The organism is Dokdonella sp. (assembly GCF_017744955.1).
In the GTDB taxonomy this organism is placed as follows: Bacteria; Pseudomonadota; Gammaproteobacteria; order Xanthomonadales; family Rhodanobacteraceae; genus Dokdonella_A.
Window position 1 is genome coordinate 169531 of sequence record NZ_JAGIAG010000001.1, and the last position, 57671, is coordinate 227201.

Annotated in this window: 36 protein-coding genes and 1 tRNA gene (1 of these 37 running past the window's edge); 14 read left to right on the forward strand and 23 right to left on the reverse strand. The window is 68.1% G+C overall.

All coding sequences use genetic code 11. The features are described 5' to 3' along the window. Positions 1 to 84 precede the first annotated feature (84 nt). From J7520_RS00740 to J7520_RS00755, 4 genes are all read left to right on the forward strand, one after another. Positions 85 to 1059 carry a biotin--[acetyl-CoA-carboxylase] ligase gene (locus tag J7520_RS00740; protein ID WP_345776895.1) on the forward strand — a complete coding sequence of 325 codons (975 nt, stop codon included), beginning with the start codon at positions 85 to 87 and terminating at the stop codon, positions 1057 to 1059. Next, the gene (locus J7520_RS00745) at positions 1056 to 1808 is read left to right on the forward strand and encodes a type III pantothenate kinase (RefSeq protein ID WP_291182777.1); all 753 of its coding nucleotides are present in this window, start codon (positions 1056 to 1058) and stop codon (positions 1806 to 1808) included. Before J7520_RS00740 ends, J7520_RS00745 begins: the two co-directional genes overlap by 4 nt. 131 nt (positions 1809 to 1939) lie before the next feature. Further along, on the forward strand, positions 1940 to 2605 hold the full coding sequence (locus J7520_RS00750; RefSeq protein WP_291182778.1) for an SPOR domain-containing protein: 666 nt from the start codon (positions 1940 to 1942) through the stop codon (positions 2603 to 2605). A gap of 218 nt (positions 2606 to 2823) precedes the next feature. Further along, positions 2824 to 2899, forward strand: a tRNA-Thr gene (locus J7520_RS00755). A gap of 62 nt (positions 2900 to 2961) precedes the next feature. On the opposite strand, the gene J7520_RS00760 is transcribed toward J7520_RS00755, so the two are convergent. Both J7520_RS00760 and J7520_RS00765 read right to left on the reverse strand, forming a co-directional pair. Then, entirely contained in the window at positions 2962 to 3375 is a 414-nt protein-coding gene (locus tag J7520_RS00760; RefSeq protein WP_291182779.1) for a hypothetical protein, read from the reverse strand. Between the two features lie 6 nt (positions 3376 to 3381). Beyond that, positions 3382 to 3510 (reverse strand): hypothetical protein, encoded by a 129-nt coding sequence (locus J7520_RS00765; RefSeq protein ID WP_291182781.1) that lies wholly within the window; start codon positions 3508 to 3510, stop codon positions 3382 to 3384. Positions 3511 to 4552: 1042 nt separating this feature from the next. Here J7520_RS00765 and J7520_RS00770 point away from each other — a divergent pair. Beyond that, positions 4553 to 5083 (forward strand): hypothetical protein, encoded by a 531-nt coding sequence (locus J7520_RS00770; RefSeq protein ID WP_291182783.1) that lies wholly within the window; start codon positions 4553 to 4555, stop codon positions 5081 to 5083. 593 nt (positions 5084 to 5676) lie between these two features. On the opposite strand, the gene J7520_RS00775 is transcribed toward J7520_RS00770, so the two are convergent. Both J7520_RS00775 and J7520_RS00780 read right to left on the reverse strand, forming a co-directional pair. After that, positions 5677 to 15225: an RHS repeat-associated core domain-containing protein gene (locus J7520_RS00775; protein ID WP_291182785.1), complete on the reverse strand. Its 9549-nt coding sequence runs from the start codon at positions 15223 to 15225 to the stop codon at positions 5677 to 5679. A 1130-nt stretch (positions 15226 to 16355) separates the two neighbouring features. Next, positions 16356 to 17027 carry a DUF937 domain-containing protein gene (locus J7520_RS00780; RefSeq protein WP_291182787.1) on the reverse strand — a complete coding sequence of 224 codons (672 nt, stop codon included), beginning with the start codon at positions 17025 to 17027 and terminating at the stop codon, positions 16356 to 16358. A gap of 186 nt (positions 17028 to 17213) precedes the next feature. Here J7520_RS00780 and J7520_RS00785 point away from each other — a divergent pair, with 186 nt between their 5' ends. After that, positions 17214 to 17975, forward strand: a complete 762-nt coding sequence (locus J7520_RS00785; protein ID WP_291182788.1) for a response regulator — start codon at positions 17214 to 17216, stop codon at positions 17973 to 17975. Between the two features lie 54 nt (positions 17976 to 18029). Here the strand turns inward: J7520_RS00785 and J7520_RS00790 are convergent, their stop codons facing one another. The 3 genes from J7520_RS00790 to J7520_RS00800 all read right to left on the reverse strand — a co-directional run bounded on the left by J7520_RS00790 (position 18030) and on the right by J7520_RS00800 (position 24673). Next, entirely contained in the window at positions 18030 to 21224 is a 3195-nt protein-coding gene (locus tag J7520_RS00790) for a M36 family metallopeptidase (RefSeq protein WP_291182790.1), read from the reverse strand. A 50-nt stretch (positions 21225 to 21274) separates the two neighbouring features. Next, entirely contained in the window at positions 21275 to 24433 is a 3159-nt protein-coding gene (locus tag J7520_RS00795; protein WP_291182792.1) for a M36 family metallopeptidase, read from the reverse strand. 66 nt (positions 24434 to 24499) lie between these two features. Next, the gene (locus J7520_RS00800; protein ID WP_291182795.1) at positions 24500 to 24673 is read right to left on the reverse strand and encodes a hypothetical protein; all 174 of its coding nucleotides are present in this window, start codon (positions 24671 to 24673) and stop codon (positions 24500 to 24502) included. 71 nt (positions 24674 to 24744) lie between these two features. Here J7520_RS00800 and rocF point away from each other — a divergent pair, with 71 nt between their 5' ends. Further along, positions 24745 to 25665 (forward strand): arginase, encoded by a 921-nt coding sequence (rocF, locus tag J7520_RS00805; protein WP_291182796.1) that lies wholly within the window; start codon positions 24745 to 24747, stop codon positions 25663 to 25665. 147 nt (positions 25666 to 25812) lie between these two features. Here rocF and J7520_RS00810 read toward each other — a convergent pair whose 3' ends face one another. The 11 genes from J7520_RS00810 to J7520_RS00860 all read right to left on the reverse strand — a co-directional run bounded on the left by J7520_RS00810 (position 25813) and on the right by J7520_RS00860 (position 42340). Beyond that, the gene (locus J7520_RS00810; protein WP_291182798.1) at positions 25813 to 27132 is read right to left on the reverse strand and encodes a M12 family metallo-peptidase; all 1320 of its coding nucleotides are present in this window, start codon (positions 27130 to 27132) and stop codon (positions 25813 to 25815) included. Between the two features lie 79 nt (positions 27133 to 27211). Then, positions 27212 to 28240 (reverse strand): sulfate ABC transporter ATP-binding protein, encoded by a 1029-nt coding sequence (gene cysA / locus J7520_RS00815; protein ID WP_291182800.1) that lies wholly within the window; start codon positions 28238 to 28240, stop codon positions 27212 to 27214. Then, a complete protein-coding gene (gene cysW / locus J7520_RS00820) occupies positions 28237 to 29100 on the reverse strand; it encodes a sulfate ABC transporter permease subunit CysW (RefSeq protein ID WP_291182802.1) in 864 nt (287 codons plus the stop codon). The genes cysA and cysW overlap by 4 nt, the downstream gene beginning before the upstream one ends. 7 nt (positions 29101 to 29107) lie before the next feature. After that, entirely contained in the window at positions 29108 to 29947 is an 840-nt protein-coding gene (gene cysT, locus J7520_RS00825; RefSeq protein ID WP_291182804.1) for a sulfate ABC transporter permease subunit CysT, read from the reverse strand. Positions 29948 to 29977: 30 nt separating this feature from the next. Beyond that, positions 29978 to 30985 carry a sulfate ABC transporter substrate-binding protein gene (locus tag J7520_RS00830; protein ID WP_291182806.1) on the reverse strand — a complete coding sequence of 336 codons (1008 nt, stop codon included), beginning with the start codon at positions 30983 to 30985 and terminating at the stop codon, positions 29978 to 29980. 334 nt (positions 30986 to 31319) lie between these two features. Then, positions 31320 to 35333, reverse strand: coding sequence for a S8 family serine peptidase (locus J7520_RS00835; protein ID WP_291182808.1), 4014 nt, complete (start codon positions 35331 to 35333; stop codon positions 31320 to 31322). Positions 35334 to 36226: 893 nt separating this feature from the next. Beyond that, a complete protein-coding gene (locus J7520_RS00840) occupies positions 36227 to 37009 on the reverse strand; it encodes a LytTR family DNA-binding domain-containing protein (RefSeq protein ID WP_291182810.1) in 783 nt (260 codons plus the stop codon). Beyond that, entirely contained in the window at positions 37006 to 38070 is a 1065-nt protein-coding gene (locus tag J7520_RS00845) for a histidine kinase (protein ID WP_291182812.1), read from the reverse strand. Before J7520_RS00845 ends, J7520_RS00840 begins: the two co-directional genes overlap by 4 nt. A 53-nt stretch (positions 38071 to 38123) precedes the next feature. After that, positions 38124 to 38987, reverse strand: coding sequence for a DUF2306 domain-containing protein (locus J7520_RS00850; protein ID WP_291182813.1), 864 nt, complete (start codon positions 38985 to 38987; stop codon positions 38124 to 38126). A 216-nt stretch (positions 38988 to 39203) separates the two neighbouring features. After that, positions 39204 to 41396 carry a TonB-dependent receptor gene (locus tag J7520_RS00855; protein ID WP_291182814.1) on the reverse strand — a complete coding sequence of 731 codons (2193 nt, stop codon included), beginning with the start codon at positions 41394 to 41396 and terminating at the stop codon, positions 39204 to 39206. Between the two features lie 113 nt (positions 41397 to 41509). Next, positions 41510 to 42340 carry a hypothetical protein gene (locus tag J7520_RS00860; protein ID WP_291182816.1) on the reverse strand — a complete coding sequence of 277 codons (831 nt, stop codon included), beginning with the start codon at positions 42338 to 42340 and terminating at the stop codon, positions 41510 to 41512. A gap of 112 nt (positions 42341 to 42452) precedes the next feature. Here J7520_RS00860 and J7520_RS00865 point away from each other — a divergent pair, with 112 nt between their 5' ends. Together J7520_RS00865 and J7520_RS00870 are read left to right on the forward strand one after the other, a co-directional pair. After that, on the forward strand, positions 42453 to 43805 hold the full coding sequence (locus tag J7520_RS00865) for a tryptophan--tRNA ligase (RefSeq protein ID WP_291182818.1): 1353 nt from the start codon (positions 42453 to 42455) through the stop codon (positions 43803 to 43805). A 218-nt stretch (positions 43806 to 44023) separates the two neighbouring features. Continuing rightward, complete coding sequence (locus J7520_RS00870; protein WP_291182820.1) at positions 44024 to 44965, forward strand: aspartyl/asparaginyl beta-hydroxylase domain-containing protein; 942 nt, start codon at positions 44024 to 44026, stop codon at positions 44963 to 44965. A 31-nt stretch (positions 44966 to 44996) separates the two neighbouring features. Here the strand turns inward: J7520_RS00870 and dusB are convergent, their stop codons facing one another. Beyond that, positions 44997 to 45995, reverse strand: coding sequence for a tRNA dihydrouridine synthase DusB (gene dusB / locus J7520_RS00875; protein WP_291182822.1), 999 nt, complete (start codon positions 45993 to 45995; stop codon positions 44997 to 44999). Positions 45996 to 46142: 147 nt separating this feature from the next. Between dusB and J7520_RS00880 the strand changes: the two genes are divergently transcribed. From J7520_RS00880 to J7520_RS00890, 3 genes are all read left to right on the forward strand, one after another. Beyond that, positions 46143 to 46817, forward strand: a complete 675-nt coding sequence (locus tag J7520_RS00880) for a DedA family protein (protein ID WP_291182824.1) — start codon at positions 46143 to 46145, stop codon at positions 46815 to 46817. Positions 46818 to 46915: 98 nt separating this feature from the next. Further along, positions 46916 to 48355 (forward strand): hypothetical protein, encoded by a 1440-nt coding sequence (locus J7520_RS00885; protein ID WP_291182826.1) that lies wholly within the window; start codon positions 46916 to 46918, stop codon positions 48353 to 48355. 8 nt (positions 48356 to 48363) lie between these two features. Next, a complete protein-coding gene (locus J7520_RS00890; RefSeq protein ID WP_291182828.1) occupies positions 48364 to 48666 on the forward strand; it encodes a hypothetical protein in 303 nt (100 codons plus the stop codon). A gap of 63 nt (positions 48667 to 48729) precedes the next feature. Here the strand turns inward: J7520_RS00890 and J7520_RS00895 are convergent, their stop codons facing one another. The 4 genes from J7520_RS00895 to J7520_RS00910 form a co-directional block, all read right to left on the reverse strand. Beyond that, positions 48730 to 49707, reverse strand: coding sequence for a ribokinase (locus tag J7520_RS00895; RefSeq protein WP_291182830.1), 978 nt, complete (start codon positions 49705 to 49707; stop codon positions 48730 to 48732). A 123-nt stretch (positions 49708 to 49830) separates the two neighbouring features. Beyond that, on the reverse strand, positions 49831 to 50616 hold the full coding sequence (locus tag J7520_RS00900; RefSeq protein ID WP_291182832.1) for an OmpA family protein: 786 nt from the start codon (positions 50614 to 50616) through the stop codon (positions 49831 to 49833). Continuing rightward, positions 50613 to 50984: a DUF4398 domain-containing protein gene (locus tag J7520_RS00905; RefSeq protein WP_291182834.1), complete on the reverse strand. Its 372-nt coding sequence runs from the start codon at positions 50982 to 50984 to the stop codon at positions 50613 to 50615. The genes J7520_RS00900 and J7520_RS00905 overlap by 4 nt, the downstream gene beginning before the upstream one ends. Before the next feature lie 118 nt (positions 50985 to 51102). Further along, complete coding sequence (locus J7520_RS00910) at positions 51103 to 52419, reverse strand: nucleoside transporter C-terminal domain-containing protein (RefSeq protein ID WP_291182835.1); 1317 nt, start codon at positions 52417 to 52419, stop codon at positions 51103 to 51105. 458 nt (positions 52420 to 52877) lie between these two features. Between J7520_RS00910 and gltB the strand changes: the two genes are divergently transcribed. Then, the gene (gene gltB / locus J7520_RS00915; RefSeq protein WP_291182837.1) at positions 52878 to 57362 is read left to right on the forward strand and encodes a glutamate synthase large subunit; all 4485 of its coding nucleotides are present in this window, start codon (positions 52878 to 52880) and stop codon (positions 57360 to 57362) included. Beyond that, positions 57359 to 57671, forward strand: partial view of an FAD-dependent oxidoreductase gene (locus tag J7520_RS00920; protein ID WP_291182839.1) — the start only. 1139 nt of this gene lie beyond the right edge of the window; only the first 313 of its 1452 coding nucleotides appear in the window; it begins with the start codon at positions 57359 to 57361; its stop codon lies beyond the right edge, outside the window. The genes gltB and J7520_RS00920 overlap by 4 nt, the downstream gene beginning before the upstream one ends.

Genomic DNA, 57671 nt, shown 5'->3' on the forward strand with positions numbered 1-57671 from the left:
GGTGCGAAGCGCGGCTACACTGCGGCGATGCCCGCCCCGCTGTCTCTCCAACGCGCGCCCGCGCGAACGCCCGCCCCGCCGCCGTTGCTGGCGGAACTGGCGGGCGGCGAGGCCGTATCCGGCAGCGCGTTGGCGGCGCGCCTGGGCATCAGCCGTGCGGCGGTGTGGAAGCAGATCGAGCGATTGCGCGAGCTGGGCCTCGAGATCGGCGCGCAGGCCGGCAGCGGCTATCGCCTCGCCACGCCGCTCGAACGGCTCGACGAGGCGACGATCCGCGCCGCGCTGGCACCCGCCGAGCGTGCCCGCCTGGGCGACCTGGTCGTGCACTGGCAGCTCGATTCGACCAGCAGCGAACTGCAGCGGCGCGCCGGCGACGACCCGCGCGACGGCCTCGCCTGCCTCGCCGAGATCCAGAGCGCCGGCCGCGGGCGGCGCGGCCGTGCGTGGCGCATGCCGCTCGGCGGCGGCCTCGCGCTGTCGCTGCTGAAGCGCTTCGACGACGGCATGGCCGCGCTCGGCGGTCTCAGCCTGGTCGCCGGCGTCGCCGCGGTGAAGGCCCTGGCCGACTGCGGCGTCGACGGTGTCGGCCTGAAATGGCCGAACGACCTGCTCGCGCACGGACGCAAGCTCGGCGGCATCCTGGTCGAACTCGGCGGCGACGCCACCGGCCCCTGCCATGCGATCGTCGGCATCGGCCTGAACCTGCGCCTCGACCCGGACACTCTGGCCGCGATCGACCAGCCCGCGATCGACCTCGCCAGCCTGAGCGCCGGCGAGCCGCCGTCGCGCAACCGCCTCGCCGCGCGTCTGCTCGCGCAGTTCGGCGCGGCGTTCGAGCGCTTCGCGCACTCCGGTTTCGACGTCTTCGCCGACGAGTACGCGCGGTTCGACCTGCTGCGCGATCGCCCGGTGCGCGTGCTGCGCGCCGGCGCGGCGGAGGACGGCCTCGCGCGCGGCATCGACGCGCGCGGCGCATTGCGCGTCGTCTTCGCCGACGGCGAGCGTCGCGTCGACGGCGGCGAAGTCAGCGTACGCGGCACCGGCACGGACACGGCATGAGACTTCTGATCGACCTCGGCAACACGCGCCTGAAGTGGGCGACGCTCGCGCAGGACGACCTGCGCGCCGGCGGCGTGTTCGCGCACGGACAGGAACCGCTCGAGGCGGCGCTGCGCGCCGAATGGAGCGAGCTGCGCGGCATCGAGGCCGTGCTGGTCGCCAGCGTCGTGGCGCCGGCGCGCGAGGAAGAACTCGACGCGTTCGTGCGCACGCGTTTCGGACGCCACGCCGACTTCGTGCGCACGCCGGCCGCCGCGCTCGGCCTGCGCAACGCCTACGCGGAACCGGCGCGGCTCGGCGTCGACCGTTTCCTCGCCCTCGCCGCGCTGCACGCCGAGCGGAAGCGCGCGCAGGTGCTGGTCAGCGTCGGCACCGCGTTGACGATCGACGCGCTCGACGCCGGCGGCCATCATCACGGCGGCCTGATCCTGGCCAGCCCGCGCCTGATGCGCGAGGCCGTGCTCGGCCGCACCGCGCGCGTCGACGCGCTCGGCGGACGCTGGAACGACATGCCCGACAACACCGTCGATGCGGTCGTCGCCGGCTCGCTGTACGCCGCGCTCGGCGCGATCGAGCGCTTCGCCGCGGTCGCCGCGGACCGGCTCGGCGCGCAACCCGCCGTGGTGCTGACCGGCGGCGGCGCCGAGGAGCTCGCACCGCTGCTGCCGCAGGCCGAACGCGCCCACGATCTGGTCCTGCGCGGACTGGCGCGCTGGGCGGCGGAGCAAGACGCGCGCGATCGTCCGTGATGGCGGCCGATTCGGTGGTTCGTTGCGCGCGTCGGCGCAGCGATGGCGTCGGAAGGTCTACACGTCGCCATCCGCGATCGCACTTCTCACTTAGAATCCGGCGCTGACTCCGCACCGGATTTGCCCGACCGATGTTCGTCCGCGCCCTGTTCCTGCTGCTGCTTGCGCTGACCATCGGGGGCGCCTGCTGGCTCGCCTTCGCGCAGCGACCGCCGGCCGAGCCGTCGGCGACCGATGCGGGCGTACCGAAACTGGTGCTGCTGTCCGAACGCGACGGCGATGGGCCGCTCGCCAGCGCGGAACTCGCCAGTCCGCCGGAAACCAAGGCCGACCTCGCCAGCGATCAGTGCCGCTCGATCGGCCCGTTCCCGACCCAGGCCGACCTGCGCGCAGCAATGAATGCGCTGACGCCGCTGAGCAAGCGCATCCAGTTCCGCGAGACGCACGCGACGCAGACGCGCGGCTACTGGGTCTACCTGCCGGCGATGCCCTCGCGCGAGCAGGCGCTGGCGACCGCACGCGCGCTGTCGGCGAAGGGCGTGCGCGACTACTACGTGGTCACCGCCGGCGACCAGCAGAACACGATCTCGCTCGGCCTGTTCCGCGAGCCGGCCAACGCCGAGAAGCGCCGCAACGAGATCAGCGCGCTCGGCTTCAAGCCGCAGACCAACACGCGCACCGAGGACCTGCCGCAATATTGGATCGACCTCGCCCTGCTCGGCGACGAGGCGCCGGACTGGCGTTCGCGCGTGCATGCGGGGCGCGACTTGCGGGAAGAGACGATCGATTGCTTCTGAGCTTCCGACCTCGCGGCCGATCCGGGTTTGCGCGGTGGCTTCACGAAGGCGTCGAAGCGGATCTCTCGCAGAGCCGCTGAGTACGCAGAGGAAGAGACGAAGCTCAATGCTTCTCTCTCCGCGGCCTCTGCGCCTCTGCGAGAGATTGCTCTCCGCGAGGCCGCGAGGCCGCGTGGAACGCGAACCCCGATCTTGCGCGCTGCTACAATCCCGCCCGCGCCGCTTTAGCTCAGTTGGTAGAGCAACCGCCTTGTAAGCGGTAGGTCATCCGTTCGAGTCGGATAAGCGGCACCATCTGTCGGCGTCGGGAAGTCGCTAGACGACCCGAGATGCGCGGAAGCCGCGCGAAGTGCGGGTCATACAGCCGCCCGTTCATGCGGATCACGCCCACCGGCTCGGCCATCTCGTGGCCCGTGTAGCCGTGCGTCGTGCTGGATCGCAGCCACGTCTCCAGGCCTGTGTCCCAGGTTCGCTCCACGTCTCGCCGTTGCGAAGCTTGCCCACGCGTCGAAACTCGTCGACGTCACCGGAGCCACCGGTTGCTGCGTCATCGCCGACAGCACTCGGTGCGTGCTGCCCTGGAAGTCCGTCAGCAGGGTCAGGCGCTTCAGCTGGTAGACCTCGCGACTCACATCCTGAACCACCAGCACGTTGCCGGCGGTGCGCCGGACCTCCTTCAGCGCTCCCGCGCCATTGCTGGCCGTCGCCGCATAGCGGACCTCCGCACCACCGACGTAGTGCACCACCGTGCTCGCGGTCTGCGCGAGCACGCCGTCCTAGTCCAGGCGCCGGATCCGCTCACGGTTCGGGCCATAGGCGAAGCCCACTCGCGCACCCGCGGCGCCATTGTCGTTGTGCACCAGGTCCACTGCCTGGTCGGCTGCGTTGTAGGTGATCTTGCGCACCTCACCGCCCGTCAACGCAAATATTTCGGCAATCCATGCACCACGCCATGGAGCCAGCGGCGCCTAACTTGATGGCTTCAGCATCACCTCCTCAATCTCGCCCTCGCAATCACTAGAATCGCAAAACTCAGAGCTATGTGGATAGCGATAACTAAAACAATTTCCTTTCCAGCAGAGTCCAAAAAGAATCCGCGCCCTCTTATTATTAAGGCTGAATACCAAAGAATTACCGGCACAGCATATATTTGGCTTATGCGCGGTGATCGAATACACATTGCGATGCTCAGAATTTGGAAACCGATCGCGAAAGACACGAGGATCCAAGAGAGTATGGCAAGCATCATGGCTTCACCACGCGCTGACCAAGCAGCCCCTTGATCCATTCCCATCCTGACGGATAGCCAAGACGGCTAACTGCGATCTCCGTGGTGATTGCACTCTCGTAGGGATACATGAAACGAGTTCCGGATAGCCACCAATTCGACGTGCTTTTTCCACCAACCATATACCAGACTCCCTCCCCCCCCCCAGCGAGTCACTGTTGCAGTTCGACCCCAAGTGAACGCACCGGTGAAAGCCCCGCTGCCCATCAGTAGACCATTAGCCATGCCTGCATATCCTCCATATTTGTAGGCATCGCTCATCTCGTCGACACCACCATCAATTCCGTATAAAGAGCGGATGTGACCTGTGGCTCCAAACGAAACCACGTCGCCCATTCCCGCCGCGAAGTCCACCATACCCTGAGGGAGCGATGGAGGTTCCCATGCCATCCAGTACTGCCGATCACCATAGGACGCAGCGGCCATTTCTTGATCTGTCGTGCGATTCTGTGCGGGATTTCTTGCCATTGCGCCGAACGCATACCCAAACGCCGCCGTCACCGCCCCGTTGGCAAACTTCCCGCCCGCCAAACGCGACGCCGTCCCTCCGATCACTGCTGCGGCGACCGCCTGCGCCGGCGCTGAACTGAAGCGAGTCTCCTGGATCCCCGGGGCGGTTTAGGCAAGGTTTTCTCGATAGTGCAAGCAATGGAGGCGGCGTGATCTCGGACATGATGAAGGCGCGGGTTTTGCTCGCGGTCGCGGAAGGGCAATCGCTGGCAAGCGCGGCGGAGGCGAATGGCCTTTCGCCTAGTCGGGGCAGGGACGCTCTCAATCGCCTCTGTAGGAAGCTGAGGATGCCGGGGCATGTCGCTGAGATACATGCCAACGGACAGGTCTATCGGGATGCGGCGCTGAAGATTATTCATGATCCGAAGCACGCGCTCCGGCGTGGCCTTCGGGACAAGCTGGTCCGATTTCTCGAGTTGCGATCCGCAGAAGACTTGACGCCCGGCTATGTGTCTAACATGACTGCGCCCTTCATGCTGGATGTCGGATTTTCCCGGGATGCCGTTTCCGAGATTCAGGAGTGGCTTCTCGCGAATGGCACACGTTTCAAGCGCCAAGCTCCCAAGGCAGGGACGCAGACACAGACCGCCACCAGCGCAGCACTGCTTCTGGACGCCTTCGGCTTCGATGTGATAGCCGCCAAGGCTGCGCTGGACGAGCTCAAGTCTTCCGGCGATTGAGCGTTTTCCTGACAGACGGCGCACCGCCGAGGCTCAACCGTGCTTATGCCTTCGGTGCGCTCAAACCGATTCTCAAGTTCGGAGCATTGGGATTTACCCTGGAACCCTTCGTAGTTCTCAACAGCCTGCTAGAAAACGCGGTACGTAAACCTATTTCAAAGGATAAGTAACACCGGCGCGTAACTCAAACTTACTCACTCTGTCTATTTTACCGTCCTGAACACTATAATTAGCAGAACAAATTCCCGTGGTGCTAGGTGGAAAGCCGCTTCTCTCGCAATCGAGCTTTATCTCGAAACCAAATTGCCCAGGTAAAGTGTTCTCAGAATACAAGGTCGGCTGAGAAGGTATAGCCACGCCATCAAGATCTATCGACGAGAACTTATAACTCTTTCCGCGCAGAAGAATCTGCACTGAGCAATCATCGGCCTTGCAATTAATGGCGATCGATGATCCATCCGAGTACCTAATAACCATACTTTCAATTTCTGGCTCGTATGGACCAGACGCAATGCCGAGCCCCGTATAAGCCCCGGCAATTACGGAAAACAGAAACGCAATATTTCTTACGGAAAAACACACTCTATGCAAGATCACTTTCGCTCTCCAGGCCACCAAATCAAACCATTAGGTGTCGCCAGACCTCCTCGCGTCGCTGCATCTTGATCGGAAAAAAGGTATCTATCTTGCTTTGGAACATAGGGCGGAGTTTTACTGCCGCTAGAGGGGGGCAGGTATTTCATATCTATCTCGTTTGCTCGAATCCTCCCTCCGTCCGCATTGAATGACAATCCGTGAGAGTGAATTCTAAGTACACCTCCGAACGTAGATTTCATCGGCTTGAATCCAACTGGAATTTGAGTAGCAGCGCTAAAAATATGAGACCCCTGCGTTTCTACTATTCCAGCATACTGCATTTTTTCAATATATGAATCATCATCCCTATATGCCAATGCCGAAACGTGCTTATAACTTGTCTCTTCCGCATATCTAACCAATACATCAGAAAGGCGCGTCGTGAAACTTTCAAACGATTCGTCTTTCCCGCTAAATAAAGTCTCCACTACCTTAGTGTTTTTGATTATTTGCTGATGCGGGAGTTCATTGAATGCGTACCCAAAGGCAGCTGTTATAGCGCCATTGGCGAACTTCCCACCCGCCAGCCTCGACGCCGTTCCCCCGACAACCGCTACCGCGATCGCCTGCACCGGCGTTGAACTGATCTGCCCCACCGCCGGCGACAGCGCCTCGCTGAACCCCGCGCTCGCGAACCCGTGTCCGAACCGGCCGCCCTGCATATCGGCCATCACGCCACCGGCCACACCATGGCTCAAGGTCTTGGCTGCATAACCCGAGTAACTCAGACCGCTACCGAACGCGCTCTCCCACTCGCCCGACTGTGCCCACTCGGCGCTCTGGAAGTAGCTGCCAATGCCGAAGAACACGCCCGCGCTCACCGCTCCGAAGGCCGCCCCCTTGAGTGAGCCGGTCTGCACCGCACCCGCCGTGAAGCCTCCTGCGACGGCCACGGCAAAGGCTGGGCCGCTCAGCCCCTGCGCCGCCAGCCCTGCCGCCGCTCCGCCCGTGGCATAGGCGAACACGGCCACGACCGCCACCTTGATCAACTCACCGACCGAGATATTCCCGCTCGGATCCGTGTACGCCAGCGGGTTGTTGAACGCGTAGCTGTACCGATTCCAGCTCTGGCGGTCCTGCGGACTCTGCACGAACGGATCGGACTGGAGGAAGCGCGCCAGCGTCGGCTCGTACAACCGGCCGTTCATGTGGATCACACCCACCGACTCGGCCATCTCGTGGCCCGTGTAGCCGTGCGTCGTGCTGTTCTGCAGCCACTGCTCCAGCCCCGCGTCCCACGGCACCGAACTGCCCCACGTCATCGCGTCGCGACGACTGCCCCACGGATCGAAACTGGCCGGACTGGTCCCGTTCACCGGCCGCAGGTCCATCGCGCCAAGAACCTGGTGCGTGCTGCCCTGAGCGTCCGTCAGCAGGATCTGACGCTTCAACGCGTACGCCCCACCGCTCGCCTTCTGTACGACGAGCACGTTGCCCACGTAGCGGCGCACCTCTTGCAGCGCTCCGGCGCCATTGCCGGCCGTTGCCGCGTAGCGGATTTCAGCACCGCCCACGTAGTGCACCACCGACAAAGCGCTCGTCGCGCTCGCTCCGCCGTAGTCCAGGCGCCGCAGCCGCTCGCGGTTCGGGCCGTAGTGGAAGCCGACCCGATTCCTCTGATCGCGGATATCGGTCGCCTGGTCCGCCGCCGTGTACGCGATCGTCTGCGTGCCTTGCGGCGTCACCCGCTTCACCATGTTGCCGTTGGCGTCGTAGCACAACGCGGACGTCGTTGCGGTTGCCGTCACCGCGTACGGAGGCGCCCCGCCGCTGCAGGCCGCCGGCCGTGTGCCGTAGGTGTATGACCCGACGTCGCTCTTGGTCTGGATGTTGCCCTGCACGTCGTAGGTTTGCGAACGCACAAAGCTCGTCTGCAGGCCGTCGCCCACCGATGCCGTCAGCAGTCGCTGCAGCGCGTCGTAGCTGAACGTCTCGACGGCCAGGCGGCTACCGTTGTTGTCGATCCGGCTCGTTACGTTGCCGATCTTGTCGTACGTGTAGCGGAGATCCTGCAGGATTCCCGCCGTGGGCGATTGCGCCAGCAGGCGCTTCAGACGCCCCGTGGCGGGCTCGAATTCACGCTCCTGCGTGTACTCCGAGCCAGCGGCGCCGAGTTCCTTCTCCACCTGGCCGCGCGCGTTCATCGACTCGATCTGGCGGTACGCCAGGAAACGGCCGTCGCTGAGCGGATAGGCCGAACGCATCTGGCTCAGATATCCCGGGGTTATTCCCGGGCTGCCGCCGTCACTATAGACGCTCCGCTCGCCGGTCTCTCCGCTCAGGTCCGACGCCTTGAAAAGGTGCTGGAACGGACGGCCGAGCGAATCGTATGTCCATCGCTCGGTGTAGCTTTTGCCGTCCAGCGTCGTATCCAACCGTGCGGGACGACCCAGGCCGTCATACAAGAAGTCGCGCGTCACCTGGCCATTGGACTCCTGCGCCAGCACGCCCTTGCCCACCAGATCGTACGTCCAGGTCGACTCCGATTCCTTGACTCCCGCGCTGGTGTAGTCGGTACGCCGCCACACGCGACCACGACCGTCGTACTCATTCTTTGTCGAAGTACCGTTCGGACGGGTCTCTCGGACGACCTCACCCGCACCATTGACCTGGTATACCCACGACCCGGAACCAGCGCCCGGATCGAGCAAGGTCTTCCTGCGGCCGAGGCTGTCGTAGGTCATCTTGGTCACATGACTGCCGTGGCTGACCTGTTCCGGATTGCCGCCGGCATCGTAGCGCGTGAGTACCTCGGAGCCATTGGTGTCGATCGCACGCACGACTTCGCCCAGACCGTTCGCGACTTCCGTCTTCGTCTGCACGAATCCGGAATCATTCATCGGCAAGGTCGTAATGGTCCTCAGGCCGTCGTAGTCGATCTTCGTCGTACGGTCGCCGGGATAATCGATCTGACGTGGACGGTTGAGGATGTCGTAAGTCGTCTGGGTCCAGACGGTCGAGCCGTCCACCGAGGAGGCCGCATACATGCCGGAGTCGCGCGCGAAGAACGGCTCGGACTTCCGCTGCACGTTACCGCTCTCGTCATACTGCACGATCGTCGCGATCCAGCTGTTGGTGGCGAACCCTTGCGTCAGGGTGACCGTCGGGCGCCCCAGGCGATCGTAGAACGTCATCGTGACGGGAGCACCCGCCTTCGTCGTCGTCGCCCGATAAGCCAGCCCCATGCCTTGAGGACACGGCACCGTCGGAGTGCCTGCAGGAAGCGGGTTCTGCAGGCCCGCACAAAAACGCGCATCCCAGCGCGTCGAAGAGCCATCGACTGTCCAGGTATAGCGCTTGCGGCCCATCGCTCCATAGCGAATTTCCGATCGAACCCCGTTGACGTCGGTCAAACGGGTCGGATCGCCGGCGGCGCTGCGCGCGCCGACGATCGAGGCGGCCTCCTGTGCGGAGGACGCGCCCAGACCGTTGGAAAACAACTCCCACGACTTGTCCACGAAGCGGCCGGACGCGTCGTAGTCCACCCGGCCATGCCGCATGACCTGTGTTTCCGCTGCCGGGTGGAACGAATATCCGCTGCTCCCGGACGCGGTCTGCTGACGGCACTGCTGCTCAGGAATCGTCGTGCTGCAGACGAAGGTCTTGGTCCGGTTTCCGAAACTGGGGTCGTAGTAGTAGTACTTGGCCACGGCAGGGACCGATGCGTCGACCGCCCCGTCCGGCGAGGTTCCGCTGACGCCCTCGACTTTCTCCGACGCCAGCCTTTTCTTGTCGTCGTACGTGAAGCTGGATCGCCGGACATTGGTGCTCGTCGTCGTCTGCCCTCCCTCTGTGGTCTGGCGCGTCGTGACCACCGACGCGGTCTTCAGCCGGCCCAGCCACCAGTTCGGCTCGTCGTTGTCGTAGTCGAACTTGCTCGCGGTCGTGACGCTGACACCGCCGCCGCCCTTTATCGTCGTTCCGGCCTTCGGATGACCATAGGCATCGTAGTCACCGATCTGGAACTCGGCGGACTCTATGCTGAGCGGGGCTCCGCCCGCACCGGCGGACAAATCGTAGCTGTTGGATTGGGACCGGATGCGCGCCAGAAAGATCGGCCCTGCCATCTTCAACGAGTCAAACGTCCGCCGATCCAATTCTCCGGGCGGCGCCCATACCCCGCCACTGCAGGATGGCCGCTGCGGATCCTCGCCCGCCTCCAGAGGCAGCTCGAGACCCTCCTCGGAGTTCGACGACGCAGTCTGATCGACACACGCACCCGCCAGAGCCCCGGTATGGTTGCCCAGGCGCCATTGCCACCGATCCGACGACTCCCGAATGATCCGGAACTCCTTGTCGATGTCGCGCAAGTCGTCATCGCAGCTCTCCAGAGCGGACGAGCACGGCGGCTTGTAGGCCATGCACTGGGTGGAATCGAATGATTGCGCGCCGGGGAAAGCCGGGTTCCCTCCGCGCGCGCAAGAGTCACCCGGGAACCCTAAGCTTTTCAGATTCCGAGTTTCGGTAAAGTCGGCCAGGCCGGTATAAGGGAACCTCTGCTGGTAGCGCGAATTGACCTCGATGTCCTTCTGTACGTCGTACGATGTCACACGCCGGAACCCCAGCGAACCACGCCCACCCGCCTGGACTTTCAGTCCCGCGTAGCGATAGATCACTTGCGATTCCGCATCGCCGCTGCTAGGGGTAGGCGCGCTGCTTTTCACGCTGCGAACCACGTAGTTCGGACTGGCGACATCGAACACCGGCGAGCCACGACCCGACATGGTCAACGGCGCGTCGTAGTCGCGACGATAGACCGAGGAGAACGTCAGCGGCGCGTAGTCGATCTTCGTCTTGGCGCCGAATCCATTGGTGATCTCCGTCACTAGGCCACGCGGCTTGTGATGTGCCTTCGATCGCTGGAGCTTCCAAGCCCGACTATTGAGGTCGGCTTTGAGACTGTCGACGCTGCCGTCGCCGTCGAAGTCGCCCATCGCCTGCATCCATCCGAGCTCCGGCGTCTTGTAGCCGGTGGTCGCGACCGCCGTCGAGGACCAGTTGTCTCCTCGCCACAGATGAACGATGTACGGCTGGTTTCCTACATAGGGCTGGTTTCCTTCCTGCCCCATCCAAAAATCGAGTTTGCCGTCACCGTCGAAGTCGAGCAGCAGCAGAGTGTTGTGATCCGCCGTCGTGCCGTCGGCATCCAAGCTGTCCATCACACGAAAGTCTCGATCGGCGGCATATGGGCCACCCAGGCGATAGCGCCACTCGGACTGCTTGGTGGCGCGATAGACGAGATCCGTCAGGCCGTCTCCGTTGACGTCGAGCGTGCGAACCCTGGGGGAGGGATTGTCGTCCCCGTCGTCATAGACGTTCCCGAAGATCGCCGGCAAAGCACCGAATGGTTGCCACGCTTGGAATACGAATGGCCCCTGATAGACCTGCACCCCCTTGGCCAGGAAGACCTGCAGATCGACCTCACCCGCCCCTCCACAGCCGACGCTGCCCACGCGTCGAGCGTTGACGAGGAAACGCAAGTCCGCCCGCCCGTCGCCGTCGAAGTCCGTGGCTTGGCTGTAGTTCTCTTCCTCGCGCGTCAGATTTTCCGGCACGTAGCAGGTATTGGGATCTTCCTCGATGGGATTGCCCCACTCGTTCTGGAACTGCGCGGGCAGGACCTGGAATTCGTATGGCCCGCCGCTGGCGCCCGTCCGTCGCATGAGCGCGACCCAGAACGTGCCGTCGTTGGCGCGGAAGACCAGATCCGCCATTCCATCACCGTCGACGTCGGCCAGCATGCTGCTGCCGAGGGCGCGCAGCGTTCCATTGGGCGCGGGCTGCATCGCAGCAAGCCGATTGGCCCATTTGGTCACCTGCGCAGGGACGAGTTGCACCGAGAACAGGATTTTGTCATCGGACTGCGGCGCCAATCCCGTACCGGTCGACAGTCGGAGCATCCAGTTCATCCGCGTGGGTGGCGGACACGAACTGCTTCCCGGCGGACAGCATTCGTCGTCACCGCAACTGGCGTAGGCGAACAGGAGGTCGTCGCGCCCGTCGCCATTGAAATCGATCACCTCCCAAAGGCCACCATTGTTGTACCCATCCGGGAACAGCGAAGGACTGGTGTAGACCTCGCGCAGGGTCGGCGCACCGGCTCCCGCGTCACCGGTGAAAGCGCTGATGTGCAACTGCGCGTTGTCGTTGCCGTTCGGACTGCTGGTCCACCACAGGTCCGTGCGCCCGTCGCCGTTCAGATCACCGAGCTTGTAGTAACCGCCGGGCTTGGCCGCCAGCGTGGCGCCCTCGGAGTCATCGGTCGGCGCTGAGGCGAAACTCCACGTCAATGCTGTGGCGGGATAGCAAATCCCACCCTGGCGCGAGCATTCCTTCAGAGACGTCAGTACTGGCCTGCTGCGCGACCAGACGGGGATGGAGGAATCGGTCGCCGTCGTGTTGTACGTCGGCTCGTAGTAGCGAAGGGTGCTGCCATTCGCCGCCTGGACCTCGATGCCACTGACCAGCTTGGTTTGCTGACGTGGACCCAGAACCGAATACGCCACCTCCGGCCGGGTCGAGGCGAAATAGCGAAAAATCACGTTCCCACCGGAGTAGCTGACCTTCTCCAGATAGCGCTCCCCCGCATCAAGTGCGGCGCTGTACTGGAAGGTGATCGCATTGCCGGCGACGTCGTTCAGCTGCGTCAGTAGCCAGCCTTGTGCCGTGACCCGACGTCCTGGAATGGGCTGAGGCTCAGAGGATCCGGGCTCCTCCGGCGCACCGGTGGTCGACGTGTTGCCCCTCACGGCAACGCCAGAAACCGTTCCCGCCGCGCCGCCGTAGGTGCGCACGCTTCCGTCCTTGCCTTCGACAGTGAACGCGAAACCCGTCGCATCATGATTCTGAACACCAGGATTCTCGATCGCCGTCAGCTTGACGCGCTGGAAGGTCTCGATCTCGGTGCGGTAGATCGCGCCGACTTGGCGATGAGGCGATCCGCCGACCCACAGCAAGCGCTGGCCGTCCAGGCAGAACTGGCTGGGATCCGCGCTGGGGCTGCCGCCATCGCCCGCTTCCGCACTGGGCCGACACGGTAGGATGGCGGACGTGCCTTCCAGCGAGAAGCCGGTACCGAGCGCACCGTCTGGGCTGCTGCTGTTGTAGACGAGCGCCATCGTCGGCGACAGTCCACCGGCTCCTGCAGGCACGGCCAACGGAATGCGATAGACGACATTGCCGCCTTCGTCAACGCGGAACTCGCCGGCAATGGCGCCAACTTGGTCGGACTCGGTATCCAGGCTCGGTTCGGCGAACGCGGCCGGCATTCCGGGAGTTTCCGCCGTTCCGGTATTCGAGTCGCCACCTTCGGTGTCGGTCGTGACGATCACGGTCGGCGTGACGGCATGCACGACATTGTCGATGCGGACCTCGTAGCGCACGCGCGCACCCGCGGGTAGCGGGTCGAACTGGTTTCCCCTCGCGCCGGTCCAGCCCTGCGGACAGACGGAAGTCGAGGTCGCTTCGTCCACGCGACAGACCGAGGCGCGAGCGGTTGAGGTCCAGATCACTTGAATCGAGCACGTCTGCCCAGGCGGTACGGCACAGGTGGAAGGACTCGTGCTGATCGTACTGAAAACAGCCGAGACATCGCCCGACTGGGCGAATATGCATGCCGGATCGGTCACGGGTATGCATCCCGGCCAAACGACGGCGTACTTCGCGCGACTGTCACCCGGCAAGGCGTCGACCAGGGTACCTCCCGCTCCTTGCCCGATTTGCGTGGGAGTACCGTTCGAGGCGATGCGATAGACCTTGGCCAAATCGGCCGCGTCACCGGCGCCGGAGCGCCAGGTTACCGTGATGGGACAGGTCGACTGGCCCAACGGGACCGAGCATTCGTTCTGCGCCGTCGTGATGGTGGCTCGCTCGGCGGTGACCGATGTCGTGGCGAGCCAGTACTCGTTGATGCCGGGTATGACCCGCTTGACGGTATAGATGACCCGCTGATTCTCCTCCACTCGATCGGGCTTCTCACCTGCCCAAGGAGATCCCGCGCCGTCCACCCATCTCTCGCCGTCTCCGGGAGTGCCTTCGAGCTTCCGGTAGATGCGGAGATAGCTGCCTTGAACATCGGTGTAGGACGGCGTCCACCAGGTCACCCTCATCTGGCAGCCGTCATCGCCTAGAGGAATCAGACAAGGATTGGGGGTCGCCTTGATCCAACTGTAGGCGGCGTACGCGCTGGCGGTGGGTGCTTGCGCCACGGGTCGACTGCCGAAGTTCAGGCGGTACAGTACGTGTTCGTCGCCGGTCAGAGTGTCCTGAGCTTCACCCACCGTTCCGCCACCGACGATGCCACCGTCGTTGCCGTGCGGGATGAGCCGCGTCGTATCGTAAGGATCCACGCGCTCGACATGAGCGAGCAAGTCGGATGTCCAGTTCACCTTGACCCGGCAGGTGCCGTTGGGCTCTCTCACGTCACAGACGGTGGGCCACACGCTCAGGAACTGCGTATCCGTCTGGCGAATGATCGGACGACAGTTCTTCTGGTCGGTGCGGGCGACACAGCCACCCAGGCTGCCGGTCGCCGGCCAATCCGTGCGCGGGTAACTGAGGCTCGGCATCGTCGCGGACCCGGCGGATGCGACGGTGATGTCGATGACTCCTTTCGCCTGATCGAAGAACTGGCGTCCGAACCAATGGGTCGCGATAGGAAACAAGGTCGTGTTCGTGCAAGCGCTGCCTACCGTCGAACAATCCTCCCGCGCGATGTTGTACTTCGCGCTCGAGTAATAGATATCGCTCTTGGCCCAGTCGGTAGAAGGCCATGCCGAAAACGGGCCGCGCTGCACGTACAGCCAGACCGGCTTCTTGTCGATGTCGTAGACGCTGAGCGTATTGAGTTCGGTATAGCCGACCACCGCCTCCCCTTGCGCCACCTCCAATACAAAGCCGGGCGTCGATTCGTCCGACCAGAGGCCACTGTAGTACGGCCCTGGCGTGCCTGCGGCAGGTGCAGGTGGAATCTGCGGTTCCACGAGAGAGGGCGCGTTGCTCACGCGGGGATCGGAGAAAAAAGTCTGCAGGCATTCCGTGGCGACTATGTCTGAATTGTTTGGTCCGACAACTCCATGATCTGGGTCCTTCCACGACCAAGTCACGCGCGCCTGTGTGGCATTGTCGCCGTAGAACGACAGGCTCACCGTGCCGACCTGGACACGCCCATTCGCCTTGCCGTCGATCATCCGGAACAACGCCGTCGGCGGTAAGTTCCTCCGACCTTGGCCGCCGTCGACGATCTTGTTGAAGTCCGAAACCAGCCACGTCGCGCCCCCGCCTGTCCACGGATAGTAGGTGTGCCAGACCAACCTCAGGTTGCGCGTGTCCGCCTGATAGGCGAACGTCCAACCGGTTCCCATGCGCTTCGGGTTCCACCACGCGCCCGCCGGCGGATCGCCGCTTCCGGGAGGGATCGGCAGACCGCATTCCGCCGTCGCCAGGGGCAATGCATCGCGCGAGTCGGAGAGCGGCTCCTCCGGCGTGGAAACGGGGTCTTCCTTCAACGAGGCTCCCGCGGGAGGGGGAGCAATACTGCCCACTCCCGTCTCCTGCTGAGAAACGTCGGGGGACGAGGACTGCATGCCACCGGCTACGCTGTCTCTCGCTGGCGCGCCGGAGTTCTCGAAGGAAGAAGCGGCAATCAACGACGGAGCCGGCTCCGCGCCGATCCACCCCAATGCCCAGCTCGCCGAACCCGCGATCGCCATTGCAGCGAACGCCCCTACCACCCCTGCCCTACGCTTGCTCATAGCCGTCCTATTCGGTCCATTTACCAACACGCACTTCAGCAATACCTGATCCGTTCACAGCTCTCACGTCGATCACCGATACGGATCGGTATCGATGAATACGAGAAAGGAATGACGTGATTCGCCAAGTAAGCACGCAATCGGAGCGGCGCCGAAGGGAAAAGGAGGCCGTGGAGACTCGTCTTTGCCTACCTGCCGAATGCATGCGCAGGCATCGTCGTCTCGCGACATGCTCGCGAGGAGGCAAAGAAGTGGCATCGCTACCGATGCAAATCGCCATTCGAACGATGGCGGACCCAGAAACGGCCTGAACGGCGAGCTTCACAGCTCAGCCGGCCAACAAAGCGATCGAGGCTCCCCAGCACCCTTGAACGTTTCCCCTGCGCACCAACCCCCTTTCAATCCTCCAGTATCTCACTCACCCACGAACACCCACTCCGACGAAAACATCGATCCGCCGTTGATGCTTGAACCATAGATATGGAGCTTTCTCCCCCCGATCCGCGCCCCTTCCTGCAGCTCATTCACAAAGCGCGGCCTGCGTATCGACTCCGCCAATTCCGTTTTCCCCCGAGCGCAGATATTACGCCACATTTCGAGGACGACCGGCCCAGTGCTATCCCGACGCCTGTCGACGAGTGGCTGTTCGTCAAGGAACCGGTCGCGAGTATCGACGAGGATCGCGGCCTGACACCATGGCAAATTTCTGATTTTCTTGTACGAAATTTCCTACACGTGTAGTCCTTCCGCCGGAGCGTCCCCGGCGGCAGGCGCAGCGACGCCGAGCGCCGCTGTCCTCTCATGGCGACGGCGAAGTCTCCTTCAGCAAAGTGCCTGGACGGCTGCGATAGATCCACTCGCAGCCATTTCTATGTCTCTTTGAACTACGCCCTTCCGCGCGCCCCGCCGAGCATCTCCGCGCCGACCTTGAGCAGATCGCCGAGCCCGAGCTGGCCGTCGCCGTCCTGGTCGAGCACGGCGCCGAGCAGGCCGCCGTTGCCGCTCTGCTGGATGCGCTGGTTCTCCTGCGCCAGCGCGCCGCCGAGGCCGCCGGGGTTGAGGCCCTGGCGCTGGCTCATGCTGCCGAGCACGCTCATCACGATCGGCGCCAGGATCGCCAGCAGCTGGCCGGCGTTCTGCGTGCCCAGGCCACTGGCCTGGCCGAGGCCTTGCGTGGCCTGGTCCTGGCGATTGCCGAAGATGCTGCCGAGAATCGCACCGGGGTCGATGCCGCCGGGCAATCCGCCGCCCGTGTTGGAGGCGCCGCCGCCGAGCATGCCGCCGAGGATCGAACCGCCGCCGGCGTTGCCGGCACCGCCGAGCACGCTGCCGAGGATCGAGCCGATGTCGAGTCCGGAATGTGCCGTCGCCGCGGTGTGTACCGCGTCGGCGCCGCCGTCGGTCGCGGCGTTGCGGGCGAGGCCGCCGACGACCAGCGGCACCGCCTGCTGGATCGCCGCCTGCGCCTGCGACGGGTCGATGCCCAGCTGCGCCGCGATCGCCTGAATGCTCGATGGGTCGAGACGGTCGAGGACTTGATTGGTCAGATTGCTCATGAAAGCCTCCGGGAAAGGGATGAGACGCGAACGCGCCGTGCACGATGCCATGGAAGCATGACGCCGGCGTGCGCGGGCGTAAAAGATCGTGAACCGCGCAGCGGTCGCGGCGCGCAAGTGCGATGCTTGCCCTGCTCGCCGTCGCGACGTCCGACCCGCGACGACCGCCGCCCGACCCTGAAACCGATGATCGATTCCAGCCAACGATTCGACGACCTGCGCGCCCGCTACGCCGGCTCGCTCAAGCGCAAGCAGCAGGCGCTCGCGGTCGCCTGGCGCGAGCTTGCCGCCGCGCCCGGCGAAGACCATCTGCGGCGCGAGCTGCAATTGCAGATCCATCGCCTGGCCGGCTCCGCGCTCGCCTACGGCTACGAGCGCATCGGCGAAAGCGCGCGCGCGGCCGACATCGTGCTGCACGACTGGGACGTCCAGGCGCCGTCGCTGCGCGGCGCGCCGCACGAATTGATCGACCGCCTCGACGCGCCCGTGCACACCCTGCTCGGCGACCTCGACGCGGCGATCCGCGACGAAGCGCAGCGCGCGCCGGCGGATTCGAACTTGCGCGTGCTGCTGATCGAGGACGATCCGGGCCAGGCCGTGCTGATCGGCGCCCAGCTCGAGGCGCGCGGCTGCGTCGTTCGCATCGAACGCGGCACCGACGCGCTGTGGCAGGCGCTGGCGTTGTGGCCGTGCCATGCGGTCGTGCTCGACTATTGGCTGCGCGGCGAGACCGCCGCAGAAATCGCCGCGATGCTGCGCCGCGAATCGCAGTTCGCGCACGTCGCGCTGGTCTGCTTCAGCATCGAACGAGACGAACAGGTGCTGCGCGCCGCGCTCGACGCCGGCTGCGACGCCGCCCTCGGCAAGGCCGAGGGGCCCGATCGCCTGCTCGCGGTGGTCCGCGAGTGCGTCGCGCGCCCTGACCGTTCCGGCAAGACGCTCGGCTGAACCGCCGCGGTCGCATGCAGCGACCGCGGCTGCCTTCCTCGACGCCGCGGCCGCTCAGTTCGGCTCGGGCACGACGCGGCTGAACATCGGCTCGGCGGCGCCTTCGATGGTCACGCTCGAAATCGCCCAGTACGCCGACGATTCGACCCAGCTCCTCGATGCGAGCCCGATCCAGCGGAATTTCACCCGGTGTCCGGCGAGAGCGGTGCCGAAATCGAGCGTGTCGCTGCGCCAGCCGTTCGAGCGACCCTCGAACAGGTTCGGCCCGGAAGCGAGATACGCATCGACGGGCTGCCAGTCGCCGCCGTCGACGCCGACCTGCAGATAGCCGATGCCGGGCTCGCTCATCGAATCGCCCGGCGCGCGATCGAACAGGTAGTCGTGGCGCAGCGTGATGCGCAGCGGATCGGCGGCGGAAACCAGGAACTCGCGCGGCTCGAGCGAAGCGTCGAAGGCGACGTGGCCGTCGTCGCGAATCACGTAGGCCGGCTCGCCGAGGTGTTCGGCGCGCCGCCACTGCAGGTCGCACGCCTGATAGCAGTAGCCAGGGAAGAAGGTTTCGCCGAAGCCGAGCGTCCAGTCGGCGGCGAATGCTTCTTCGACACCGGCGGCGCCGATCATGCTGTCGCGCACGAGATCGTAGTTGACGCGGAAGAGCGCATCGGCGCTCGCACGCGCGTCCGCGCGCTGGCGGTCGCGCACGAGGATGCCGAGCGGCAATTCGACGCCGCCCTGCGCGCTCGTCACCCGCACCTGGAGGCTCAGCGTCGCGGTCGCTCCCGGTGCCAGCGCGATCTCGCCGCTCTGGCGGCCGCCCGGGAACTCGAAGTCGCGTCGCGCCGCGTCGACGCGCAGGCCGACGCGGCGCAGCGGCGAGAAGCCGTTGTTGCGCACGGTCACGTCGAGACGGCCCGATTCGCCACGATCGAGCACGCCGTCGCCGTCGCCGCCGGATACCTCGACGAGCGTGCTGCCGAGGATGCTGAGCGCGCGCTCGCGATCCTCGAAGCTCTCGACCACGTCGTTCAGAGTGACCGAGAAGCGATCCGGCGCGATCGCGCCGGCACCCATGCCGCGCTTGGCGAAGCCGGCGCGGCAGCGGCGGTAGTCGGCCTCGTTGTCGGCACGGATCGCGTACAGCATCGCGTCGCGCGCCTCGGTGTAGGTCGGGTCGGCCGGGAACAGCTTGAAGCCGGCGACGACGTCGCCGAGAAAGCGCCGGCGCGTCTGCTCGAAGCGCGCCGGCGGCTTGGCGACGAGGATGTTGCGCGCGCACTCCCACATCGCCGCCGACCACACTTCGCCGGCGGTGTGCACTTCGGCGTTGGTCAGCGAACGGCTGAGCCAGTCGTAGGCCGGCGGCGAAGGCGGTACCGGCTGGTCGATGCCGATGTTCTTGAACGTCAGCGGGTTGACCGAGAAGTCCGGCGAGAACGGATAGCGCCGCACGCCGTGGTAGTAGCTGTTGTCCGGATTGCCGGGGGAGCCGGCCGGCGGCAGCGGGTCGTAGGCGACGTCGTAGTCGAGATTCGAATACGCGCCGCTTCCCGGATAGGCACCGGAGAACGGCGGCTTGCCCGGATAGATGTCGCGGTCCTGCGCGCGCAGATTGAGCATCTGCGCGACGAAGTCGCCGCTGCCCTCGCCGATGGCGCCCCACTGGCCGCCCCACACGGTCGGCGGCGGCGTCAGCCGGAACATCATCGCGTGCGTCCATTCATGCGCGAGCACGGCGAAGTCGAACGCGGCGGCGTCGCGGCGCGTCAGGCTGTAGTTGGAGATGCCCATCGAGATCAGCTCCGAGTCGCCCTCCGCCGCCAGTGCCGTGTACGGATGGGCGCCGCCGGACAACATCCACAACGGGTCGCCGCCGACGCCGCCGCGGCCGTAGTTGTCCTGCTGCAGGTTGCCCGACTCCTCGTCGAAGCCGAGATCGTAGAAGTAGTCGTGCAGCCAGTTGCCGGCGTAGAACAGCTGCACGGTCTTGGCGTTGAGCTGCGCCGAGCCCGACGGGATCGGCTGTCCGAGGTAGTCGGGCGGCGGACACTGCGTGAAGTCGTGCACGGAGTCGTTCGCGTCGTAGGCGTAGTCGAACGTGCGCGGCCCGGTCAGCGGCGCGCGCAGATCGCCCTCGGCCGGATGGTAGCCGTCGCCGAGCGTGCCTTCGCCGGTGCAGTAGCCGTCGGCGTCGACCTGGTCGGCGTCGAAGTACGAATCGATGTTGTTGCCGACCGTCTCGGTCGCGCCGTCGGGCAGCCACGGGTCGCCGGTGCGGATGCCGGCGTTGCGCAGGCTGACCAGGTTCATCGGCGCCAGCGTGGTCGGCCGCCAGCCGTCGGCGACGCCGGTCGGATGCGGCGTGGTGAAGCCGTAGGGATCGCTGTAGGGCAGCCCTTGCGGCGTGGCGAAGACACGGTACGCGAACGGCTGGTGATCGCGGATCAGGTCGACGCTGGAGAGCACGCGGCCGTCGTCGGCCGCGACGATCACCGCACGCGCGAGCGGGCGCGCGACGCCGGGCTGGCGGCCGTGGATTTCGACGTAGTAGGCCGCGGCGAGGCCGCTTTCCAGCGAATACCAGACCGGCTTGACGCGCGCCGCACGGCTCGGCACGAACGTCGGCGAGCGATCCAGCTCGAAGTAGCGGTACGGCGCCTTGTCGCGGATCACCTCGCGTAGCGCGCTCGCCGCGAGCAGCCCGTCGACGACGCCGGCGGCCGATTTCACGGCGCCGGCCTCGTCGCGCCGGAACGCCGCCCGGCTCGCCTTCGACACCGCCGCGGCAGGCGCGCTGCCGCCGGTGATCGCGCGGACGGCGAGGTCGCGGTCCATCAGCACGTTGACGCGTGCGCCGTAGACCTCGATGCCGTCGACCGATTGCGGGAACTGCGCGACGTAGCCGCCTTGCGCGGTCGCGTGCACGCGCACGTCGCCGGCAGCCGAGGCGTCGAGCGCGAGCGACTTGGCGCCGGCGACGCCGTGTCGGCCCAGCGCCTGCCGTGCGGCGGCGACGATCGCCGCGCGATCGGCTGCCGGCGCGCTCTTCGATTCGCCGGTCGAATCGCCTGCCGGATCGGCGGGCGCGTTGTCGTCCGCGGCGCCGTCGTCGAGCCAGCCCGGCTGCGCTTGCAGTCGCAGCGGAGCGATCGCCGCCGACCGCTCCGCCGCGTACGCCGCGTCGGCACCGAGGACCAGCACGACCGCCAGCGCGAGAACGCGCCGCGGCAAACCCGTCTTTGCGAACTTCATGGGCCCACTCTCCTGAGTTGCGGGGAAACGATCGTTTCGGCGGCCGGATGTCACTGCGCGACGACGCGACTGAACATCGGTTCGCTCGCGCCGTCGATGCGTATGCGCGCGATCGCCCAGAACGCCGACGACGGCGTCCAGCTGCGCGAGACGAATTCGGTCCAGCGGAATTTCACGCGATGCCCGGCCAACGCGGTACCGAAGTCCAGCGTGTCGTCGCGCCAGCCGTTCGAGCGGCCCTCGAACGCGACCGGACCGGAAACCAGGTACGTGCCGACGTCTTCCCAGTCGCCACCGTCGATGCCGACCTGCAGGTAGCCGATGCCCTCGCCGTCGAGCATCGGGTCGCCCGGCGCGCGATCGAACAGGTAGTCGTGGCGCAACGCGATGCGCAGCGGGTCCGTCGTCGAGACGAGGAATTCGCGCCCTTCCAGCGTCGCGTCGAAGCCGATGTGTCCGTCGTCGCGGATCACGTAGGCCGGCTCGCCGAGATGCTCGCCACGCTGCCATTGCAGGTCGCAGCCGAACAGGCACCAGCCCGGCGGGTACGCCTCGCTGCTGCCGAGCGTCCAGTCGACGGCGAACGTGGGCGCGAAGGAGGCTTCGTCGACCACGCGATCGCGCACGAGATCGTAGTTGACGCGGAAGCGCGGCGCGGCGCTCGCCTGCGCGGCGGCGCGCTGGCGGTCGCGCGCGCTGATCGCCAGCGGCAGCTCGACGTCGCCGTGCCCGTTCGCCACCCGCACGTCGATGCCCACCGTCGCGGTCGCTCCGGGCGCCAGTTCGATCTCGCCGCTCCGGCGCCCGCCGGGGAAGTCGAAATCCGCGCGCGCCGCGTCGACGCGCACGCCGACTCGGCGCAGCGGCGAGAAGCCGCTGTTGCGCAGCGTGATCTCGACGCGGCCCGATTCGCCGCGATCGAGCACGCCGTCGCCGTCGCCGCCGGAGACCTCGACCAGGCGGGTGTCGAGGATGCTCAGCGCGTACTCGCGATCCTCGAAGCTTTCGATGGCGCCGTTCAGAGTGATCGAATAGCGCTCCGGTGAGACCGCGCCGGCGCCCAGGCCGCGCTTGGCGAAGCCGGCGCGGCAGCGGCGGTAGTCGGCCTCGTTGTCGGCGCGGATCGCGAACAACATCGCGTCGCGCGCCTCGGTGAAGGTGGTCTCGCCCGCAAGCAGCTTGAAGCCGGCGACGACGTCGCCGAGGAAGCGCCGGCGCGTCTGCTCGAAGCGCGCCGGCGGCTTGGCGGCGAGGACGTTGCGCGCGCATTCCCACATCGAAATCGCCCAGATTTCCCCGGCGGAGTGAGTCTCCGCGTTGAACAGGGAGCGGCCGAGCCAGTCGTTCGCATGCGGCGACGGCGGCAGCGGATGATCGAGGCTGACGTGCTTGAACGTCAGCGGATTGACCGCGAGGTCGGGCGAGAACGGGAACCGGCGCGTGCCGTAGTAGTAGGCGTTGTCCGCATAGCCGGGCGAGCCGGCCGGCGGCAGCGCGTCGTAGTCGACGTCGTAGTCGAGATTGGTGTAGGCGCCAGGAGGGTAGGCGCCGGAGAACGGCGGACGCCCGGGATACGCATTGCGATCCTGACCGCGCAGGACCAGCATCTGGCCGATGAAGTCGCCGCTGCCTTCGCCCAGCGCACCGGCCTGGCTGGTGTAGAGCCAGCTCTGCGACAGGCGCGCCATCATCGCGTGCGTCCACTCGTGGCCGATGATCGACAGATCGAACGCGGCGGTGTCGCGGCGCGACAGGCTGTAGCGCGAGTTGCCCATCGTGATCAGCGGCGACTCGCCCTCCAGTGAGGTCGCGGTGACCGGGTGCGCGCCGCCGGTCACCAGCAGCAGCGGATCGCCGCCGACGCCGCCGCGGCCGTAGTTGTCCTGCTGCATGTTGCCGGCTTCTTCGTCGAAGCCGAGGTCGTAGAAGTAGTCGTGCAGCCAGTTGCCGATGTAGAAGAACTGCACCGCCTTCGCCTGCAGTTGCGCCGAGGCGGGCGGTATCGGCTGCGCCACGTAGTCCGGCGGCGGACACTGCACGAAGTCGTGCAGCGAGTCGTCGGCGTCGTAGGCGTAGTCGAACGTGCGCGGACCGGTCAGCGTCGCGCGCAGGTCGCCTTTCGTCGGGTCGTAGAGACTGTAGAGACCCATGCCGTTGCAGCGGCCGTCGTCGTCGACCAGGTCGGCGCCGAAGAAGGCGTCGACGTTGTTGCCGACCGTTTCCGTCGCGTCGTCCGGCAGCCACGGATCGCCGGTGCTGATGCCGGCGTCGGTCAGGCTGACCAGGTTCATCGGCGCCGGCACGGTCGGACGCCAGCCGTCCGGCACGCCGGTCGGATGCGGCGTGGTGAAGCCGTACGGATCGTTGTACGGCCGCCCTTGCGGCGTGGCGAAGACGCGATAGGCGAACGGTGCGTGATCGCGCACCAGATCGACGTCGGCAAGCACGCGGCCGTCGTCGGCCGAGACGATCACCGCGCGCGCGACCGGCCGCGTCTCGCCGGGGCGGCTGCCGTGGAATTCGGCGGAGTAGGCAGGCAGCAGACCACTCGCGGCCGGATACCAGATCGGCTTGATGCGTGCGGCGCGGCCAGGCGCGAAGGTCGGCGAGCGATCCAGTTCGAAGTAGCGATACGGCGCCTTGTCCTTGATTACCTCGCGCAGCGCGCTCGCCGCGAGCAGGCCGTCGACCGCGCCGGCGGCCGACTTCAGCGCGCTGGCGGCGTCGCGGCGGAAGCCGCCGCTTTCGATCGGCGAAGTGGCGACGCCGCCGGTGATCGCGCGGACGGCGAGCGAGCGATCGAGCAGCACGTTGACGCGCGCGCCGTAGACTTCGACGCCGTCGACCGACTGCGGGAACTGCACGATGTAGGGGCCTTGCGCGGTGGCGTGGACGCGCACCGCGGCGTCGCCGAAGTCACCGGACATCGCTTTCGCGGCCGCGTGGCCGCGCTGTCCGAGCGCCCGCCGTGCGCTCTCGACGATCGCCGCGCGATCGGCTTTCGACGAGGCCTTGGCCTCGCCGGCGGCGTCGGCGGCGTCGGCGGGCGCGGCGATCTGGCCGTCGGCGGCGCCGTCGTCCAGCCAGCCGGGCTGGGAGTCGAGCCGCAGCGGCTCGGTGGTTCGTCCGGCACGTTCCGCGGCGTCCGCGGTTCCCGCACCGAGGATGATCAGTACCGCCAACGCCAATGCCTTCCGCGACGACGTCACGTTTGCGACCTTCATGCGCTGCCCCTTTTCTACGAGACGAACTGCGATCCGGACGAGACGGCCGCCTCATCCGGCGATTGTCGTACGTAGCGGATCGTAGTCGCGCTCGGCGCTCCATTCCCGCTGCACCGCCGCAACGGGCACGACGGAACCGGGATCACGCCGTCGTCGAAGCGGATTCGGAGCGTGACGCCGGGCACGCGGGCGAAGCGTGACGCGATGCCCGAATTCGTCGATCATGCGCGCTCGCGCATCGTCGGAACCGCTCCCGACGAGTCGCGATCCACGTCCCGGCCCGACTTTCCATCGCCATGCACAGCTATCCCCCGATTTCATTGATCGGCGCGCCGACCGACATCGGCGCCGGCCACCGCGGCGCCGTGATGGGCCCGGAGGCCTTGCGCGTCGCCGGGCTGGCCGACGCGCTGCGCGCGCGCGGACTGGAGGTGACCGACCGCGGCAATCTCCCCGGCCCGGCCAATCCGTGGCAGCCGCCCGAGCAGGGTTACCGGCACCTTGCCGAAGTCGTCGCCTGGAATCGCGCGGTGGCGCAGGCGGTCGGCGGCGAACTCGACGGCGGCCGGCTGCCGATCCTGCTCGGCGGCGACCACTGCCTGGCGATCGGCTCGATCGGCGCGGTCGCGCGCCACTGCCGCGAACGCGGCAAGACCCTGCGCGTGCTCTGGCTCGACGCGCACGCCGACTTCAACACCTCGACCATCACGCCGTCCGGCAACGTGCACGGCATGCCGGTCGCCTGCCTGTGCGGCTACGGCCCGCGCGAGCTGACCGAACTCGCCGGCGCCGCGCCGATGCTCGCCACCGACGCGATCCGCCAGATCGGCATCCGCTCGGTCGATCCCGGCGAGAAACGGCTGGTGCGCGAAGCCAATCTCGACATCTACGACATGCGCTACATCGACGAGATCGGCATGATGCGCGTGATGGCCGAAGCGCTCGAAGGGCTCGACGCGAACACCCATCTGCACGTCAGCTTCGACGTCGACTTCCTCGACCCGTCGATCGCCCCCGGCGTCGGCACGACCATCCCGGGCGGGCCGAACTACCGCGAAGCGCAGCTGTGCATGGAGATGATCGCCGACACCGGCCGCATGGGCTCGCTCGACATCGTCGAACTCAATCCCGCGCTCGACGTGCGTAACCAGACCGCGCTGCTCGCCGTCGACCTGGTGGAGAGCCTGTTCGGCAAGTCGACGCTGATGCGCGACTGAGCGGGCGGTATCTCCGAAACGTCGTCATTCCCGCGAAGGCTGGAATGACGATGTCCGTTTTCCCCGAATCCTGGCTCGGCTGCCATCCGGCTGCCCGAAGGCGCTTCGCGAACACGGCCCCGCCGGTCCGATCGCGCCTTGCCGGGCTCAGTCGAATCCGCTCGAGAAGATCTCGTCGGCGCTCGCGGCGATGCACGAGGGCGTGTTCTGCGCGATCAGCGCGGACAGGACCGTCACCTGCGTCTGGTGGAACTGCAAGACGTTCTGGCCGTTCGCACCGCAGCCGATCAGGTTGCAGTAGCTCATGATCGAGCCGGCCGGCGCGCCCGGTCCGGAGCTGGGACAGCTCGTCGCACCGGAATAGCAGCCGGAGGCGCCGCTGAAGCAGCGGTCGATCGTGTTGCTCGCGCTCGGCGCCGCGCCGGTCGACACGTTCGTGCAGTGCGTGTGGTAGGCGCCGAAGTTGTGGCCGAGCTCGTGGCCGACGATGCGCGCCGAGTAGGCGACCGGGATCTGCGCGTTGGTGAACACCTGGTTGACGCTGTAGCTGCCGCCCTGCGATGGCTTGCGGCAGTAGGCGTTGATCCAGGCGATGCCGGAGGCGGAATTGCCGCTGCTCGACTTGCCCGAGAGCAGCGCCGCGAAGCTGCGCGGTATGCCGGCGTAGTTGTTCTGCCAGTAGCTGCCGAATTCGTTCAAGTTGCCGCCGTCGGCGGGCGTCGTGGTGACCGTGTAGGGATCGGGCGTCGTGCGCAGGTAGGTGGTGCCCTGCTGCAGGCTGAGGTTGAGGTCGCGCAGGTACATCACGTTCATCGTCGCGAACAGATCGCCGATCCAGTCGCTCGCCGCGGAGGCGTCGTTGCCGAAGCGGCGCAAGAGGAACTCGTTGTCGGTGTCGATCGCGACCACCGCCGAGCGCGGACTGCCGGCCGGCACCTGGCCGGCGAGCGCAAGGCTCAGCGCATCCGGAAACGGCTGGCCGCTGGCGATACCGTCTTCGCCGGGCACGATCTCCGGCACCACGCCGGCCGGCAGCGCCGACGCCAACGGCCGCGCGCGCAGGCGCAGCCGATCGCCGTCGCGCTCGCCGCTCCAGACGAACGCACCGGCCGGCGACGAACCGCTGCCGACGATGCGCTCGAAGCCGGGGTCGAACGACAGGCTGGCACGCACGCTGCCCGCCGCGTCCACCCCGATCCAGTGCACGCGCCGGCTGCGCGGCAGCTCGTGCTCGCCGGCGGCGTCGACGCGCACCAGGCGTGCGCCGGGTGCGTAGACCTCGACGCGCTCGAAACGCAGGTTCGCCTGGCCGCCGTAACCGTCCGGCACGCCGTCGAGCACGAATTGCGAACCGACGGCGGACGTCGCCAGGCGCGCGCGCTGCGTCGTGTCGAGCGTGATCGCCGCATCGGAGGCGTGCGCGCTCGACGCGGCGGCGAGGAGAGCGAGGGCGAGCAATCTGTGCATGGTGGGCATTCCCGCAGTGTACGCGCGGACGCTTGCAGATCCTCGCGCGCAGTTCCGTCGATCCGGCGTGAAAGACGCGTCAAGCCTCCGTTACCGCCTGCTCGCCGCGGAACAACACCCAGCGCCGCGCCTCGATCGCGACCGCCTGCCCGGCCGCCAGCCCGCTGCCGCCGAAGCGGCCGCGCTCGTGGATCGCGACCAGCGGCGCGGACAGCGCCGGATGGCGTGCCTCGATGCGCACGGTGGGACCGAGATCGCGCACCGACTCGATGCGCGCGCCGCCCGCCGCAGCCGGAACGAAGTCCAGATCGTGCGGGCGCACGAAGGCGGTCACGTCGGCCTCGTCGTGCCCGCTCCAGCGCGCGTGCAGCGCGACCGGCAGCTCGTTGACCTCGCCGAGGAAGCGGCAGACGAACGGGCTGGCCGGCTGCGTGTAGAGCGTCTGCGGATCGGCGAGCTGCTCGATGCGGCCCTGGTTCATCACGGCGATGCGATCGGCCAGCTCGAAGGCTTCCTCCTGATCGTGCGTGACGAACACGCTGGTCACGTGGATGCGATCGTGCAGGCCGCGCAGCCAGCGGCGCAGGTCGCCGCGCACGCGCGCGTCGAGCGCGCCGAACGGCTCGTCGAGCAGCAGGATCTCCGGCTCGACCGCCAACGCGCGCGCCAGCGCGACGCGCTGGCGCTGGCCGCCAGACAATTGCGCCGGCAACCGGTGCGCGAAGTCGCCGAGCTGGACCAGGTCGAGCAGGTCGCGCACCTTGCGCTGCAGCTCGTCACGCTTGGGACGCAGCCGCCAGCGCCGCACGCGCAGGCCGAAGGCGACGTTCTCGAACACCGACAGATGGTTGAACAGCGCGTAGTGCTGGAACACGAAGCCGACGTGACGCTGGCGCGCACTGACGTCGGTCACGTCGCGGCCGTTGAACGCGACGCGGCCGCGCTGCGGAAATTCGAGCCCGGCGACGATGCGCAGCAAGGTGGTCTTGCCGCAGCCGGACGGCCCGAGCAGGGCCAGCAACTCGCCCGACTCGATGCTGAGGTCGATGCCGCGCAACGCCGGCGCCGAGCCGTAGGCGTAGTGGATGTCGGCGACGTCGATGCTCATGCGTCCGGCTCCGTCGCCGCGATGCGCCGCATGCGCCAGCCGACGATCTGCTTGAGCACCAGAGTCAGCAAGGCGAATAGCGCGAGCAGCGAAGCGACCGCGAACGCGGCCGTGCGCTGGTATTCGTTGTAGAGCACTTCGATGTGCAGCGGCATCGTGTTGGTCAAGCCTCGAATGTGTCCGGAGACGACGGAAACCGCGCCGAACTCGCCGATCGCGCGCGCGTTGCAGAGGATCACCCCGTAGAGCAGGCCCCAGCCGATCTTCGGCAGCGTCACGCGCCAGAACATCGACCAGCCGGACGCGCCGAGCGTGATCGCGGCGCGTTCCTCGTCGCCGCCCTGCGCCTGCATCAGCGGAATCAACTCGCGTGCGACGAACGGGAAGGTGACGAAGGTGGTCGCCAGCACGATGCCGGGCACGGCGAAGATGATCTTGACGTCGTGGTCGGCCAGCCACGGCCCGAGCCAGCCCTGCTTGCCGAACAGCAGCACGTAGATCAGGCCGGCGATCACCGGCGAGACCGCGAACGGCAGGTCGATCAGGCTGACCAGCAGCCCCTTGCCGCGGAACGAGTAGCGCGTGACGAGCCAGGCGGCGGCGACGCCGAACACGGTGTTCAGCGGCACCGCGATCGCGGCGACCAGCAAGGTCAGGCGGATCGCCGCGCGCGCCTCCTCGTCGACGACCGCCGCGCGCCAGACGTCGAGGCCTTTCTCGAACGCGTAGCCGAACACGGCCAGCAACGGCAGCACCAGGAACAGCGCGACGAAGGCCAGCGCGATCGCGAGCAGGCTCCAGCGCAGCCAGCGCGGATCGCGCAGCGCGACGGACGACTTGCGTGGCAGGTGCGCGCTCATCGCCGGCTCACCGCGTGTCCGCCGAGCGTCGCCGCACGGTCCACAGCTGCAGCAGGTTGATCGCGATCAACGCGACGAACGAGGTGACCAGCAGCACCACCGCGATCGCGGTCGCGCCGGCGTAGTCGTGCTGGTCGAGCTTGCCGGTGATCAGCAGCGGCGCGATCTCCGACACCATCGGCATGTTGCCGGCGATGAAGATGACCGAGCCGTACTCGCCGATCGCGCGCGCGAACGCGAGCGCGAAGCCGGCCAGGATCGCCGGCCACAGCGCCGGCAGCACGACGCGCCACAACGTGGTCAGGCGCCCCGCGCCGAGCGTCGCGGCGGCCTCCTCGATGTCCGGATCGAGCTGCTCCAGCACCGGCTGCACGCTGCGCACGAGGAACGGCAGGCTGACGAAGATCAGCGCCACGGTGATGCCGCTCGGCGTGTAGGCGACCTTCCAGCCGAGACTGGCGAGCCACGCGCCGAGCGGTTCGTTCGGCGCGTACAGCTTGGTCAAGGTGATGCCGGCGACCGCGGTCGGCAGCGCGAACGGCAGGTCGACCAGCGCGTCGACCAGCTTGCGGCCCGGAAAACGGTAGCGCACCAGCACGAACGCCAGCAGCGGCCCGAGCACCAGGTTGACCAGGCCGGCCAGCGCCGCGCAGCCGAACGTGACGCGATAGGAGGCCAGCGCGCGCGGCGAGGCGACCGCGTTCCAGAACTCGGCCGGCCCCAGCGTGGCGGACTTCAGCGCCAGCGCGGCCAGCGGAATCAGCACGATCAGGAACAGGTAGCTGGCGCAGACTCCGAAGGTCAGACCGAAGCCGGGCAGCGCTTGGCGGCGCCAGCGTGGACGCATGGGCGGGCTCCGTTCGTCGAAAGCGGACCCTTACTTCGCACCCGGCACGTAGATCTTGTCGAACGTGCCGCCGTCGGCGAAGTGGGTCTTCTGCGCGTTTTGCCAGCCGCCGAAGACTTCGTCAATCGTGAACAGCGGCACCTTCGGGAAGGTGCTCGCGTATTTCGCCGCCACCGCCGCGTCGCGCGGGCGGTAGTGGTTCTTCGCCGCGATCTCCTGGCCCTGCGGCGAATACAGATATTTCAGGTACGCCTCGGCGACCTTGCGCGTACCGCGCTTGTCGACCACCTTGTCGACCACCGTCACCGGCGGTTCGGCGAGGATGCTGATCGACGGCACGACGATCTCGAACTGTCCCTTGCCGCCGCCTTCGGCCAGCGCGAGCAGCGCTTCGTTCTCCCACGCCAGCAGCACGTCGCCCTGGCCGCGCTCGACGAAAGTGGTGGTCGCGCCACGCGCGCCGGTGTCGAGCACCGGCACGTTCTTCAGCAGCTTGCCGACGAATTCCTGCGCGGCCGCGTCGCCGCCGTACTTCTTCTTCGCGTAGCCCCAGGCGGCGAGGTAGTTCCAGCGCGCGCCGCCGCTGGTCTTCGGGTTCGGCGTGATCACGCCGACGTCGGGCTTGACCAGGTCGTCCCAGTCCTTGATGCCCTTCGGATTGCCCTTGCGCACCAGGAACACGACCGTGGAGGTATACGGCGCGCTGTTGTCCGGCAGGCGCTTCTGCCAGTCCGCCGGCACCAGGTCGCCGTGCTCGTGCAGCGCGTCGATGTCGTAGGCGAGCGCGAGCGTGACGACGTCGGCCTCGAGCCCGTCGATCACGCTGCGGCTCTGCTTGCCGGAGCCGCCGTGCGACTGGTTGATCTTCAGGTCCTCGCCGCTCTGCTGCTTCCACTCCGCGGCGAACGCGGCGTTGAACTCGCGGTACAGCTCGCGCGTCGGGTCGTAGGAGACGTTGAGCAGCGTGGTGTCGGCGTGGGCCAGTCCTCCCAGCGCGAAAAGCGCGGACGCGAAAACGGCGGCGATGGTGCGTCGCATGGCGATCCCCTTCGGAAAGTCGATGCGGGACAGTCTGGCAGTGAAATCGTTAGCGTGGCGTTACCGCGGCATGGCGCGTGAGCATCTGGTCATGCCGGCAGGTATGTTTCTCGGACGGAGGAGCGCACGCGGCGCCGACCGAAAGAACCGCGGGGCCCTGCCGCATGGCGCATCGGCCCTCTGCCGCGCCACCCTGATGTCGAAGGAAGCACACCGGATACGCCGCGCGCGCGAAACGTCACGCCGGGCACCGTGCGCGCGCCGGGATCGGCGAAGCAAACGAAGCGGGGAGCCGAGGCTCCCCGCCGAACCGTCGAACCGTCGAACCCGCGGTTCAGTGTCGTCGGGTCTTGCCGGCATCCGCGCCGTGGACGGCCGGCCGCTGCGGCGGACCGCGCCGCGATGTCGGAGGCGCCGCGTCGACGGTCACGTCGTCGACGTAGACGTCGCCGTCCGCGCTGCCGGTGGCCGCATAGTCGAAGCGGATCTCGTGCGCCGCGTCGTCGGCGTAGCTGGAGACGTCGACCGACACGTTGACCCACTCGGTGTCCACTTGCGCGGCGAGCATGTCGAACGTCCACATTTCGGTGCCGTCGATCGAGACCTTCAGCGTCGCCGTCCCGCCGACCGGCAAGGTCCCTACCTTGCGCCAGAAGTTCAGATAGCGCGGACCGCCGCCGGCGATGGTCACGCTCTGCAGCCAGTGCTGGCTGCTCGCTTCGCCCCAGCCGCCGCCCCAGGCACCGTAGTCGCCGGCGTGTACTTCGAAACGGGCCAGCGGGTTCGGCTTCCAGAATGGCGTGCCATCCGCGTCGTTGTCGTCGACGCCGGTCCAGTTCGGGTTCGGACCCTGACTTTCTTCGGTGGCCTCGAAACCCGGATCCTGCACCGGCTGCTCGAACGCGCCGCCGCCCTTGCCGTCGAAGCCATTGCAGAAGATCGTATCCGCGGCGCTGCACGAATCGCCGCCGCCGGTGACGGTCATGCTGACCGGCACCGCGACGATCGGATGCTCGGTGTCGTTGCTGCCGACGCAGACGTTCGCGCTGTATTTCCCCGCCGCCAGGCCGGTCGAATCGAACGTCACGGTGACCTCGCTGCTGCCGCTCGCCACCGTCGTTCCCGATGCCGGCGCCGCGCTCAGCCACGGCACGTCGGCCAGCGCCGTGCAGACACCCGCGCCACCGCGGACGCCGTGACCGCGCAGGACGAGATTGGACGCCTCGAAACCGTCGATGCCGAGTTCCTCGGGTTTCTGCAGGGCGACCGCCGACAGGTCCGGCGGATCGCCGATGGTCGCCTCGAAGTCGGTGCCGAGCCAGCTGCGGCCGACGCCCGGACCGTCGTCGAAGGTCGCCGGGCTGCCGCCGGTCGCATCGCGCGCCACTACGGCGATCAGCACGTCGCCCGGACCGCTCACGGCGATCCCGCCCGGCACCGGTACGCTCTGCAACGCATCCAGCACCGACACCGCCACGTTCTTCACCGAGCCGAGCAGGGTCGCGCCGTTGCTCGGGTCCTCGTCGTCGTCCTGGTAGACGTAGACGTCGAACTTCTCGCCGATCACGGCGCCGTCACCGCCGCCGTCCAGACCGCCGAGGAATTCCACGTCGACGCGGTCGAGCGTGAACGGCAGATCCGCGACCGCCGGCGTGAAGCGATTCAGGAAGATCACCGGCGTGCCCGAGTCGACGCCCAGCACATGGCTGCCGAGACCGACGTCGACTTGCAGGTTCACTTCCTCGCCGCCGGCTGCCGCCGGCGGCAGCGCCGGGACGGCGCCTGCTTTGGATACGCGATCGGCCACCGACAAGGTCACGCTCGCCGGCTGCTCGCCCACGGTCCAGGTCAGCGGTGCGCCGCCGGTGTTCCTCACGGCCAACGCCCGCGTCTGCGTTTCGTTCGGCCCCTGGCTGCTGTCCAGTGCGGTCGGCGTGAGCTCGATGCGCGGACCGGTCGCGGCCTGATCCGATGCGCGCACCGCGACCGGCAGGGTCAGCGGGTCGCCCGACGTCGGCGTCAGCGCGAGCTCGCCGAACGACCAGCTGTTCACCGCCGCCGCGCCGACGTCGATGGTGATCGTCACCGACTGCGTCGCATTGGGCTCCACGGTGAAGCTGGCCGGCGCCACGGTCCCGCTCAACGCGCCGCCGTTGCTTGGCTGCACCGCGGCCGTGAAGCTTTGCGCCGTGGCGGTCGGGTTGCGGAAGACGCGCGTGAAGGTGCAGGTGCCGGCGCAGGCCGCCTTCGAAAGACTGGGTTCGTTCAGCGCGGAGAGGTCGCCGCCGGCGGCCGGATCGGCCGCCTCCATGTTCGCCGCGGTTTCGTTCATGACCAGCGGCGAGGCGGCGGCGCGCGTCAGGTCGACGCGGCCGGCGCCGCGGTCGAACGGGTCGCTGGCGGCGGACGCGTTGTATTTGCGCACACCGCTTCTGGCCGTCAGCATCAGCGCCGACTTGATTTCCATCGGCGTCCAGTCGGGATGCAGCGCGCGCAGCAATGCACCGGAGCCGGTGACGTGCGGAGCTGCCATCGACGTCCCCTGCATGAAACCGTACGCGCCGGCATCTCCGGAAACCGCGGCCAGGATGCTGAGCCCCGGGGCGCTGATCTCGGGCTTCAGCAGATCCCAGGGCGACGTCGTGCCGCCGGCGGGTCCGAGGAGACTGAAGCTCCCCATGATGTCGCCGTAGGCCGCCACGTGATCGAACGTCGGCGGTGCAGTCAGGTCGGCCGTCGCAGTCGCGCCGGCGTGCGACTGCATGTAGGTCGTGAGCGCCTCGCCGTCTTCCTGCGAGATCATCAGGGCCGGAATCGTCGTACCCGGCATGTACATCACGAACGGCGCGGCGGCGCGAATGTGGTAGACGACCACCGCGGCGGCGCCAGCCTCTTCGGCGTTGTTGATCTGGTCCGAGAACGTACAGCCTGCGCGGATGACGGCGATGAAATTCGCCGGTGTGGACGGCGGCGGCGTGAACGACGTGCACGCGGTCGCGTCGTCCGTACTGGCCACCAGCGGGCCAGTCACCGGACCGGTGTACGCCGGGGCTCCATCCTCGTCGACGGCGCCGTTGGCGCCGGCGAACGTGCCCAGGCCGGGCACTTCGACGTGCACGCTCGAATAGAACCGGTCATGGGTCGAGGCGCCGACCGTGATCGTCCACGGTTCGATGTGATTGACGGTCCCCGGGCGGGCCGGATTCGGATCGTCGTTCGCCGTGTTCCCCGCGGATGTGGCGACGAAAATGCCGGCTTCGACGGCATTGCGGAACGCCACCGAGGTGTCGTCGCCCCACGGATCGGTGCCGCCGCTGATGGAGAAATTGATCGCATCGACGCCGTCGGCGACGGCCTGGTCGGCCCCCGCCGCGGTGGCGTCGTCGGTGCAGGTGCCGCCGTAGTTCGGAGGCGGCGCGAAGCAGACCTTGTACATGATCACGTTCGCGCGCGGCGCTACGCCGGAAACCGCCACGGTCGCACCGTCGGCCGTCGTCGCCTGGGCGTGGCTGCCGCCTGCCGTGCTGGCGGTATGCGAACCGTGTCCCGCATGGTCGGTCGCGGTGTCGGCGACGTCGGGCGAACCGGGCGGCAGGGTGCCGATATAGGTGTAGGCGCCGATCAGTTTGTCGTTGCACCGGCCTTCGTCGACGCCGCCGGCGGCGCAGGTGCCGAGATAAGTTCCGGCGCCGAGCGGATTGACGTGTCGATAGCCGTCGGCGTCGGTGGCGGCGAACGACGGCGAATCGAAGTTGATGCCGGTGTCGATCACGCCGATCACCATGCCTTCGCCCTGCGTGCCCGGAAGGCCGCCGGTGCTGGTGCCCTGCCAGACCGACGGCGCGCCGATCCAGGCCGGTCCGGAGTCGGTGGCGAACTTGCGCGCCTGCGACTTCCTGACCGAAACCACGCCGGGCATCTTCGCCAGCTGTGCGGCCTCCTCGGCCGTCAGCTCGAGCGCCATGCCGTTGAGCGCGTGGGTGTAGGTGAACTTCGCCTGCAGCGGACGCTTCAATGCGGCACCGGCGGTGCTCAGGAAGGCGTTCTGCCTCTCGGCGAGATGGGCGACGTAGGCCAGGCTCTGCGGCGCACGCACGTCGAGCTTCGCCGGACGGCCGGCGACGCTCTGCCGCGGCGCCGCGGCGATCCCGGCGACGCCTCCCCGATAGGTCGCCAGCGGCGCTTCGGCGAAGCGCACGATGTAGGTGCCGCGCGCCGCTTGCTTGGCCGTCAGCGTGATCGCCGACGCCTCGGCGATGCGCGTGTCGACGGCCAGTCCGGCGGTGGCGATCGCCGCAGCGATCGCGGCCGCCAGAACGGCGTTGAAGGATGATGCGTTCTTGGACATCGCGAAGTACTCCAAAGGGAACGAGGCGGCGAGGCGTGCCTCCGGACGAGCGAGACTCCGCGCCGTTTGCGGACATGCGAACGATGTCCGTGCGCTCGAGCTCGAAATCTTCGCGGCGCGACTGCAGCGCGAGAGGGATTTCGCATCAGGCGACGCCTCCGACCATAGCCGGCGTGCCGCGCGCCAAACACTGGGCGTTCGCTCGCGATGCGCCAGGAAACTAGACGAAAGCGAAGGTTCGTCCCGGTGCCGGACCGTTCGGCGCGATTTCGTTCAGCGATGCGCACGGAACGCCGAATAGCGGCGTGAAGAGAGGACGTTTCCTCGCTCGTTTCCAGCGGACGATGCGTTCGGGGCGAGAGGATCAGCGAACTGTTGTTTCGCGGCGCAATTGTCCAATGGCGTCGTCCGGTGCTCGCGGTCTAAGGTCCATTGGACGTCGTGAGGCCGGTTTCCCTCAGAACCACGGCGAGTCCCCCAAGCTCGTCGAAGGCCGCTCCCAGATGCGGCGTCCATTCGAAAGACCCCGCGAGGGGTCTTTCGTTTTTCCGACGGCGGCGCCGCGGCGATTCGCATCACGCAGCGACGAATGAGCGCGGGTGTCGACTGACGACCGGACGACGAGGCCGTGTCGCTCCGTCCGCCGCGATGCATGCGGACGCCTGCGCGAGGCGAAGTGCGCTCGCGCCGCGGGTCCGCGTATCCCGACGCGATCCTGCAGGGGGGAGATTGGGATATCGACCGGCCCTCTGGTCTATCCGTCTACTGCCATAGGCGGTCTCGCCGACAAGCTGCAACTCGACACAACGTCTCCGCTACGTGCCGTGACGAACGCGCGGCGCAACCGTTCGACGCGAGCATGGACCCTCGGCCTCGCGAGATGAGCCCGACGCTCACATCTGCCGGAACAGATGCAGATAGCTGCGACTGACCGGCAACACTTCTTCGCGATGCCTCAGATGGATTTCCGCCGTCTCGTTGTCGCCGCGCACGACGTGGCCGATCGCGCGCAGGTTGACCACCACCGAACGATGCACCTGGACGAACTGCGCCGCGTCGAGCTGCGCGATCAGATCCTTCAAGGGCGTGTTGATCAGCACCTCGGCAGGCTGGCCCGCGTCGCCGCGCCAGGCCACGCGCGTGTACTTCGCGTCCGAACGCAGATAGTCGATCTCGTCGATGGCGATCAGGCGCAGGGTCTGGCCGACCTGCGCGCGCAGCCAGCGCAGCGGCGCCGGCGCGGCACTGCGCTGCAATTGCGCGGCGAGCTGTTGCAGCAAGGTGTCGGCGTCGACGGCCGGCCGCGCGGCGCTGATGCGTTCCTTCAGCCGCGTTACCGTTTCCGTCAGGCGTCCGGCCTCCACCGGCTTGACCAGATAGTCGAGCACGCCCTGCGCGAAGGCCTGCACGGCATAGTGGTCGTAGGCGGTGACGAATACCAGATGCGCGCGGCGGCCGATCGCGCGCGCGGCCTCGACGCCGGACAGGCCCGGCATCTGCACGTCGAGAAAACAGATCTGCGGTCGCGTCTTCTCGAAGCATTCGATCGCCTCGCGACCGTTGCGCGCCTGCGCGACGACGTCGAGCTCGGGCCAGGCTTGCGCGAGCTGCTGCGTCAACGCTTCGCGCAGCAGCGGCTCGTCGTCGGCGATCAGGGCGGTGGCGCGGACGCTCATGCGCTCGCGGGCAGATCGAGTTCGGCGCGCACGCCGCGCGGCGGCAGCTCGACGACGGAAAGATGCGCGCGCTCGCCGAAGACCAGACGCAGGCGTTCGCGCAGGTTCGCAAGCCCCGTGCCCAGACCGTTGCCCGTCGCCCGCAGTCCGAGGCCGGTGTCGCTGACGCGCACCAGGCAGCGCTCGCCGAGCCGGCGCACCTCGACGTCGATGCGCCCGCCGTCTTCGGCGGGATCGATGCCGTGGCGCACCGCGTTCTCGACCAGGGTCAGCAGTGCGATCGGCGGGCACGTCGACGCGCGCGCCGACTCGTCCACGTGCAAGGCGTACGTCAGCCGGTCGGGCATGCGCATGTGCATCAGCTCCAGATATGCCTGCACCAGATCGACTTCCTGGCCGAGCGTCGTCGACGCCTCATGCAGGCGCGGCACCGCGGCGCGCAGATAGGCGATCAGCGCGCGCAGCACGGCGGGCGCCTGTGGCGAACCGGCGTCGACCAGCGCCTGCACGTTCGCCAGCGTGTTGAACAGGAAGTGCGGCGCGACCTGCGCCTGCAGCAGATGCAGGCGCGCGTCGAGCGCGCGACGTTCCAGTTCGCTGCGCTCGAGGTCGAAGGCCAGCGCCTGCTCGCGCGCGAACGCTTCCTTCTGCCGCACCAGCGCGCCGAGCGCGACCCACGGCGCGACCAGCAGACCGAACGCGCTCATGCCGAAGAAGCAGCCGCGCAGATGCCCTTCCTGCCAGAACGGCGGCTCGCCCGCCGGCGACAGCACGGTGAACACCGCGACCGCGGCAAGCGGAATCGCCACGGCAGTCGCGGCGACTTGCGCGACCCAGCGTGGCAGCCGCGCCGGCAACCGCCGCGGATGGCGCTCGGCGAGAGTGAAGGCGGCCACGGCGGCGAGGCCGATCGCCGCGGCGTGGAACGGCAGCTCCACCGCCTGCGGACAGAGGAACACCAGCAGCGACCACAACGCCAGCGACAGGCCCAACGCGATCCACACGCGGGGACCGAGCGGCAGCCGCAACGGTGCGAAGCGCTTGGCGAAGGCGGAAGGCATGCGCGAAGGATAGTGGCTCAGGCGGCGATCGGCGCGTGCGGCGGCAGCCTCGCTCAGAGCCGCGGCAGCCACATCAGGGCCGTGGCGGAGGCGACGCCGACGGCCATCGCCAGGGTCAGCGCCGTCAGCACGCCGGCCATCGCGAACTTCGCTCCGTCGCGGCGGCTGTGTTGCGCGCGCAGATACAGCTCGAGCACGCCGAGCGGCACGATCGCGTAGACGGCGAAGGCGAGCACGGTCAGGAACGGCCCGCTGAAACGCTCCGGATCGAAGCCGACCGGCCCCTGATTGATCACGATCCAGCCCATCAAGCCGACACGGAAGAACCAGACGCCGCTGACGCAGAGAAACAGGCGCAGCGCCCAGCGCCGGTGCCGGTCGTGGCGACGCGCCCGCGCATGGCGCCAGGCCAGCGCGGCGCAGGTCAGGATCAGCACCGCGTTCAGGCTGATCGCCAGATGCTGCGGGAAGTCGCCGACCGCACCGCGCCCCCAGACCATCGTCAGCCCGCCGATCGCCATCAGCGCGGCGGACACGACGTAGACGCGGCCGGTCCAGCGGTGGAACGCCGGCAACGTGCGCCGCAGCGCCGGCAGCAACTGCAGCAAGCCGCCGAGCGTGATCAGGAAGGCGAACGCCAGATGCAGGCCGAGCACCCCGTTGAAGAAGCGGTCGCCGGCGACGTAGCCGTGCGGCATGACCTGGTTCCACCACTCCGGATGCCCGCCCAACGTCGCGCGTCCGTAGAAGCCGGCGATGTAGGTCGCGAAGATCAGCTGGCCGAGCGCGGCGACGGCGAACCAGAACGCCGCCGTCATGCGCAGCACCCGCTGCGCCAGCGGCTGTCGCAGCGGCGCTGCGAGCGTGGGATTGCGTGGCGGCACGGCGACCGCTGCGGCTCCGACGGATGCGTTCACGAGTTGTCCCTCGACGATTCGACGAGGAGCACTCTCGCGACGGGGCTGCGTGCAGGAAAGGGGATTCCGACGAAGCGCGGCTCGCGGGATGCGAGCCGCGCCGGGTGCCGACGAAACACATCGGGACAGTGCGCGAAGACGCTCGGAGGGAGACTCCGAGCTACGGGGCGGGCGTCATGCCCGCCTTGCGGACATGGCGCCTTCTTCAGCCGTTCCTCAGAACTCGTAGCTCGCGCCGGCGTAGAACGTGCGTCCCACCGCCGGCTCGAGGCCACCGCCGAACACGCGCGCGTAGTACTTGCGGTCGGTCAGGTTCGAGATGCCGCCGAGCAGGCGCAGGTGCGGCACTACCCACCAGTCGGCGGAGAAGTCCTCGACCGTGTACGACGGCACCTTGGCCGGGATGTAGGCCGCCGCCGCCGGCGTCGCGTTCGGCTGGTTGGAGTCCTGCCAGTACTGGCTGGCGACCGATACCGCCGACAGCGCCAGCTTCCAGTGCAGGTCTTCGCGCCAGACCACGCCCACGCGCGCGAGGTACTTCGGCGAGAACGCCGGCTTGTTGCCGACCTTCACCGCCGGGTTGTGCGTGGCGGTGAACTCGGCGTCGAGCAGGCTGAGGTTGGCGAACAGCGCGAGATGCTGCGTGCTCTGCGGATCCTGCGCGCCGAGGAAGTCGTAGGACACCTGGCCTTCGAAACCGCGATGGCGCGTGTCGCCGGTGTTGCGGTTGATCGTGTTGCCCGGCGGCAGATCCGGGATCTGCTGCGCCTCGATGCGATCGCGCACGTTCACCTGGAACAGGCTGACGTCGTAGAACAAACCGTCGCGCGGCGTGCCGTGCACGCCGGCCTCGAACGACAGCACCTTGGTCGGGTCCGGGTTGTTGATCGAACCGGCCGCGGTGTTGCCGAACGGCGAGCCGATGTCGAAGTAGCGCACCGGACGCCAGCCTTGCGAGACATTGAAGTAGGTCTCGTTCTCGCGGCCGAAGTCGTTGCCGGCGCCGAGCCCGAACAGCGGCACCGTGTGGGTGACGTCGCGCTTGACCAGATCGCGCGTCAGGTTCGCCGGCTTGGCCGTCTCGTCGATGTCGACGTTCTCGCGGTCGATGCGCACCGACGGCACGAAGTGCCAGCCGCCCTCGAAGCGGAACACGTTCTCGGCGAACACCGAGGCGTAGTCGGTCGAACGCGCCTGGCGCAGACGCACCAGGCCGTCGCGGTCGAAGCGATCCGGCGTGAGGCCCTGCTCGGTCCACTGCCGGAACGGCGCGTCGGAGTGGTAGACCGTGGTGCCGACGGTCAGCGCGTTGCCGCGGCCCCAGCGATGCAGGAAGCGCGCGTCGAGTCCGCCGAAGCGGAACTGGTCGTCCTGCAGGGTCGAGGTGGTCGGCGGCACGGTCGGCGAGGGCGAACGGTCCTGCGCGCGCGAGGCGTTGTCCTGGTAGCCGCCCCACAGCTTGGCGACGAGCTGGTTGTCCTCGTCGAAGTTCTGCGTGTGGGCGAGGCTGAGTACGTAGCGCTCGGTCCACAGTCGGTTGTGCGGCGTCGGCGACTGCTCCTCGTCGGCGCGGAACTGCGCGTAGCTGAGCTTGCCCGGATCGCCGGTGTCGAGGTCGTAGGCGTGGAAGTCGAGCGCGGTGTAGGACTCCTCGCTCGGACGGTAGCCCAGGTGCAGGTCGGCGCCGCGCAGCTTCGAATCGCCGTTGCGGCGCTCGCCGTCGTTGGTGCGGTAGTGCACGTCGGCGAGGTATTCCCAGGCGCCGGAAGTGCCGGATACCTGGTTGAACGTCGCGAACAGGCCGTTGTTGCCGACCACGTTCTCGGTGTAGCCGGCAAACTCGCGGTCCTTGACCGGCTTCCTGCTGATCAGGTTCACCACCGGCGGCGGTTCCGGCCCGTACAGCAGCGAGCTGCCGCCGCGGATCAGCTGCACTTCGGCCAGGGTCTGCGGGAGTGGAAAGGTGTAAATGGTCGGATAGCCGATCCAGTCCGACATCAGCGGGATGCCGTCCAGCAGCACGGTGACGAATTCCGACTCCTGCGGATTGCCCATGCCGCGGTAGGACAGGTTCACCTGTCCCGGCGACTGCTGCTCGGAATAGAACAGGCCCGGCGTCTGCGCGAACAGCTCGCGCAGGTTGTTGTCGATCACGGTCGGGATGTTGTCGACCTTGGTGATCGAGGTCTTCTTGGTCACAGTGATCAGCGGGCCGTCGACCTCGCGCATGATGTGCTGCAGCTTCGGCCGCGACTCCCAGTAGGCGCGATCGCGCACTTGCACCTTCGGCAGCTCGGCCGGGGCATTCTGATCGAGTGGCGCGGTGTCTTCCTCGGCGTGCGCGACGTTGCAAAGAGCGGTGGCTACGGCGAGCGCGAGCAGGCTCGGTCCGATGGCGATGGTCTTCATTTCTTCCCCGGCTGAGGCCGCCCGATGGTGGGCGGCAAGTGGGCGCTTTATCGCAGCCGAGGGATGATGCAAACAGAGTCTCGAGACCTAGGTCTTAAGACGGATTTAACATCTCAGCGCGGTGCCGGGTCCGGCACGAAACCGCCCGGGAACGGCTGCGGCTCGGTCCGCCGCGCGATCGGCCGCGGCGCGATGCCTTGCGCGACGAGATTGGCATAACTGTCATACCAGACCGCGACGGTCTCGGCCGGGCCGCGCGAGGCGCGTACGAACGTCGTGGTGTCCACGCGCGCGTACTCGCGCGCGCCGTGGCCGGTACCCAGGCGCTCGCCCTTGGCCAGCGCGCGCTGGCTCGCCTGCAGTTTCGGCGCCTCGGCCGGTGCCGCCGCCTTCGCTTCGGCTGCCGCCGGCGCAGGCGCGTTCTGCGCGTCGGCGGCCGCTCCCGCCGCGGATTCGGATTCGCGCGCGATCTCCTCGCGCTTCTCGCGCCACACCGGCGTGCGTTCGGTGAACACGGCCACGCCGATCACACCGACATTGGCCGGCCGCCCCGTGCGCGCGGCGTAGCTGTCCGGCAGCGCGGTGAAATTGAATTGCGCGACCTCTTCGAGGCTCTTGCGCCAGCCGGCGATCTCGGTCGTCTCCCAGGGATCGAGCACGTAGCCGGACTGCTCGGGGCTGGCGGTTTCGCCGCTGACCGCGTTGACGCCGTCGACGCTGAGCACGGCCAGCACGCGTCCGCCGCTGCGGTTGGACAGGCGCACCGCGTAGCGATGACCCGGTGCGCCGGCGACGTAGAGCTTGCCGTGCTTGGAATAGGTGGGCAGGGTCTGGCCGGTATCGCGGTCGACCACGGCGAGATCGAGCAGGTTGCCGGCGCGCGCCTGCGGCACGGCGACGGCGGCGAGCGAAGCGAGCAGGGTGGCGCAGAGCAGGCGGTGCATGGCGGATCTCCGGGTTGGGACCACGGCTGCAACGTGCGTCCGCCGGGCGCGGGGTTAAGCGCGCAAGCGGCTTACCGTACACTGGCCGACCCGCCGCTCCGACGACTTCCGCGTGTCCCAGGAAAAACGACGCATCCTGACCGGCATCACCACCTCCGGTACCCCGCACCTCGGCAACTACGTCGGCGCGATCCGGCCCGCGATCGCGGCGAGCCGGCGCGCCGAAGCCGAGTCGTTCTACTTCCTCGCCGACTACCACGCGCTGATCAAATGCGGCGATCCGCAGCGCGTGCAGCAGTCGACGCTGGAGATCGCGGCGACCTGGCTCGCCTGCGGACTCGATCCGGAACAGGTGTTCTTCTATCGCCAGTCCGACATCACCGAGATCCCGGAGCTGACCTGGCTGCTGACCTGCGTCACCGGCAAGGGCCTGCTCAACCGCGCGCACGCGTACAAGGCCGCGGTCGACCAGAATCTCGCCGCGAACGAGGACCCGGACGCCGGCGTCACCGCCGGCCTGTACATGTATCCGGTGCTGATGGCGGCCGACATCCTGGTGTTCAACGCGCACGAAGTGCCGGTCGGCCGCGACCAGATCCAGCACATCGAGATGGCGCGCGACATCGGCCAGCGCTTCAATCACCTCTATGCGGCCGAGCTCGCGCGCAAGGGCGTCTCCTTCACGCTGCCGGAAGTGCGCATCGAGGAGAACGTCGCGACCCTGCCCGGCCTCGACGGCCGCAAGATGTCCAAGAGCTACAACAACACGATCCCGCTGTGGCTGCGGCCGAAGGAACTGGAGAAATCGATCCTCGGCATCGTCACCGACTCGCGCGCGCCGGGCGAGCCGAAGGACCCGGAAGGCTCCAACATCTTCGCCCTCTACCAGGCCTTCGCCAACGCCGAGGAGACCGCCGCGATGCGTCAGGCCTACGCCGACGGCATCGCCTGGGGCGACGCCAAGCGCAAGCTGTTCGAACGCATCGACGCGGAGCTGGCGCCGCTGCGCGAACGCTACGACGTGCTGATCGCCAAGCCCGAACGGATCGAGGAACTGCTGCTCGCCGGCGCCGACAAGGCGCGTGCGCGCACCCGGCCGTTCGTGGAGATCCTGCGCTGGGCCGCCGGCATCCGCCGCCTGACCGACCGGCCGGCCACGGCCGCCGCCGCGACGCCGGCCGGCGCGACGGCGCTACCGCAGATCAAGAGCTATCGCGAGAGCGACGGCAAGTTCTACTTCAAACTGGCCACCGCCGACGGCGCCGTGCTGCTGCAGAGCCGCGCGTTCGACTCGCCGAAGGACGCCGGGCGGCTGGCCGCCGCGCTGGTCGACGCCGGCGACGATCGCAGCGTGGTCGCCGGCCTGCTGCTGGACGCCGCGCCGGCCGCCGAGATCGCGCTGCCGGCCGATGCGATCGCCGCCGCGCTGGCGGCGCTGAAGGCGGACAAGCTCGCGAAGGCCTGACCGCCGGCGCTTCGCTCACGGCAGAGCCGCGCAAGTCCGCCGAGGTCCGCACGCATTCCTCGACGCCGTGCCCGCGAACGCGGGAACGGCGTCGAGCAGCCCGCCGCGGCAGGAACGGCGATTCCCGCGGAATTCCGCGGGAACAACGCCGCGCGTTCCCGGGAAAGCGCCGCCGCAGCGTATCCTTCGCCTTTGCGATCCACTGCGCCCCATTCCTCGTGCCCGAACTCTCCTTCCGCCTGGTCCTGCTGCTCCTGTTCGCGATCTATCTCGCCTGCGTGCTCTACGTGCACCTGCGCGGGCGCCAGCGTCTGAAGTTCGGCCGTCAGCTGGTCGACCATTCCGGTCTCTTCGCGCCGTACAACGTGCTGATGTACGCGTTCTCGGCAGTGCCGGCCAAGCCGATCCTCGACCGCGCGAAGTTCGCGCACCTCGACCTGCTGCGGGACAACTGGCAACGCATCCGCGCCGAGGCGCTGCACCTGTTCGACGAGGGCTACATCCGCTCGGCCGAGAAGCACAACGACGCCAGCTTCGCCTCGTTCTTCAAGGAGGGCTGGAAGCGTTTCTATCTGAAGTGGTACGGCGAACCGCTGGCCTCCGCGCACGCGCTGTGCCCGGAGACCGTCGCGCTGCTGGAGCAGATGCCGTCGGTGAAGGCGGCGATGTTCGCCCTGCTGCCGCCGGGCAGCAAACTCAATCCGCACCGCGATCCGTTCGCCGGCTCGCTGCGCTATCACCTCGGGCTGATCACGCCGAACTCCGACGACTGCCGCATCTACGTCGACGGCGAGCTGTACGCCTGGCGCGACGGCGGCGACATCGTGTTCGACGAGACCTACGTGCACTGGGCCGAGAACCGCACGCAGCAGACGCGCGTGATCCTGTTCTGCGACGTCGAACGCCCGCTGCGCACGGCGCCGATGCGCGCGATCAACCGCCTCGTCAGCCGCGTGCTCGGCCAGGCGACCGCGACGCAGAACGTCGGCGGCGAGCGCGTCGGCACGGTCAATCGCCTGTACGCGCTGGCGCACCGCGCCGGCGAACTGCGCAAGGCGTTCAAGCGGCGCACGCCGCTCGGCTACCGGTTGACGCGCATCGCGCTGATCGTCGGCGTGCTCGGCTGGCTGCTGCTGCCGTGGATTCCGCTGCGCGCCTGAGGCCGTTCGCACGACCGGCGCGATCCCTTCTTCACGCCGCCGCGGCGAACTCCGCGGCGGCGCCGGCAGCCAGCGCGTCGAAGTATTCGCGCGTCAATCGCTGCTGTTCGCTCGCGCTCTCGGCGCGGTTCGCCACCGCGCGGAACGCCGCGTTCTCCGGCCGGTCCTTCGCGTACCAGCCGAGGTGCTTGCGCGCGATGCGTACGCCCTGCGCCTCGCCGTAGAACGCGTACAGGTCCTCGAGGTGGCCGAGCAGGATGCGCTGCACCTCGCGCGGCGTGACCGGCGGCAGCGTCTCGCCGGTGGCGAGGAAGTGGGCGATCTCGCGGAAGATCCACGGCCGCCCCTGCGCCGCGCGGCCGATCATCACCGCGTCGGCATTCGTCGCCGTGAGCACCTGGCGCGCCTTCTGCGGCGAGTCGACGTCGCCGTTGGCGAACACCGGGATCGAGATCGCGGCCTTGATCGCCGCGATCGTGTCGTACTCGGCCTCGCCTTCGTACAAGTCGGCGCGCGTGCGGCCGTGCACGGCCAGCGCGGCGACGCCGGCGTTCTCGGCGATCTTCGCGATCGCCACGCCGTTGCGGTTCTCGCGGTTCCAGCCGGTGCGGATCTTCAGCGTCACCGGCACGGCGACGGCGTTCACGACCGCGTCGAGGATGCGCCCGACCAGCGCCTCGTCCTGCAGCAGCGCGCTGCCGGACCAGACGTTGCAGACCTTCTTCGCCGGGCAGCCCATGTTGATGTCGACGATCTGCGCGCCGTGGTCGACGTTGTAGCGCGCCGCCTCGGCCAGCATCGCCGGATCGTAGCCGGCGATCTGCACGCTGATCGGGTCGGGCTCGCCGACGTGGTCCATGCGCTTCAAGGATTTCCGCGTCGTCCACAGGCGCGGATCGGCGGTGGTCATCTCCGACACGGCCAGGCCCGCGCCGAGCCGCTTGCACAGCTGGCGGAACGGCTTGTCGGTGACACCGGCCATCGGCGCGAGCACGACGGGCGGATCGATGGCGTGGGAGCCGATGCGCATCTGCGCATTGTAGCCGGCCGATCGCCGCGTGCCCGGGCAGCGCGACCGCGACGCGCGCCAGCCGGTAGACTTCGCGCCCATGACGGCCTTTCCGCTCCCGATGACCTCCACCTGTCCGCCGCTCCGCTCGCAACGGCGCTCGCGCTGATGGCTTTTCTCGAAACCCTGATCCGCCTTTTCACCGAACACGGCTACATCGCGGTGTTCGTGGTGTTGCTGATGAGCGGCTTCGGCATCCCGCTGCCGGAGGACATCTCCCTCGTCGCCGGCGGCGTCATCGCCGGCCTCGGCTACGCCGACGTGCACGTGATGGCGGTGGTCGGCCTCGCCGGCGTGCTGATCGGCGACGTGGTCATGTTCCTGACCGGCCGCTATTTCGGCAATCGCGTGCTGCGCTGGCGCTGGGTTTCCTACGTGCTGACGCCGCGCCGCTACGCCAAGGTGCAGCACAAGTACGCGCGCTACGGCAGCCGATTGATGTTCGTCGCGCGCTTCCTGCCCGGCCTGCGCACGGCGATCTACATCACGGCCGGCATGAGCCGGCGCGTCTCGTTCGCCCAATTCCTCTTCTTCGACGGCCTCGCCGCCGCGATCTCGGTGCCGTTCTGGGTCTATCTCGGCTATTTCGGCGCCGAGAACCACCAATGGCTGGTCGCCTGGGTCAAGCGCGGCGAAAGCGTCGTTCTGGTCGGCGCGCTGCTGCTGATCGGCCTGGTCGCCTGGTTCTGGTGGCGGCGCAAGGGTCGCGCACACGCGCGGCTGCGTGCGCTGCGCGCGCACCGCGCCAAGCGCCAGGCCCAGCCGCACGATCCAACGCACTGAGAGCCAAGGGTTTTCCCCAATGGCGCGCAGCCTCGGCGCGCAGGGACACTCCGACACAGCGAGCGCCGGCTGCAGCCGGCCGGACGACGGAGAAGACCATGGGCTTCGGCATCGGCAGCATCACCGGCGCATTCAAGAGCGCGGCGGACTGGGTCGGCGACAAAGTCGAGGACGGCGCGAAGGCCGTCGGTTCGGCGGCCGAAACGGTCGCGGACACCGCCGTGGACGTCGTCGACCACGGCGCCAAGGCGCTCGGCGCGGCGCGCGATTTCGTCGGCGACCGTCTGGAGGACGTCGACCACGCCAAGGCCTGGGTCGGCGGAAAGATCGACGGCGCCGTCGACACCGCCGAGAAGGCCGTCGACGGCTTCCGCGAAAACCTGGTCGAGTTCGGCGAGGAACACGGCGGCTTCGTCGGCAAGACGATCGCGCAGGGCATCTCCAACAACATCGGCGTGCTCGAAGGCGGCACGCTGGCCGTGTACGACATGGGCAAGGGCGTGGTGCAGCTCGCCGACGGCGCCGGCAAGCTGGTCAATCCGCTGGAATGGGCGGCACGCGGCGGCGAGAACCTCGACCGGCTGGAAAAGACCGGCAAGGCCGCGCTGGCGATCGGCAGCCTGGCCAGCCCGATCGGCTGGGCGATCAACGGCGAAGGCAACGCCAACACCGCCAAGGCGCTGTGGAACGGCGTCACCGAGGGCTACCAGGAAGCGGCGAAGGACGGCGACTGGTCGAAGTTCATCGGCCGCGGCGTGGTCGACATCGGCAGCTTCTTCATCGGCGCCGGCGAGGCGAACGCGGCGATCAAGGGTGCGCGCGCGGCCGACGCGGTCGCCGACGGGGCGCGCGTGCTGGACGCCGCCGCCGACGTCGGCAAGGCCACGCGCGGCATCGACGCGGCGGCCGACGCCGGACGCATCGCCGACGGCGCCACCGCGGCACGCGTGGGCACGCGCGCCGACAAGGTCGCCGAGATCGTCAAGAACGCCGACGCGGCGACGCTCGACAAGATCAAGTCCACCAGCACCTTCGTCACCAACGGCCTCGACAATGCCGGCGCCGAGGCGTTCCTGAAGAGTTCCGACGGTCAGCAGATGCTGCGCGCGATGAGCGCCGCCGATCCGGGCGCCGACGCGACCAAGATCTACGGCCGCGCGATGGACCTGCTGTCGACCGGATCGAAGGCTCCCGAGGTGAAGCCGTTCAACGACGCGCTGGTCAAGATCGTGCCGCAGGGCGAGGGCGTCTCCGCGTACACGCCGTTCTTCGCCACGATGGACGATCTGCAGGCGGCGGCGAAGTCCGGCCAGAGCCTGGCCGACGCGTTCGGCCTGCCGATCCGCAGCGAGGCGGCGGTGTACGACATCTACCAGATCGCGCCGAAGGGCGCGGACGTCGACGTGTTCGTGCAGACGATCGCGCCGACCAGCGAACTCGGCGGCGCTGTCGTCCGCGAGGGGGGTGCGTTACAGTACCTCGTGCTCAACCGGAGCGAGTGGACCGACGCGGTCAAGATCGGCTCCATACCGAATTGAGGTCGATCGTGGACAAGCTTGCGCTGAAATCGGCGGCCGAAAAGTTCGAGCGCGAACTGGCGAAGATCGGCGGCGACCCGGAAGCCGTCTCGCTACGCGCGGCGACGCTGCCGCTGATCGACGCGGCCAAGGCCGGCCGCATCGAGGCACCGCTGCAATGGCGCGAGATTCCCGGCGCGCGCCTGTTTTCCGAAGGCAACCTGCGCCGCTACGGCGACCTGGAAGGCGCCTACTCGGCGTTCCGCGTCGAGCTGACCGGCGGTGAATCGGACACGCTGCGCGCGCTGAAAGCGAGCATGCCCTCGCACTGAGGGCGGTTGCCGCCTGCCTGCGCCGCCGAGCCACGTGGGAAGCGGCGCATCGCCATCCCGACATCACCCCAGGGCGTGCATGAAGCGTGCGGCGACCTCGCCGTGGCGAGGCATCACCGGCGCCGTGCCGACCCGCTCGGTCGACAGCGCCGCGACGCGGTTGGCGTAGCGCACGGCCGCGCGAAACGGCTGCGCCGCGAAACGCACGATCGCCGCGGCCAGCGCGCCGGAAAACGCGTCGCCGGCGCCGGTCGCGTCGATCGCCTCGACGCGCTCGGGCGCGAGGCGGTAGCAAGCCGCTTCGTCGCTGCACCATGCGCCGTCCGCGTGCGAGACGAAGCATCCATGGGCACCCAGCGTCAGCACCACGGTCGGCACGCCGAGCCGGCGCGCCAATGCGTGCAGAGCGGCATCGCCGCTGCGCGCGAGGTCGTCGGCGGCGACCTGTACGCCGGCGAGCTGATCGAGCAGCAGCGCGAACTCGGTTTCGTTCGGCGTGATCACGTCGCACAGCGCGAGCAGGGCGGCGTCGGCTTCGGCGCGCACCGGCGCGGGATTCAGCACGCGCAGCAGGCCGTGCCGCGTCGCCCGTTCCAGCGCCGCGCGCGTCGCCTCGATGCCGTTCTCGAGCTGCAGCAACAACAGCTTCGCACCTGCGAACAGATCGTCCTGCGCGACGACGAACGCCGGCTCCAGCGCCTCGTTCGCATCGAGCTGCACGACGTTCATCGGCGCGCCGTCGCGATCGACGAAGATGCCCGAGGTCGCGGTCGCGCGGTCGGCATGGATCTGCCAGCGACACGGCAGCCGCTCGGTCTCGGCGAAGCGCTGCGCGGCGGCGCCGAGCGCGTCGTCGCCGAGCGCACCGACGAACGCGCTCGGTACGCCTTGCCTCGCACAGGCAATGGCCTGGTTGAAACCCTTGCCGCCCGGTCCGCTGTAGAACGCCGCAGCCCGGCGTGTCTCGCCGGGCTGCGGAAAACGGTCGAGCCGCCAGATGTGATCCTGCACGAAGGAACCGACCACGATCACGTCCGTCATCGCCGCTCGCCCGCCCTGTCTTCGAGGCCGGCAGTGTAGCGGCCGCGATCGTATCGGCCGACCGAACCGATCGGGTCGCGATCGGATCGGATCGGATCGACCCGACCCGATCGAGCCAATCCGTCAGCGCGCCGCCAGGATCACCACGTCCACGCGACGGTCGCGCACGCTGGAAGGATCGGCGCTGCGCACGGTCACGCGCGCCGGCTCCACGCCGCGCGCGTCGAGGTAGTCGCGCACCGCGTCGGCGCGATCGAGCGCGAGCGCGCGATCGCCGTCGCCACCGATGCCTTCGACCGCGACGTGCGTGGCCGGCTCCTCGCGCAGCACGCGCGCGAGCTGGTCGAGCGAACGCTCGGCGGTCGGCGTCGGTTCGCTGCGGCCCGGCTGGAACTGGTATTCGCTGAAGCGCACGACCAGGCCGCGCGCGTCCAGCTGCGATTCCATGTTCGGCAGCCGGCTCTGGATCGCCATCAGGGTGCGGCGTTCCGGCGGCAGCCATTCCGAGCTTTCCATCACCCGCCGCTCGACGATCTGCGGCGGCGCCACGACGTCCCGCGTGCCCGCGCGCGCGAGCAGGCGCTCGCGCTCGGCACCGAGGTCGCGGCTGTGCTGTTCGGCGGCGCGCGCGCGGCCGCTGGCTTCGGCGATCTGCACCAGGCGATCGGCGACGTAGACGCGCTGTTCGCGCTCGGTCACGTCGAGCACGCGGTAGTCGCGCGCCAGCGAGTTCACGGCGATGTCGGCGTTGGACAGTTCCACGCCGCCGTTGTCGACGACGCGCGGATCGCGATGCAGGCGATCGAGTTCGTTCTGCAAGCGGACGACTTCCGCCGGCGGCGCCGGCGGCACGCTGACGCAGCCGGTCAGCGCCAATGCGACGGCGAGGGAAACAGTACGAGCGTTCATGGCGCACCTCCGGCGGAGACTTGAGCGCGCAGCGTGTCGAGGCTGCGTTCGAGTTCGGTCGCGGCGGTTTCCGCACGCACCTGGCGACTGCGCGCACCGGCGAGTTCGCCGTCGACACGGGCACGCTCGGCGTAGATCAGGCTGTTCGTCCACGCGCGCGCGTCGAAGGCCTCGAGCGAGGTGTTCAACGTCGTCTGCGCGGTGGCGAAGTCGGCGGGGGCGTAGGTTTGCGCATCGTCGCGGCGCGCGGCCTGCACCGCGGTGCTCGCCTGTGCCAGGGCGAGTTCGGCGTCCTTTCGGTCGGCGGCCTGCGCGATGCCGCCGTACAGGACAAGCAGCAACGACAGGAGAAGCGGAAATCGTGACATGGCGACCTCCTCGATGGATGGCCACCGGCGGCCACGGCTGTTGCGCCGCCGGCCCGCTTCCCGTCGTCGAATATGCGAGCGCCGCGGTGAACGTCGACGAAACTCCGCCGGAGCCGCTTCAGAGCTGCTCCAGCACTCCCGCGATCGTCGCAGTCATGAAAGTCGCGATCGAGCCGCCGAGCACCGCGCGCAGGCCGAGGCGGGCGAGGTCGGCGCGGCGATTGGGCGCCAGTCCGCCGATGCCGCCGATCTGGATCGCGATCGAGGAGAAGTTGGCGAAGCCGCACAGCGCGTAGGTCGCGATCAGCTGGCTCTGCTGGCTGAGCTGCGACAGGTGCTTGGACATGTCGACGTAGGCGACGAATTCGTTGATGACGATCTTCTGGCCGATGAAGCTGCCGACCAGCGGCGCTTCGCCCCACGGCACGCCGATCAGCCAGGCCAACGGGGCGAGCAGCCAGCCGAACAAGGTCTGCAGCGACAGCTCGACCGGATGGCCGGCCTGCGCGCTGAGCCACGCGTTGAGCGAGGAATCGGGAGCCGCGCCCCAGGCGTGCGTGCCGAGCCACTGGAACGGCGCGTTGAGCAGGGCGACCAGCGCGATGAAGGCGAGCAGCATCGCGCCGACGTTGAGCGCCAGGCGCAGGCCGTCGGCAGCGCCGGCGGCGGCCGCGTCGATCACGTTCGCGGTGGTCTTCTCGACCTCGAGCTTGACCGTGCCGCGCGTCAGCGGCTCGCCGGTCTCCGGCACCAGGATCTTGGCCAGCATCATCGTCGCCGGCGCGGCCATGATGCTGGCGGTGAGCAGGTGCGTGGCGAAGAACACGCGCTGCGCCGGATCCTCGCCGCCGAGCAGGCCGACGTAGGCGGCCATCACGGAACCCGCGATGTGCGCCATGCCGCCGATCATCACCGTCATCAGCTCCGACTGCGTCATGCGCTCGATGTAGGGCTTGATCGTCAGCGGCGCCTCGGTCTGGCCGATGAAGACGCTGGCGCAGACGCTGGTGGTCTCCGCGCCGGACACGTTCATGACCTTGGTGATGACCCAGGCCATGCCCTTGACGATCTGCTGCATGAAGCCGATGTGGTAGAGCACGCCGGTCAGCGCGGCGAAGAAGATGATCGTCGGCAGCACCTGCACGGCGAACACGAAGCCGAACTTCGACACGTCCATGAAGCTGCCGAAGATGAAGTCGGAGCCGACCCTCACGAAATCCAGCAGTCTGACGAAGCCGGTGGCGATCGCGTTGAACACCTCGCGCCCGAGCGGCAGCTTGAGCACGATCGTGGCGAACACGATCTGCAGCACCAGGCCGGTGAGGACCAGCCGCCAGCTCACCGCGCGCTTGTCGTTGGAAAACGCGAACGCGATCGCGATCAGCACCGCGAGGCCGAACAGTCCGAACGCGATGTGACCCAGCGCCTGCAGCATGCTTGTTCTCCCCCAAGCGCCTGTGCGCCGGCAATCGGGGGAATGTAGAGCAGCGGCAAATGCCTATGCAAGGCGAAGCGATCGCAGACGTTCCGTTCCGCCGGCGGGAAGGATGCCGCCACCGTTTTGCGTGATCCGCTCGCGGGAGAGGACGGGCGAATGCGGACCGGGGCCGTCGGCTCGAACGCGGCGCGACGGTGCGGTTTCTGCGTTTCCCCGTCCACTCGCGCGTCCTGCGCTCGCCCTCGGTCGTCGCAGGACGGCTTCGATCCTCCGCCGGCGGGAGGGTGACGGCGCCTGTCCACCACGGGAGCCTTTGACGCTTTGCAGCAAATATGTTCTAGTCGGCGCGAGCGTTCCCCTCCCGGAGTGACTTCAGGAATGGGCGTCTATACGTCCATCCGCGAGTCGTCGTCGACGCGGACTCCGGCGAGGCGCGCCATGCGGAGGTGCGCACGATGGCAGCAACCCGGCATGCCGGCCTGTACGATCCGGCCTACGAACACGACAGCTGCGGCTTCGGGCTGATCGCACAGCTCGACGCGCGCGCCAGCACGGCGCTCGTCGACAAGGCGTTCGCCGCGCTCGAACGCATGGCGCACCGCGGCGCGGTCGGCGCCGACGGACTCTCCGGCGACGGCTGCGGCATCCTGCTGCATCGACCGACCGCCTGGCTGCGCGCCCTGGCGGACGAAGCCGGCATCGCACTCGGCCAGCGCTTCGCGGCGGGGCTGATCTTCCTCTCGCCCGATCCGCTGCGGCGCGAGCAATCCGTCACCGAACTCGAAGCGCGCCTGCGCGACGAGGGTTTCGCGATCGCCGGCTGGCGCGAGGTGCCGCTGGATCTGTCCGTGTGCGGCGCACAAGCGGCCGCCTCGCTGCCGCGCATCGCGCAGATCTTCGTCAACGCACCGCGCGAACTCGACGACGGCGCCTTCGACCGCAAGCTGTACCGCGCACGGCGCCTGGCGACCAATGCGCTGCCGGACGAGGAGCACTTCTACGTCGTCTCGCTGTCGGCCGCGATGATCGGCTACAAGGCGATGGTGCTGCCGGGCGCGCTGCGGCGCTTCTATCCCGACCTCGCCCGGCCGGACCTGGCCGCGTGCGCCGCCGTGTTCCACAACCGCTTCTCGACCAACACCACGCCGCAATGGCGGCTGGCGCAGCCGTTCCGCTACCTCGCGCACAATGGCGAGATCAACACGATCCGCGCCAACCGCAGCTGGATGGCCGCGCGCGCGAAGAAGCTGGTCTCGCCGCAGTTCGACTTCTCCACGCTCGGCGCGCTGGTGACGATGTCGGGCTCCGATTCGCAAAGCCTCGACAACGCGCTCGAACTGCTGCTGATCGGCGGCATCGCGCTGCCGACCGCGATGCGCATCCTGGTGCCGCCGGCGTGGTCGGCGCGCGAGGACGTCGACACCGACCTCGCCGCGTTCTACGAGTACTACGGCCTGCACACCGAACCGTGGGACGGCCCCGCCGGCCTGGTCATGTGCGACGGCCGCTACGCCGCCTGCACGCTCGACCGCAACGGCCTGCGGCCGGCACGCTGGGCGCTGTCGGCGGACCGGCATCTGGTCGTCGCGTCCGAGGCCGGCATCTGGGACTACGCCGATGCCGACCTCGTCGAGAAGGGCCGGCTGGGACCGGGCGAGATGATCGCGGCCGACCTCGCCGAGCACCGCCTGCTGAAGAACGCCGACGTCGACGCGCTGAACCGTGGCTTGGCGCCGTTCAAGCAGTGGCTGCGCGACGGCATGACCTATCTCGAATCGCACCTGATCGACCCGGGCCTCGCCGCCGAACCGTTCCCGCCCGAACTGCTGGCGCGCTTCCAGAAGCTGTTCGGCCTGTCGCGCGAGGAGCGCGACACGATCCTGACCGCGCTGGCCGAGGACGGCGTCGAGGCGACCGGCTCGATGGGCGACGACACGCCAATCGCCGCGCTGTCGGGCGAGGCACGCCCGCTGTACGACTATTTCCGCCAGGCCTTCGCGCAGGTCACCAATCCGCCGATCGACCCGCTGCGCGAGACGGCGGTAATGTCGCTGGTCACGCAGATCGGCCCGGAAGGCAACCTCTTCGAACTCTCGGCGGCGAACGCCAAGCAGGTCCTGCTGACCTCGCCGATCCTGTCGCAGCGCAAGTTGCGCCAGCTGCTGGCGCTGCCGCAGTTCGCCGACGCGCAGTGCTTCGTCGATCTCTACTACGACGAGAGCGAAGGACTCGAAGCGGCGCTGAAGCGCCTCTGCATCGAGGCGACCACCGCCGTGCGCACCGGCGCGCGGCTGGTGTTCCTCAGCGACCGGTATCCACCCCAGCAGGCCGGGCCGCAGCAGCCGGACAAGCTGCCGATCCACGCGCTGCTCGCCACCGGTGCGATCCATCAGGCGCTGGTCGAGGCGCAGCTGCGCTGCGACTGCAACCTGCTGGTCGAGACTGGCACCGCGCGCGACGCGCACCACTTCGCCTGCCTGATCGGCTTCGGCGCCTCGGCGGTGTATCCCTACCTCGCCTACCAGACCCTGTTCGACCTCGGCCGCAACGGACGCATCCGCGACCACGACGGCGAACCGCGCGAACTCGGACGCACTTATCGCAAGGGCATCCGCAAGGGGCTCTTGAAGATCATCTCGAAGATGGGCATCTCGACCATTGCCGGCTATCGCGGCGCGCAATTGTTCGAGATCGTCGGCCTCGATCGCGCGATCGTCGAGCTCTGCTTCGCCGGCGCGCCGGCGCGCATTGGCGGCACCGGCTTCCCCGACCTCGAAGCCGAGCAGCGCGAGCGCCGCGCGGCCGCGTTCGACGACGAGGCGCGGCTCGCGCCCGGCGGCCTCTTGAAATACGTGCACGGCGGCGAATACCACGCCTACAACCCCGACGTGGTCGGCGCGCTGCAGGCCGCGGTGCGCAGCGGCGAGGTCGAGGACTACCGCCGCTACGCCGAGCTGGTCGATCGCCGCGCGCCGGCGGCCTTGCGCGACCTGCTCGAACTGCGCGACGACCTCGAACCAATTCCGCTGGATGACGTCGAGCCGGTCGAGGCGATCCTGAAGCGCTTCGATTCCGCCGGCATGTCGCTCGGCGCATTGTCGCCGGAAGCGCACGAGACCTTGGCGCAGGCGATGAACCGGCTCGGCGCGCGCAGCAACTCCGGCGAGGGCGGCGAGGACCCGGCGCGCTACGGCACCGACAAGATGTCGAAGATCAAGCAGGTCGCCTCGGCGCGCTTCGGCGTGACGCCGGAGTACCTGGTCAATGCGGAGGTGCTGCAGATCAAGATCGCGCAGGGCGCCAAGCCCGGCGAGGGCGGCCAGCTGCCGGGCCACAAGGTCAACGAACTGATCGCGCGCCTGCGCTACGCGCGACCGGGCATCGGCCTGATCTCGCCGCCGCCGCATCACGACATCTATTCGATCGAGGACCTCGCGCAGCTGATCTTCGACCTGAAGGAGGTCAATCCGGACGCGCTGGTCTCGGTCAAGCTGGTCGCGCACGCCGGCGTCGGCACGATCGCCGCCGGCGTGGTGAAGGCGTATGCGGACCTGATCACGATCTCCGGCCACGACGGCGGCACCGGCGCGAGCCCGCTGACCTCGATCCGCTACGCCGGCGTGCCGTGGGAACTCGGCCTCGCCGAGGCGCACGAGACGCTGCGCCGCAACGGCCTGCGCGAGCGCGTGCGCCTGCAGACCGACGGCGGCCTGAAGACCGGCCTCGACGTGGTCAAGGCGGCGATCCTCGGCGCCGAGAGCTTCGGCTTCGGCACGGGACCGATGATCGCGATGGGCTGCAAGTACCTGCGCATCTGCCATCTGAACACCTGCGCGACGGGCGTGGCGACCCAGCTCGACGTGCTGCGCAAGAACCATTTCGTCGGCACCGCCGAGCTGGTGATGCGCTACTTCCGCTTCGTCGCCGGGGACGTGCGCGAGCACCTGGCGCGGCTCGGCCTGCGCCGCCTCGAGGACCTGGTCGGCCGCACCGACCTGGTGCGCCGGCGCGAGGATCTCGACGGCAAGCGCGCGCGCGTCGACGTCGCGCCGCTGCTCGACGCGGCGGGACTGGTCAGCGACAGCGCGCAGGTGTGCGCAGGCAGCCGCAACGTGCCGCGCGATCCCGGCTCGCTCGCCGCGCGCATCGTCGAGGACACGCGCTTCGCCGTCGAACATCGCCGCGGCGGCGAGTTCCGCTACGCGGTGAAGAACACCGACCGCTCGCTCGGCGCGCGCCTGTCCGGCGAAGTCGCGCGCCGCCACGGCGACCGCGGCATGGACGACCACCCGATCACCCTGCGCCTGTCCGGCAGCGCCGGCCAGAGCCTGGGCGCCTGGAACGCCGGCGGCGTGCACATCGTGCTCGAAGGCGAGGCCAACGACGGCGTCGGCAAGGGCATGACCGGCGGGCGCATCGTCGTGCGTCCGCCCGACGGCGCCGGCTTCGTCGCGCGCGAGGCGGTCATCGTCGGCAACACCTGCCTGTACGGCGCGACCGGCGGCGAGCTGTACGCCGCGGGCGTCGCCGGTGAGCGCTTCGCGGTGCGCAATTCCGGCGCGCTGGCGGTGGTCGAGGGTACGGGCGACCACACCTGCGAATACATGACCGGCGGCATAGTCGTCGTGCTCGGCCGCACCGGCATCAACTTCGGCGCCGGCATGACCGGCGGCTTCGCCTACGTGCTCGACACCGAACGCGACTTCGTCGACCGCTACAACCACGAGCTGATCGACATCCAGCGCATCTCGCCGGAAGGCATGGAGAACCACCTGCAGCACCTGTCCGGGCTGATCGCCGAGCACGTGCGCGCGACCGGCAGCGTCTGGGGCGGGCAGATCCAGTCGCACTTCCGCGACCTGCTGGCGAAGTTCTGGCTGGTCAAGCCGAAGGCGGCCAGCGTCGACTCGCTGATCGACGAACTGAGGCGCGCGGCATGAAGGAGAACAACCCGTACTTCGTCGAGATCCCGCGCGCGCTGCCGCGCGAAGTGCCCGTCGCCCTGCGCGTGCTCGGCTGGGGCGAGATCTACGGCGGCTTCGATCCCGGCCAGGGCGAACAGCAGGCGGCGCGCTGCATCGATTGCGGCAATCCGTACTGCGAATGGAAGTGCCCGGTGCACAACTACATCCCGAACTGGCTCAAGCTGGCGAAGGAAGGCCGCGTGTTCGAGGCGGCCACCTTGATGCACGAGACCAATCCTCTGCCGGAGATCTGCGGCCGCGTCTGCCCGCAGGACCGCCTGTGCG

Bases quoted from the DNA above. Each gene is read 5' to 3' on its own strand.
- J7520_RS00830 (WP_291182806.1), bottom strand. From the start codon at position 30,985: ATGCGACGCACCATCGCCGCCGTTTTCGCGTCCGCGCTTTTCGCGCTG.
- J7520_RS00810 (WP_291182798.1), bottom strand. From the start codon at position 27,132: ATGCACAGATTGCTCGCCCTCGCTCTCCTCGCCGCCGCGTCGAGCGCG.
- J7520_RS00855 (WP_291182814.1), bottom strand. From the start codon at position 41,396: ATGAAGACCATCGCCATCGGACCGAGCCTGCTCGCGCTCGCCGTAGCC.
- J7520_RS00780 (WP_291182787.1), bottom strand. From the start codon at position 17,027: ATGAGCAATCTGACCAATCAAGTCCTCGACCGTCTCGACCCATCGAGC.
- cysA (WP_291182800.1), bottom strand. From the start codon at position 28,240: ATGAGCATCGACGTCGCCGACATCCACTACGCCTACGGCTCGGCGCCG.
- J7520_RS00905 (WP_291182834.1), bottom strand. From the start codon at position 50,984: ATGTCACGATTTCCGCTTCTCCTGTCGTTGCTGCTTGTCCTGTACGGC.
- rocF (WP_291182796.1), top strand. From the start codon at position 24,745: ATGCACAGCTATCCCCCGATTTCATTGATCGGCGCGCCGACCGACATC.
- J7520_RS00835 (WP_291182808.1), bottom strand. From the start codon at position 35,333: ATGTCCAAGAACGCATCATCCTTCAACGCCGTTCTGGCGGCCGCGATC.
- J7520_RS00880 (WP_291182824.1), top strand. From the start codon at position 46,143: ATGGCTTTTCTCGAAACCCTGATCCGCCTTTTCACCGAACACGGCTAC.
- J7520_RS00910 (WP_291182835.1), bottom strand. From the start codon at position 52,419: ATGCTGCAGGCGCTGGGTCACATCGCGTTCGGACTGTTCGGCCTCGCG.
- J7520_RS00840 (WP_291182810.1), bottom strand. From the start codon at position 37,009: ATGAGCGTCCGCGCCACCGCCCTGATCGCCGACGACGAGCCGCTGCTG.
- J7520_RS00790 (WP_291182790.1), bottom strand. From the start codon at position 21,224: ATGAAGTTCGCAAAGACGGGTTTGCCGCGGCGCGTTCTCGCGCTGGCG.
- J7520_RS00860 (WP_291182816.1), bottom strand. From the start codon at position 42,340: ATGCACCGCCTGCTCTGCGCCACCCTGCTCGCTTCGCTCGCCGCCGTC.
- cysT (WP_291182804.1), bottom strand. From the start codon at position 29,947: ATGCGTCCACGCTGGCGCCGCCAAGCGCTGCCCGGCTTCGGTCTGACC.
- dusB (WP_291182822.1), bottom strand. From the start codon at position 45,995: ATGCGCATCGGCTCCCACGCCATCGATCCGCCCGTCGTGCTCGCGCCG.
- J7520_RS00885 (WP_291182826.1), top strand. From the start codon at position 46,916: ATGGGCTTCGGCATCGGCAGCATCACCGGCGCATTCAAGAGCGCGGCG.
- J7520_RS00785 (WP_291182788.1), top strand. From the start codon at position 17,214: ATGATCGATTCCAGCCAACGATTCGACGACCTGCGCGCCCGCTACGCC.
- J7520_RS00800 (WP_291182795.1), bottom strand. From the start codon at position 24,673: ATGATCGACGAATTCGGGCATCGCGTCACGCTTCGCCCGCGTGCCCGG.
- cysW (WP_291182802.1), bottom strand. From the start codon at position 29,100: ATGAGCGCGCACCTGCCACGCAAGTCGTCCGTCGCGCTGCGCGATCCG.
- J7520_RS00745 (WP_291182777.1), top strand. From the start codon at position 1,056: ATGAGACTTCTGATCGACCTCGGCAACACGCGCCTGAAGTGGGCGACG.
- J7520_RS00845 (WP_291182812.1), bottom strand. From the start codon at position 38,070: ATGCCTTCCGCCTTCGCCAAGCGCTTCGCACCGTTGCGGCTGCCGCTC.
- gltB (WP_291182837.1), top strand. From the start codon at position 52,878: ATGGCAGCAACCCGGCATGCCGGCCTGTACGATCCGGCCTACGAACAC.
- J7520_RS00900 (WP_291182832.1), bottom strand. From the start codon at position 50,616: ATGAACGCTCGTACTGTTTCCCTCGCCGTCGCATTGGCGCTGACCGGC.
- J7520_RS00750 (WP_291182778.1), top strand. From the start codon at position 1,940: ATGTTCGTCCGCGCCCTGTTCCTGCTGCTGCTTGCGCTGACCATCGGG.
- J7520_RS00895 (WP_291182830.1), bottom strand. From the start codon at position 49,707: ATGACGGACGTGATCGTGGTCGGTTCCTTCGTGCAGGATCACATCTGG.